This is a genomic window from Bradyrhizobium sp. HKCCYLRH2060 (assembly GCF_051168135.1).
GTDB lineage: Bacteria > Pseudomonadota > Alphaproteobacteria > Rhizobiales > Xanthobacteraceae > Bradyrhizobium.
Genome location: NZ_JBNPUK010000026.1, coordinates 1 through 56,716 on the forward strand (window position 1 = coordinate 1; position 56,716 = coordinate 56,716).

At 66.9% G+C, this 56,716-nt stretch carries 52 protein-coding genes (1 of these 52 cut by a window edge); 35 read left to right on the forward strand and 17 right to left on the reverse strand.

The features are described 5' to 3' along the window. Positions 1-100 precede the first annotated feature (100 nt). On the reverse strand, positions 101-997 hold the full coding sequence (locus tag ACQR10_RS31520) for a LysR family transcriptional regulator (RefSeq protein ID WP_315804450.1): 897 nt from the start codon (positions 995-997) through the stop codon (positions 101-103). 210 nt (positions 998-1,207) lie between these two features. On the opposite strand from ACQR10_RS31520, the gene ACQR10_RS31525 reads away from it, so the two are divergent. The 6 genes from ACQR10_RS31525 to ACQR10_RS31550 all read left to right on the forward strand — a co-directional run bounded on the left by ACQR10_RS31525 (position 1,208) and on the right by ACQR10_RS31550 (position 9,538). Continuing rightward, a complete protein-coding gene (locus ACQR10_RS31525; protein WP_316218665.1) occupies positions 1,208-2,623 on the forward strand; it encodes an NAD(P)/FAD-dependent oxidoreductase in 1,416 nt (471 codons plus the stop codon). A gap of 124 nt (positions 2,624-2,747) precedes the next feature. Further along, positions 2,748-4,367, forward strand: a complete 1,620-nt coding sequence (locus tag ACQR10_RS31530) for an ABC transporter substrate-binding protein (RefSeq protein ID WP_316218664.1) — start codon at positions 2,748-2,750, stop codon at positions 4,365-4,367. Positions 4,368-4,385: 18 nt separating this feature from the next. Beyond that, entirely contained in the window at positions 4,386-5,417 is a 1,032-nt protein-coding gene (locus ACQR10_RS31535; protein ID WP_316177948.1) for an ABC transporter permease, read from the forward strand. A gap of 2 nt (positions 5,418-5,419) precedes the next feature. Beyond that, positions 5,420-6,280, forward strand: coding sequence for an ABC transporter permease (locus ACQR10_RS31540; protein WP_316218663.1), 861 nt, complete (start codon positions 5,420-5,422; stop codon positions 6,278-6,280). 74 nt (positions 6,281-6,354) lie between these two features. Next, positions 6,355-8,004 carry an ATP-binding cassette domain-containing protein gene (locus ACQR10_RS31545; RefSeq protein ID WP_410051470.1) on the forward strand — a complete coding sequence of 550 codons (1,650 nt, stop codon included), beginning with the start codon at positions 6,355-6,357 and terminating at the stop codon, positions 8,002-8,004. A 118-nt stretch (positions 8,005-8,122) separates the two neighbouring features. Next, the gene (locus ACQR10_RS31550; protein WP_316218662.1) at positions 8,123-9,538 is read left to right on the forward strand and encodes an FAD-binding oxidoreductase; all 1,416 of its coding nucleotides are present in this window, start codon (positions 8,123-8,125) and stop codon (positions 9,536-9,538) included. A 42-nt stretch (positions 9,539-9,580) separates the two neighbouring features. On the opposite strand, the gene ACQR10_RS31555 is transcribed toward ACQR10_RS31550, so the two are convergent. Together ACQR10_RS31555 and ACQR10_RS31560 are read right to left on the reverse strand one after the other, a co-directional pair. Further along, positions 9,581-11,062: a mannitol dehydrogenase family protein gene (locus ACQR10_RS31555; protein ID WP_316218661.1), complete on the reverse strand. Its 1,482-nt coding sequence runs from the start codon at positions 11,060-11,062 to the stop codon at positions 9,581-9,583. Positions 11,063-11,071: 9 nt separating this feature from the next. Then, positions 11,072-12,082 carry a Zn-dependent oxidoreductase gene (locus ACQR10_RS31560; protein ID WP_316218660.1) on the reverse strand — a complete coding sequence of 337 codons (1,011 nt, stop codon included), beginning with the start codon at positions 12,080-12,082 and terminating at the stop codon, positions 11,072-11,074. A gap of 171 nt (positions 12,083-12,253) precedes the next feature. On the opposite strand from ACQR10_RS31560, the gene ACQR10_RS31565 reads away from it, so the two are divergent. The 21 genes from ACQR10_RS31565 to mmsB all read left to right on the forward strand — a co-directional run bounded on the left by ACQR10_RS31565 (position 12,254) and on the right by mmsB (position 36,147). Further along, positions 12,254-13,270: a TRAP transporter substrate-binding protein gene (locus tag ACQR10_RS31565; protein ID WP_315804458.1), complete on the forward strand. Its 1,017-nt coding sequence runs from the start codon at positions 12,254-12,256 to the stop codon at positions 13,268-13,270. Between the two features lie 254 nt (positions 13,271-13,524). Continuing rightward, positions 13,525-15,387, forward strand: a complete 1,863-nt coding sequence (locus ACQR10_RS31570) for a TRAP transporter large permease (RefSeq protein ID WP_316218659.1) — start codon at positions 13,525-13,527, stop codon at positions 15,385-15,387. A gap of 18 nt (positions 15,388-15,405) precedes the next feature. Next, positions 15,406-16,131, forward strand: a complete 726-nt coding sequence (locus ACQR10_RS31575; protein WP_316218658.1) for a GntR family transcriptional regulator — start codon at positions 15,406-15,408, stop codon at positions 16,129-16,131. A 33-nt stretch (positions 16,132-16,164) separates the two neighbouring features. Beyond that, positions 16,165-17,361 (forward strand): mannonate dehydratase, encoded by a 1,197-nt coding sequence (gene uxuA, locus ACQR10_RS31580; RefSeq protein ID WP_316218657.1) that lies wholly within the window; start codon positions 16,165-16,167, stop codon positions 17,359-17,361. Positions 17,362-17,447: 86 nt separating this feature from the next. Next, on the forward strand, positions 17,448-18,215 hold the full coding sequence (locus ACQR10_RS31585; protein WP_316218656.1) for an SDR family oxidoreductase: 768 nt from the start codon (positions 17,448-17,450) through the stop codon (positions 18,213-18,215). A 33-nt stretch (positions 18,216-18,248) separates the two neighbouring features. Next, positions 18,249-19,280: an L-idonate 5-dehydrogenase gene (locus ACQR10_RS31590; RefSeq protein WP_434848892.1), complete on the forward strand. Its 1,032-nt coding sequence runs from the start codon at positions 18,249-18,251 to the stop codon at positions 19,278-19,280. Between the two features lie 47 nt (positions 19,281-19,327). After that, on the forward strand, positions 19,328-20,224 hold the full coding sequence (locus tag ACQR10_RS31595; protein ID WP_409997971.1) for a sugar kinase: 897 nt from the start codon (positions 19,328-19,330) through the stop codon (positions 20,222-20,224). Further along, positions 20,221-20,865 carry a bifunctional 4-hydroxy-2-oxoglutarate aldolase/2-dehydro-3-deoxy-phosphogluconate aldolase gene (gene eda, locus ACQR10_RS31600; RefSeq protein ID WP_316177963.1) on the forward strand — a complete coding sequence of 215 codons (645 nt, stop codon included), beginning with the start codon at positions 20,221-20,223 and terminating at the stop codon, positions 20,863-20,865. The genes ACQR10_RS31595 and eda overlap by 4 nt, the downstream gene beginning before the upstream one ends. 241 nt (positions 20,866-21,106) lie before the next feature. Continuing rightward, positions 21,107-22,072, forward strand: coding sequence for a galactofuranose ABC transporter, galactofuranose-binding protein YtfQ (ytfQ, locus tag ACQR10_RS31605; protein WP_315804466.1), 966 nt, complete (start codon positions 21,107-21,109; stop codon positions 22,070-22,072). A gap of 218 nt (positions 22,073-22,290) precedes the next feature. Further along, positions 22,291-23,841: a sugar ABC transporter ATP-binding protein gene (locus tag ACQR10_RS31610; protein ID WP_316218654.1), complete on the forward strand. Its 1,551-nt coding sequence runs from the start codon at positions 22,291-22,293 to the stop codon at positions 23,839-23,841. Next, positions 23,838-24,830 (forward strand): ABC transporter permease, encoded by a 993-nt coding sequence (locus tag ACQR10_RS31615; protein ID WP_316218653.1) that lies wholly within the window; start codon positions 23,838-23,840, stop codon positions 24,828-24,830. The genes ACQR10_RS31610 and ACQR10_RS31615 overlap by 4 nt, the downstream gene beginning before the upstream one ends. Continuing rightward, positions 24,827-25,822: a galactofuranose ABC transporter, permease protein YjfF gene (yjfF, locus tag ACQR10_RS31620; protein WP_316218652.1), complete on the forward strand. Its 996-nt coding sequence runs from the start codon at positions 24,827-24,829 to the stop codon at positions 25,820-25,822. The genes ACQR10_RS31615 and yjfF overlap by 4 nt, the downstream gene beginning before the upstream one ends. Then, on the forward strand, positions 25,819-26,562 hold the full coding sequence (locus ACQR10_RS31625) for a FadR/GntR family transcriptional regulator (protein WP_316177969.1): 744 nt from the start codon (positions 25,819-25,821) through the stop codon (positions 26,560-26,562). The genes yjfF and ACQR10_RS31625 overlap by 4 nt, the downstream gene beginning before the upstream one ends. Then, positions 26,559-28,295, forward strand: coding sequence for an IlvD/Edd family dehydratase (locus ACQR10_RS31630; RefSeq protein WP_316218651.1), 1,737 nt, complete (start codon positions 26,559-26,561; stop codon positions 28,293-28,295). The genes ACQR10_RS31625 and ACQR10_RS31630 overlap by 4 nt, the downstream gene beginning before the upstream one ends. A gap of 10 nt (positions 28,296-28,305) precedes the next feature. Next, positions 28,306-29,235, forward strand: coding sequence for a dihydrodipicolinate synthase family protein (locus ACQR10_RS31635; RefSeq protein ID WP_315804472.1), 930 nt, complete (start codon positions 28,306-28,308; stop codon positions 29,233-29,235). 2 nt (positions 29,236-29,237) lie between these two features. Then, complete coding sequence (locus ACQR10_RS31640) at positions 29,238-30,164, forward strand: Gfo/Idh/MocA family protein (RefSeq protein WP_316218650.1); 927 nt, start codon at positions 29,238-29,240, stop codon at positions 30,162-30,164. Positions 30,165-30,168: 4 nt separating this feature from the next. Then, on the forward strand, positions 30,169-31,248 hold the full coding sequence (locus ACQR10_RS31645; RefSeq protein WP_316218649.1) for an aldose epimerase family protein: 1,080 nt from the start codon (positions 30,169-30,171) through the stop codon (positions 31,246-31,248). Beyond that, the gene (locus tag ACQR10_RS31650) at positions 31,248-32,129 is read left to right on the forward strand and encodes an SMP-30/gluconolactonase/LRE family protein (protein ID WP_316218667.1); all 882 of its coding nucleotides are present in this window, start codon (positions 31,248-31,250) and stop codon (positions 32,127-32,129) included. The genes ACQR10_RS31645 and ACQR10_RS31650 overlap by 1 nt, the downstream gene beginning before the upstream one ends. Before the next feature lie 109 nt (positions 32,130-32,238). Continuing rightward, positions 32,239-33,309 carry a multiple monosaccharide ABC transporter substrate-binding protein gene (gene chvE, locus ACQR10_RS31655; RefSeq protein ID WP_316177978.1) on the forward strand — a complete coding sequence of 357 codons (1,071 nt, stop codon included), beginning with the start codon at positions 32,239-32,241 and terminating at the stop codon, positions 33,307-33,309. 75 nt (positions 33,310-33,384) lie between these two features. Continuing rightward, entirely contained in the window at positions 33,385-34,935 is a 1,551-nt protein-coding gene (gene mmsA / locus ACQR10_RS31660) for a multiple monosaccharide ABC transporter ATP-binding protein (RefSeq protein WP_316218647.1), read from the forward strand. Between the two features lie 21 nt (positions 34,936-34,956). Continuing rightward, positions 34,957-36,147 carry a multiple monosaccharide ABC transporter permease gene (gene mmsB / locus ACQR10_RS31665; protein WP_315755454.1) on the forward strand — a complete coding sequence of 397 codons (1,191 nt, stop codon included), beginning with the start codon at positions 34,957-34,959 and terminating at the stop codon, positions 36,145-36,147. Positions 36,148-36,332: 185 nt separating this feature from the next. Here the strand turns inward: mmsB and ACQR10_RS31670 are convergent, their stop codons facing one another. The 4 genes from ACQR10_RS31670 to ACQR10_RS31685 all read right to left on the reverse strand — a co-directional run bounded on the left by ACQR10_RS31670 (position 36,333) and on the right by ACQR10_RS31685 (position 39,603). Next, the gene (locus ACQR10_RS31670) at positions 36,333-37,895 is read right to left on the reverse strand and encodes a rhodanese-like domain-containing protein (RefSeq protein ID WP_410051468.1); all 1,563 of its coding nucleotides are present in this window, start codon (positions 37,893-37,895) and stop codon (positions 36,333-36,335) included. Between the two features lie 249 nt (positions 37,896-38,144). Next, positions 38,145-38,336 (reverse strand): hypothetical protein, encoded by a 192-nt coding sequence (locus ACQR10_RS31675; RefSeq protein WP_315804477.1) that lies wholly within the window; start codon positions 38,334-38,336, stop codon positions 38,145-38,147. Positions 38,337-38,402: 66 nt separating this feature from the next. Then, positions 38,403-38,921: a hypothetical protein gene (locus ACQR10_RS31680; protein ID WP_315804531.1), complete on the reverse strand. Its 519-nt coding sequence runs from the start codon at positions 38,919-38,921 to the stop codon at positions 38,403-38,405. Positions 38,922-39,198: 277 nt separating this feature from the next. Then, the gene (locus ACQR10_RS31685) at positions 39,199-39,603 is read right to left on the reverse strand and encodes a nuclear transport factor 2 family protein (protein WP_315804532.1); all 405 of its coding nucleotides are present in this window, start codon (positions 39,601-39,603) and stop codon (positions 39,199-39,201) included. A gap of 136 nt (positions 39,604-39,739) precedes the next feature. On the opposite strand from ACQR10_RS31685, the gene ACQR10_RS31690 reads away from it, so the two are divergent. After that, on the forward strand, positions 39,740-41,356 hold the full coding sequence (locus ACQR10_RS31690) for a flavin monoamine oxidase family protein (RefSeq protein ID WP_316218645.1): 1,617 nt from the start codon (positions 39,740-39,742) through the stop codon (positions 41,354-41,356). Positions 41,357-41,381: 25 nt separating this feature from the next. Next, positions 41,382-43,100, forward strand: a complete 1,719-nt coding sequence (locus ACQR10_RS31695) for an ATP-binding protein (protein WP_316218644.1) — start codon at positions 41,382-41,384, stop codon at positions 43,098-43,100. Here ACQR10_RS31695 and ACQR10_RS31700 read toward each other — a convergent pair whose 3' ends face one another. Then, complete coding sequence (locus ACQR10_RS31700) at positions 43,101-43,745, reverse strand: glutathione S-transferase family protein (protein ID WP_316218643.1); 645 nt, start codon at positions 43,743-43,745, stop codon at positions 43,101-43,103. It abuts the gene before it with no gap. Between the two features lie 181 nt (positions 43,746-43,926). Between ACQR10_RS31700 and ACQR10_RS31705 the strand changes: the two genes are divergently transcribed. After that, complete coding sequence (locus ACQR10_RS31705) at positions 43,927-44,376, forward strand: Rieske (2Fe-2S) protein (protein ID WP_315804481.1); 450 nt, start codon at positions 43,927-43,929, stop codon at positions 44,374-44,376. 120 nt (positions 44,377-44,496) lie between these two features. On the opposite strand, the gene ACQR10_RS31710 is transcribed toward ACQR10_RS31705, so the two are convergent. From ACQR10_RS31710 to ACQR10_RS31735, 6 genes are all read right to left on the reverse strand, one after another. Then, a complete protein-coding gene (locus ACQR10_RS31710) occupies positions 44,497-44,739 on the reverse strand; it encodes a hypothetical protein (RefSeq protein ID WP_316218642.1) in 243 nt (80 codons plus the stop codon). Between the two features lie 24 nt (positions 44,740-44,763). Then, positions 44,764-45,078 carry a hypothetical protein gene (locus ACQR10_RS31715; protein WP_316177992.1) on the reverse strand — a complete coding sequence of 105 codons (315 nt, stop codon included), beginning with the start codon at positions 45,076-45,078 and terminating at the stop codon, positions 44,764-44,766. Then, on the reverse strand, positions 45,075-45,818 hold the full coding sequence (locus ACQR10_RS31720) for an ankyrin repeat domain-containing protein (RefSeq protein ID WP_316218666.1): 744 nt from the start codon (positions 45,816-45,818) through the stop codon (positions 45,075-45,077). The genes ACQR10_RS31715 and ACQR10_RS31720 overlap by 4 nt, the downstream gene beginning before the upstream one ends. Positions 45,819-45,883: 65 nt before the next feature. After that, complete coding sequence (locus ACQR10_RS31725; protein WP_316218641.1) at positions 45,884-47,527, reverse strand: nitroreductase family protein; 1,644 nt, start codon at positions 47,525-47,527, stop codon at positions 45,884-45,886. 271 nt (positions 47,528-47,798) lie between these two features. Beyond that, positions 47,799-48,002 carry a hypothetical protein gene (locus ACQR10_RS31730; RefSeq protein ID WP_315804485.1) on the reverse strand — a complete coding sequence of 68 codons (204 nt, stop codon included), beginning with the start codon at positions 48,000-48,002 and terminating at the stop codon, positions 47,799-47,801. A gap of 12 nt (positions 48,003-48,014) precedes the next feature. After that, entirely contained in the window at positions 48,015-48,977 is a 963-nt protein-coding gene (locus ACQR10_RS31735) for a PDR/VanB family oxidoreductase (protein ID WP_316218640.1), read from the reverse strand. A gap of 255 nt (positions 48,978-49,232) precedes the next feature. Between ACQR10_RS31735 and ACQR10_RS31740 the strand changes: the two genes are divergently transcribed. Further along, positions 49,233-50,396 (forward strand): PcfJ domain-containing protein, encoded by a 1,164-nt coding sequence (locus tag ACQR10_RS31740; RefSeq protein WP_316218639.1) that lies wholly within the window; start codon positions 49,233-49,235, stop codon positions 50,394-50,396. Between the two features lie 42 nt (positions 50,397-50,438). Here the strand turns inward: ACQR10_RS31740 and ACQR10_RS31745 are convergent, their stop codons facing one another. Then, positions 50,439-51,719, reverse strand: a complete 1,281-nt coding sequence (locus tag ACQR10_RS31745; RefSeq protein ID WP_316218638.1) for a gallate dioxygenase — start codon at positions 51,717-51,719, stop codon at positions 50,439-50,441. 134 nt (positions 51,720-51,853) lie between these two features. Here ACQR10_RS31745 and ACQR10_RS31750 point away from each other — a divergent pair, with 134 nt between their 5' ends. Next, positions 51,854-52,759, forward strand: a complete 906-nt coding sequence (locus ACQR10_RS31750; RefSeq protein ID WP_315804489.1) for a LysR family transcriptional regulator — start codon at positions 51,854-51,856, stop codon at positions 52,757-52,759. 88 nt (positions 52,760-52,847) lie between these two features. Next, positions 52,848-53,567: a class I SAM-dependent methyltransferase gene (locus ACQR10_RS31755; protein ID WP_315804490.1), complete on the forward strand. Its 720-nt coding sequence runs from the start codon at positions 52,848-52,850 to the stop codon at positions 53,565-53,567. A 39-nt stretch (positions 53,568-53,606) separates the two neighbouring features. Here ACQR10_RS31755 and ACQR10_RS31760 read toward each other — a convergent pair whose 3' ends face one another. Continuing rightward, on the reverse strand, positions 53,607-54,086 hold the full coding sequence (locus ACQR10_RS31760; RefSeq protein WP_316218637.1) for a VOC family protein: 480 nt from the start codon (positions 54,084-54,086) through the stop codon (positions 53,607-53,609). A gap of 263 nt (positions 54,087-54,349) precedes the next feature. Between ACQR10_RS31760 and ACQR10_RS31765 the strand changes: the two genes are divergently transcribed. Further along, complete coding sequence (locus ACQR10_RS31765; RefSeq protein WP_316218636.1) at positions 54,350-55,345, forward strand: M23 family metallopeptidase; 996 nt, start codon at positions 54,350-54,352, stop codon at positions 55,343-55,345. An 8-nt stretch (positions 55,346-55,353) separates the two neighbouring features. Next, positions 55,354-56,034, forward strand: a complete 681-nt coding sequence (locus ACQR10_RS31770) for a hypothetical protein (protein ID WP_315804493.1) — start codon at positions 55,354-55,356, stop codon at positions 56,032-56,034. Positions 56,035-56,084: 50 nt separating this feature from the next. On the opposite strand, the gene ACQR10_RS31775 is transcribed toward ACQR10_RS31770, so the two are convergent. Beyond that, positions 56,085-56,716: the 3' portion of a DUF4340 domain-containing protein gene (locus ACQR10_RS31775; protein ID WP_316218635.1), read on the reverse strand. Its footprint extends 517 nt past the window's final position; only the last 632 of its 1,149 coding nucleotides appear in the window; its start codon lies beyond the right edge, outside the window — the gene reads right to left on this strand; its stop codon occupies positions 56,085-56,087.

The window sequence follows — 56,716 nt, forward strand, 5'->3', positions numbered from 1 at the left end:
CCCTCTTGCTGCCACAGGTCATCCTCGGAATGCCTGTCACTGAGATTATCGTGTCTCACTTGAGGGGTGCAGTCCATCTCTGTCACGCCGTTTCCGTAACTCACCGCTTCGTCGCCGCTCCCTTCCGATCACGCCCCCGCAAGATATCCGCGAGTGCCGCCGCATTCCGTGACAGCGGCTCGAACCGAGGCGTCAGCAGATAAGCGCGCATCGGCGTCTTCGGCGCCAGGGGACGTGCCGCGAGGTCGGGCCAGGCGTGGCCGCGCAGCACGAACTCGTCGACGACGGCGAGGCCGGCGCCGGCGCGCACCATGGCGCAGGCGTCGGGCGTGTAGCGCACGATCGTGGCTGGCTCCGGGCCGCCGGCCAGGGCCGACGTGACGATGTGACCATAAGGCGTCTGCGGGCCGAAGCCGACCAGCGGATAGGGCAGCATGTCCTTCGGCCTGATGCTGCGCAGCCTCGTCAGGGCATGGTCGGCCGGCATGATCACGTGTAGCGCGCCCTCCGCGATCGTCTCTACCGCGACTGTCGGCTCGTCGACCGGCAGCACAGTGATGCCGAGATCGGCGCGGGCTGTGCCGACGCGGCCGACGATCTCCAGCAGGGTCAACGATTCGAACTCGACGCGCAGATCTGGAAAGCGGCCGCGCAGCCGCGACAGTGCCTCCGGCACCATGCCGTGGCCCGCGCTCGGGCTCGCCACCACGCGGATGGTGCCGGTGCCGCCGGCGCGCAGTTCGTCGGCGAGGTCGTTGATGCGCGCGACGCCGCGATGGACGTGCTCGACCTCGGCGAACAACCGCTTGGCCTCCGGCGTCGGCTGCACCCGGCCGCTGATGCGCTCGAACAGCTTGAGCTTGAGGCCATCCTCGGTATAGGCCAGCAGCCGGCTGATCGCGGGCTGCGATACCGAGAGCAGCCGCGCAGCGCCGCTGATCGAGCCTGTCATCATGATCGCGCGGAACACCTCGATCTGGCGCAGATTGAGCGGCATGCGACCTCTTGTCTCGCTGTGGATGGCTGTCGACTCTAGCCGCGGCTGCCGCCCCATAACAAGCTGTTATGGGCGGCGGACAAATCGGTATGGTCGGTGCCAGACCTGCTTTGCTAAGCTTCGCGTGCCGGGTGACATGACTGATGGAGAGAGCGTGAGCGACAGCGAGCGTTCCGATCGCGATTGCGCGTGTTTCATCCGGTGGCCGGCATGAGCGACGGTCTTGCCGCGCTGACGGCCCAGGTTCGCAGCGATCTTGCCAGGATCGCGCATCCCAGCATGCCATGGCTGACGCCTGTCACCGGTCCCGATGGCGGACCTGCGTTCGATGTGCTGATCGTCGGGGGCGGGCAATCGGGTCTCGCGACCGCCTTCGCGCTGCTGCGCTCCCGCGTCGGCAACATTCTCGTGCTCGACAAGGCTGAGGCAGGCCGCGAAGGACCGTGGCTCAGCTATGCGCGCATGCCGACCCTGCGCAGCCCGAAAGACTTCACCGGACCCGATCTCGACATACCTTGTCTGACCTATCAGGCGTGGCACGAGGCGAAGTTCGGCGGCGAGAGCTGGCGCAATCTTGATCTGATTCCGCGCGAATATTGGGCAGACTATCTCGCCTGGTATCGCGAGGTGCTCGACCTTCCCGTGCGCAACGGCTGCGACGTCGTCGATATCGCACCCGCCGCTGACGGACTGCTGCAGGCGACCGTGCGCAGCAAGGATGGTGAGACGACGATCCATGCCCGCAAGATCGTGCTGGCGACCGGGCAGGAGGGGATGGGCGACTGGAGCATTCCGGAGCCGCTGCGCCATCTGCCCGCCACGCGCGGCGCCCATTCCGGCGCCGAGATCGATTTCGACAGCCTGCGCGGCCGCCGCGTCGCCGTGATCGGCGCCGGTGCCTCGGCGTTCGACAATGCGGCGGCTGCACTCGAAGCCGGTGCGGCGCGCGTCGATCTGCTATGCCGCCGCGCGGAAATCCAGCTGATCCAGCCCTATCGCTGGCTGACGTTCCGCGGCTTTCTCAGGCACTTCTCCGAGCTCGACGATGCCTGGCGCTGGCGCTTCATGCGCGCAGTCCTGGAACTGCGCGAAGGTTTTCCGCAGCACACTTATGATCGCTGCGCCCGCCACGCGGCGTTCCGCCTGCAAGAAGGCGCGCCGGTCACGGGCGCGCGCGAGACGGCCGACGGCGTCGTGCTGCAGACAGCGAAAGGCGAGATCACGGCGGACTTCGTGATCAGCGCAACCGGCATCTCGATGGACTTCGCAAAGCGGCCGGAGCTGCGGCGCTTCGCGGCCAACATCGCGCGCTGGTCTGACCGCTACACGCCCGATGCGAGCGAACGCAACGATCGGCTCGGCGCCTTCCCTTATCTTGCAAACGACTATGCGCTGTGCGAGCGCAACGCGGGAGAGACGCCGTGGATCGGCAACATTCACGTGTTCGCCATCGCCTCGACGATGAGCTTCGGCGCGTCGGGATCGTCGATCAACGCAATGACGACCGCAGTGCCGAAGCTCGTGCATGGTTTGACGCGTGGGCTGTTCACGGCTGATATCGACAAGCATTGGGCGAACTTCCGGGCCTATGATGTGAAGCAGGCGACGGTGCGCCGTGGCACGTGATTTGCTGTTGAGCGTCGATGCTGAGCGTCGATCTTGTGCGTCGATCTCATGGTAGCGCGTCGCGGATCTCCGCCGACGCGCGATTTCAGTGCCGGATTTTGAGACCAATGAGGGAACAGGGGCGATGAGTTTCGAGATGTCCAAACGTTCGTTGTTCGCGGCGACCGCGTTGCTCGCGGTGATGCTGGCTGCGCCGTCGGTGCATGCGCAGAGCCGCGCCGAGACTCTGCGCTACGTCACCGGCGCCACCGTCAACACGCTCGATCCGAACATTCCGGGCTCGACGCGCGAGGCCTTCGCGCTGTCGATGTCGAGCTACGACCGGCTGGTGTCGTTCGGCCGCAAGCAGCTCAATGGTAAGTGGGTGTTCGATCTCGACACGATCACCGGCGAGCTCGCCGAATCCTATTCTGTCAGCGCCGACGGTCTGAAGATCACCTTCAAGCTGCGCCCTGATGCGAAGTTCCAGGACGGCTCGCCGGTCACCGCCGAGGACGTCAAATGGTCGCTCGACCGCTGCGTCACCGCGCCGATCCTCGGCAAGGCGCAATTGCTGACGGGGTCGCTGACGTCGGCCGATCAGTTCAAGGTCATCGATCCCCTGACGTTCGAGGTGACCTTGCCGAAGCCGGACAAGCTGGCGCTGCCGAACCTCGCCACCGTCTATCCGATCATCATCAACTCCAAGCTCGCCAAGGCGCATGCGACGGCCGAAGATCCGTGGGCGCTGAACTGGACCAAGGAGAATGCGGCCGGCAGCGGCGCCTACATCGTCGAGACCTTCAAGCCCGGCGAGCAGGTGATCGCCAAGCGCAACGAGGCCTGGAATCGCGGCACGCCGGACAAGCCGGCGGCGTTCAAGCGGCTGATCATCCAGTCGGTGCCGGAGCCGGCGACGCGCGCCAACCTCGTCGAGCGCGGAGACGCCGATCTCGTGATCGACCTGCAGGCCAGCGACGTGCAGTCGTTGGAGGGCAAGGGCAAGCTGAAGGTGATCTCGACGCCGCAGTATAATGCGGTGACCTTCATCTCGATGAACAACACCATTCCGCCGTTCGACAACGTCAATGTGCGCCGCGCGATCGCCTATGCGCTGCCTTATGACGACATGTTCAAGGCCGCGCTGTTCAGCCGCGGCGCGCCGCTCTATGGCGCGACCTGGGCCGACGGCAAGCCGCCGAGCGGCGGCTATCCGATCCCGCAGCCGATCAAGCTCGACCTGGAGAAGGCCAAGGCCTATCTGAAGGACGCCGGCATGCCCGACGGCTTCTCGACCACCTTCAGCTTCAATGTCGGCCAGGCCGCGACCGCCGAGCCGATGGCGGCGCTGGTGAAGGAGCAGCTCGCCAAGATCGGCATCAAGGTCGACATCCAGAAGCTGCCGGACGCGCAGATGTCGACCGCGATCAACGAGAAGAAGCTGCCGTTCTTCACCGAGGGCATCGTCGCCTGGCTGCCCTCGACGGACTATTTCTACCGCAACTTCTACACCGGCAAGCAGCGCTGGAACTATTCCTCGACCGACAATGCCGAATTGGAGAAGATCGCGCAGGAGGCGCGCTTCGAGGCCGACAAGACGAAATACGAGGAGCAGGGCAAGGCGCTCAACGCGATCCATTTCGACCAGATGTTCCAGATCCCGATCTGGCAGGCGGCGCAGGATGCGGTGATGCAGCCGACGGTGGACGGCTATGTCTACCAGTTCACGCGACAGGTCGATTATCGTAACCTGAGCCGCAAGTAACCGGGACGGCTGAGGACCATGGGCACGATCGGCGCAACATTGCTGCGGGCGGGACGGCGTTTCGTCTCGTCGCTGCCGGCACTGTTCGGTGTCCTGGTCTTCACCTTCCTCTTGATGCGCGTGCTGCCGGGGGATCCGGCCGTGTTCTTTGCCTCCGGCCCCAATGCCGGCCAGGAGGAGATCGAGGTCATCCGCCGGCAGCTCGGGCTCGACAAGCCGCTGCCGAATCAGCTCGCGATCTACCTCTATGATGTCGGTCGCGGCAACCTCGGCCGCTCGATGATGACCGGGCAGCCGGTCGCCAAGGATCTCAAGGAGCGACTGCCGGCCTCGCTGGAGCTGACCTTGACGGCGCTGCTGATCGCGCTGGTCTCGGCGGTGCCGCTCGGCGTGCTGGCTGCGCTGCGGCCGGGCTCGCTGGTCGATCACGGCGTCCGGCTATTTTGTTCGTTCGGCGTCTGCGTGCCGACCTTCGTCTCCGGGCTCCTGCTGATCTACGTGTTCTATTATCTGCTCGGTTTCGCGCCGGATCCGACAGGGCGGATCGATATCTTCACCACGATGCCGCCATCGCGCACCGGCTTCCTGATCATCGACTTCCTGCTCGCAGGCGATGTCGAGGGCTGGTGGGCGGCGGCGCGGCAGCTGATGCTGCCGGCGCTGACCATGGCGTTGTTCGTGATCGCGCCGCTGGCGCGCATCACGCGGGCCTCGATGCTGGTCTCGCTCGGCAGCGATTTCGTCCGCACCGCGCGCTCGGTCGGGCTGTCGTGGTGGCGCATCGTCGTCACCTATGCCTTGAGGAACGCGATCCTTCCCGTCATCACCATCGCCGGCATCGTGTTCTCGACCATGCTGGGCGCGAACGTGCTGGTGGAGAAGGTGTTCTCCTGGCCCGGCGTCGCCTCCTACGCGCTCGATGCGCTGCTGGTCTCCGACTACGCGCCGGTACAGGGCTTCGTGCTGCTGATGGCGACGATCTTCGTGATCGTCAATCTCCTGGTCGATGTGCTCTATGGCATCGCCGATCCCAGGGCGACGGTGGCGTGAGCATGAGCACGATAGAGACCTCCTCGACCCTGCGCCACACGGCCTTCGTGCTGCGCGGCAACCCGGTCACCGCCGTCGCGGCTGGCGGCGCGCTGCTGCTGGCGCTGATCGCGGTCTTTGCGCCGTGGCTGGCGCCTTACGATCCCGTTGCGTCCGAGGTCTCTGCCGCGTTGCAGCCGCCGAGCTCCGTGCACTGGTTCGGCACCGACCAGCTCGGCCGCGATGTGCTCAGCCGCCTGATCGTCGCCAGCCGGCTCGACCTCACGATCGCGGTGACGGCGGTCGCGGTGTCCTTTGCGCTCGGCTCCGTCATCGGTGCGCTGTGCGGCTATGCCGGCGGCCGTCTCGACAAGGCGGTCGGCCGCTTCGTCGACGTGCTGATGGCGTTTCCGCTGTTCGTGCTGGCGATGGCGATGGTCGCGGCGCTCGGCAACCGCGTCGAGAACATCGTGATCGCGACCGCGATCATCAACCTGCCGTTCTACATCCGCTTCGCCCGCGCCGAGGTGAACATCCGCCGCAATCTCGGCTGGGTCGAGGCCGCGCGTGCCTGTGGCGAGAGCCATGTTGCTGTCGTGCTGCGCTTCCTGTTGCCGAACGTGCTGCCGGCGATGGCGGTGCAGATGTCGCTCAATCTCGGCTGGGCGATCCTCAATGCCGCGGGCCTCTCCTTCATCGGCCTCGGCGTCAAGCCGCCGACGCCGGAATGGGGCATCATGGTCGCCGAGGGCGCGCGCTTCATCTCCACCGGGCGCTGGTGGCTGGTGGCGTTTCCCGGCTTCGCGCTGATGAGCGCCGTGCTGTGCTTCAATCTGCTCGGCGACGGCCTGCGCGACATCCTGGATCCCCGGATGCGCACATGATGTCTCGTCAGAACACAAATAGCTGGGGCGCATCCGAGGATGCGGACGTGACGGCGCCTGATATTTCCAAGCCGCTGCTCGAGGTCGAGAATCTCAAAGTGACCTTCTCGACCCGCCGTGGGCTCGTCGAGGCGGTGCGCGGCGTGTCGCTGTCGCTCCAGCCGGGCGAGATGCTTGGACTGGTCGGCGAGAGCGGCTCCGGCAAATCGGTGACCGGCTTTGCCATCACCCATCTGCTCGACAAGGCCGGCCGCATCACCGATGGCTGCATCCGCTTCAAGGGCCAGGACGTCACCCGGGCCGGCGGTGCCGATCTGCGCAGCCTGCACGGCGCGGCCATGGCGATGATCTTCCAGAATCCGCGTGCCGCGCTCAACCCGATCCGCACCATCGGCCAGCAGATCGCGGATGCGGTCCTCGCCCATCGCCGGCTGTCGCGGCAGGAGGCGCATGCGGAGGCCTTGTCGCTGCTGAAGGCCGTGCAGATCCGCGATCCCGGGCGCCGCATGGGCGCCTATCCGCACGAACTCTCCGGCGGCATGTGCCAGCGGGTGATGATCGCAATCGCGATCTCCTGCAGCCCGCAGCTGCTGATCGCGGACGAGCCGACCACCGGCCTCGACGTCACCACGCAGAAGGTGGTCATGGATCTTCTTGCGAAGATCGCCGCCGAGCGCGGCATGGCGACGATCCTGATCACGCATGATCTCGGGCTTGCCGCGCGCTATTGCGCGCGCGTGGTCGTGATGGAGCAGGGCAGGCTGGTCGAGGAGGCCGCGCCGCTGACGCTGTTCCACCGGCCGCAGCATCCCTACACCAAGCGCCTCGTCGCGGCGTCGCCGACGGCAACCTCGCGTGTCGAGGATCTGGTGCCGGACGGCGAAAAAATTCCCCTGGTCACGGTGACGGAGCTGCCGCCGCTGCCGCACGGCACGCCGCTGCTGCTCGACGTCAAGGGCGTCAGCAAGCGCTTCGACGACGGTACGGTCGGCGTCGCCGACTTCTCGATGACGATGCGCGGCGGCGAGAGCGTCGGTCTGGTCGGCGAGAGCGGCTCCGGCAAGAGCACGACCTCGCGGATGATCTGCCGTCTGATCGACGCCAGCGCCGGCGAGATCCTGTTCGACGGCCAGGCGATCGGCCAGATTCCGGCTCGCGACTTTCACGCGAGCGAGCTGCGCAAGGACATCCAGATCGTCTTCCAGGATCCGAACGACAGCCTCAATCCGCGCTACACGGCGTTCGACTGCATCGCCCATCCGCTGCTGCGGCTGATGAACATGCGCTCGGGCGACAGACTGCGTCAGCGCGTCGAAGAATGCGCCGATCGCGTCGGCCTGCCGCGCGAGCTGTTGTCGCGCTTTCCGCATCAGCTCTCCGGCGGGCAGAAGGCGCGCGTCGGCATCGCCCGCGCGATTGCCTGCAAGCCGCGGCTGCTGGTGCTGGACGAGCCGACCGCGGCGCTCGACGTCTCCGTGCAGGCCGTGGTGCTGCAGCTCCTGAACCGGCTTCGGTGCGAGGACAACCTCGCCTTCCTGTTCGTGAGCCACGATCTCAACGTCGTGCGCATGATGTGCGACCGCACCATCGTGCTGCGCACAGGTCTCATCATCGAGCAGGGCGAGAGCCGGGCGCTGTTCGCCAATCCGCAGACCGACTACACGCGCGAGCTGGTCGACGCCGTCCCGCATATCGCCCCGCCGGCGGCTTTCGCGTCCGCCTGAGCCGCCCATAACATTCGATTATGGGTGGCGGACAACTCGGTATTGGGGACGAGAGGCACTGTCCTGTTAGTTTGTGCGCATCGCAAGTGCAGCCTCCGGAGTCATCGAAGCGCGCGTCATGACCGAACTGATCGAACGCCTGCAACGCCTCGTCGGTGTCGCGCATGTTCTCGTCGCAGCCGAGGATCAGGCGCCTTATCTGCACGACTGGCTCGGCAAGTATCACGGGGCCACGCTGGCGGTGGTTCGGCCGGGATCGACGGACGAGGTCGCGGCGGTGATGGAGGCCTGCGCCGCCGCCCGCGTGGCCGTCGTGCCGCAGGGCGGACACACCAGCCTGTCGGGCGGCGCGACTCCGGATGCGAGCGGCCGGGCGATCGTGCTGTCCCTGTCGCGGATGAACCGCATCCGCGCGGTGGATCCCGTCGGCCAGACCATCGTCGTCGATGCCGGAATCGTGCTGGCGAGGGTGCAGGACGCGGCGCGCGAGGCCGGCCTGTTCTTTCCGCTCAGCCTCGGCTCGGAGGGCAGTTGCACCGTCGGCGGCAATCTCGCCGCGAATGCCGGCGGCGTCGCCGTGCTGCGCTATGGCGTGATGCGCGAGCTGACGCTGGGGCTCGAAGTGGTGCTGCCGGATGGCCGCATCTGGGACGGCCTGCGCGCCTTGCGCAAGGACAACACCGGCTATGCGCTGCGCGATCTCTTCATCGGCTCCGAAGGCACGCTGGGGGTCATCACCGGCGCCGTGTTGAAGCTGTTTCCGCGGCCGACCGCACGGGCCACCGCGTTCGTCGCGGTCGCCGATGCGGCCGCCGCGCTGAACCTGCTGCGGCTATCGCGCGCGCGTTGTGGCGATCGCCTCACCGCATTCGAGTTCCTGACCTCGGCAACGCTCGAGATGATCCTGCGCCAGATGCCGGATATACGGCTGCCGTTCGCTGCACTTCCCGAGGCTGCTGTCCTGATCGAGCTGAGCGATATCGGCGAGGAAGCCGCGCTGACCGCACGGCTCGAAACCACGCTGGCCGCCGCGATGACGGAAGGGCTCGCCTCCGACGCCGTCGTCGCCCAGGACGGCACCCAGGCCAAGGCGTTCTGGCGGGTGCGCGAGAGCGTCTCCGAGGCTCTGGTCCGCGAAGGCAGGGCGCTCAAGCACGACATCTCGGTGCCCGTCGCCGAGATCGCCGATTTCGTCACGGTCATGGACGCTGCGGTCGGCGCGGCGCTGACCGGCATCCGTCCGATGGTGTTCGGCCATCTCGGCGACGGCAACCTGCACTACAATCTGATGCGCCCGCTCGACATGAGCGAAGACGAGTTCTATCGGTACGGTCCGCGCATCACCCGCCTGGTCCATGACGAAATCACCCGCCGCCGCGGCTCGATCAGCGCCGAGCACGGCATCGGCCAGCTCCGCACGGCAGAGATGCCGCTGTGCAAGCCGCCGCTCGAGCTGGAGCTGATGCTGCAACTGAAGCGCACGCTCGATCCGCACGGCCTGATGAATCCCGGCAAGCTGCTGCCAGGCGGCTGACGTCGGCGGCCGCCGGAGCCGGAGCTGCGTCCAAGCCGATGTTCAGCGGGCGGCCCGTCGCGTCTCCGCCACCGTGGCACGGGTACCCTTCTGGAACAGATCGTCCAGGGCCGTTTCGATTGCGAGCTCGAAGCGCGGGTCTCGTGGCAGCTCGCTGCCGAACACCGAGGTGAGCGACAGCAGCGCCGGCGTGAGCCGGCTGGCGACCGGGCCGGCCTCGTCGGCGAGCGCGCGCAACTGCGCCGCCAGCGGATCGCGCAGCGCGATCGGCTGGCCGCGCTCGTCCGTGCCGCTGACGTAGCGGATCCACCCGGCGACGGCGAGCGCAAGCCGGGTGATGGGAAGGCCGCGGGCGAGGCGGTCGCCGATGGTGCCGAGCAGACGCTGCGGCAGCTTCTGCGAGCCGTCCATCGCGATCTGCGCGGTCTTGTGCTTGAGCGCGGGATTGCGGAAGCGCTGCAGCAGCGCGGCGCGATAGGCTGCGACGTCGAAGCCGCCGAGCGCGGGCAGCGTCGGCGTCACCTCCTCGCGCATCATGTCCTCGACGAGGCCGGCCAGCTCGGGCTCGGCCATGGCCGCGGCGACGGTCTCGCAGCCCATGAGATAGCCGAGATAGGCGATTGTCGAGTGCGCGCCGTTGAGCAGCCGCAGCTTCATCAGCTCGAATGGGGCGACGTCGCGCACGAACTGTGCGCCGCTGACGTCCCAGGCGGGGCGCGCGCCGGCGAAATCATCCTCGATCACCCATTGGCTGAACGGCTCGGTGACGATGGGCCATGCATCATCGAGGCCGAGCGCGGCGCCGACGTCGGCGCGGTCGGCATCGGTGGTGGCAGGCACGATGCGATCGACCATCGTCGAGGGAAAGCGGATGTTGTCCGTGATCCACGCGGCGAGATCGCGATCGACCAGCCCGGCGAAGGCGATCACCAGACCGCGCAAGGTGTGGCCATTGGCCGGAAGGTTGTCGCAGGCGAGCACCGTGTAGGGCTGCAGGCCGCGCTGTCGCCGCAGTTGCAGGCCGCCGACGATGAAGGCGAGCGTGCTGCGGGGATGGCCGAGGTTGAGACTGTCGTGCAAGATGTCGGGATCGTCGACGCGCAACGCGCCGGTCGCCGGATCGTGGCTGTAGCCCTTCTCGGTGACGGTGGTCGAGAGGATGCGTATGGCGGGATCGGCGAGGCGTGCCAGAAGGGCCGCCGGATCCTCGGGCGCAACCGCAAGGCCGGTGAGTGCGCCAATGATGCGGCGCTGCCGGCCGGCGCCGTCGCTCGCCGTCACGCTGTAGAGCCCGCCTTGCGGTGCCAGCGCATCGCGGGTGTCCGGCGAGCGCAGGGAGACGCCGAGGATGCCCCAGCGCGGATCGTGCTTGAGCAGCGCATCGGTGTAGACCGCCTGATGCCCGCGATGGAACGCGCCGAGGCCGAGATGGACGATACCGGTTGTGATTGCTGCGCGGTCGTAATCCGGCTTGATGATGCCGGCGGGCAGGCGGGGAAGCGTTGCGGGGCTGAGACGATCCATGCCGGGACTTCAGAAGATCAGCTGCACTTTGCAGCATTCGGTCTGGTTGTGCTCGAAGGTGTCGAACGCGGTCGCGTAGGCGCCGAGCCCGAAGCGGTGGGTGATCAGCCGCTCCGGCTGCAGCGCGCCACTGGCGAACCAGTCGATGACCTTGGCGAACTTGCCGCTGTTGAGCCTGGAAGCGTGGATCGCGAGCTCCTTCGCGGTGACCTTCTGCTGCACGATCGTCGACGGCTCGGCCGAGAAGCCGAGCAGGCCGATGCGTGCGGCAGGCGAGGCGATCTCGATGGCCTCGGCGAGAATGGCGGGATGGCAGGCGGCATCGATAATCAAGGTCGGCGTCACATCGGCCGCGGCGAGGGCCTCGGGCAGGGCGGTCCTGGCGGTGTTGATGACGCGGTCGGCGCCGTTGTGCCGCGCCGCTTCGAGCCGGGCATCGATGCGGTCGGTGACGATCAGCTGCTTCACGCCGTAGACGTGCTTGAGCACCTGGATCACGGTCAGCCCGATCGGCCCGGCGCCGTAGACCAGCGCGACGTCTGAGGCGAACACGCGGGTGTGGTCGGTAATGTTGGCGGCGATCGAGAACGGCTCGACCAGCGGCGCCTTGTCGTCGTCGACGCTGTCCGGCAGCAGATGCGCGTTGGCCGCCGGCACGCAGGCATATTCGGAAAAGCCGCCGTCGCGGTGGACGCCGAGCACGGCGAGATGGGCGCAGACATTGGGGCGGCCGACCGAGCAGGGGTAGCAGTGGCCGCAGGCAACGACGGGATCGACCACCACGCGGGCGCCGAGCCGTGCGCTGACACCGTCGCCGAGCTTGTCGATGCTGCCGAAGAATTCATGGCCGATCACGCGCGGATAGCGCGCGAACGGGTTGCTGCCGTGGAGGATGTGGATGTCGGAGCCGCAGATGCCGGCGCGCTCGACCTTGATGCGGACCTCGCCCGTCGAAGGCTCGGGAACGGGGCGCGTTTCGATCGACAGGCGGCCGGGCCGCTCCACCACGAGGCTCTTCACGCGTTCCTCCATCCTTCTCGCCAATCTCGACCGCAGGCTGCCATCGTATAGCAACCCGAAAACTTGGATACAAGTTTCCTATTGAAAGCCTATTTGGTATCCCTTATAGGCTTGAGATACAGGAATGACATACAAAGGCCCCCGCAGCGGGCCGGCAGGGGAGGTTTGCCAGTGTCTTTGCCCACATCCATGTCTCGTCGCAGCTTCGTCGGCACCGCGCTCGCGGGAGCCTCGGCCTTGGCGTTCGCACCCGCCCGGGCGCAATCGGCGAAGTATCGCCTGCGTTACGGCACGGCGTTCCCCGCCACCCATCCCGGCGTCGTCCGCATCATCGAGGCGTCGGAGGTCATCAAGAAGCAGAGCAATGGTCTGGTCGACCTGCAGGTCTATCCGAACAGCCAGCTCGGCAGCGAGCCCGACATGTTCTCGCAGGTGCGCAGCGGCGCGCTCGACTTCATGTCGACGTCAGGCGTGAACCAGACGGTGGTGCCGATCGGCGGCATCAATGCGGTGGCCTTCGCGTTCGAGAGCTACGACCAGGTGTGGTCGGCGATGGACGGCGATCTCGGCAACCATGTGCGCCGCGAGTTCGCCAAGGTCGGCCTGCACGTGCTGCCGAAATGCCTCGACAACGGCTATCGCAACATCACGTCCGGTGCGAAGCCGATCGCCTCGCCCGACGACCTCAAGGGCTTCAAGATCCGCGTGCCCGGCAATCCGTTGTGGGTGACGCTGTTCAAGACGCTCGGCGCGGCGCCGACGCCGATCAATTTCGGCGAGCTCTATGCGGCCCTGCAGACCCGCATCGTCGACGGCCAGGAGAATCCGCTGGCGCTGATCCAGAGCGCCAAGCTCTACGAGGTGCAGAAGTACATCGCGCTATCAGGCCATATCTGGGACGGCCACTACATCTTCGCCAATGCAGCGCGCTGGAATGTCATGCCTGCCGACGTCCGCGACGCCGTCACCGCGGCGCTGTCGGAGGCCGCCGTCAAGGAGCGCCAGGACATCCAGAGCTTCAACGACAAGGCGCAGGCGGAAATGCAGGCCGCTGGCGTGACCTTCAACAAGGTCGACACCAAGCCGTTCCGCGATGCGCTGCGCACCGCCGGCTTCTACACCGAATGGAAGACCAAGTTCGGCACCGAGGCGTGGGGGCTGCTGGAGAAATCCGTCGGTCAGCTGTGAGACTTGCGTGAGAGACCGCGTAGTCGACAGCGTGCCTGCCACCGTCCTTCGAGACGCCTGCCTCCGGCAGGCTCCTCAGGACGAGGGCTGATTTTGCGGTGAGATCCTGTCCCTCATGGTGAGGAGCGTCGGCCTTGCGACGCGTTCAGGCGATGCAATTGCATCGCCTTGAGAACCATGAGGCCAGAGTAGTTTCGACTTCAGCTGCGATCGGTGGAAAATACGGTCGGCCTGTGTGAGCCGGGGAGGATGCAATGGCCGTTGACATGACAGCGACGACCTCGGTGCCGTCGCATGGCGCGTTCGCGCGCTTCGATCATCTGCTTGGCCGCGCCGTCGAGGCGCTGGCTGCGGCGATCGTCATCGCCGAACTCGTTCTGCTCGGCGCGGCGACCGCCGCGCGCTACGTTTTCAATGCGCCGCTGATCTGGTCGGACGAGCTCGCCACCGTGCTGTTCGTGTGGCTGGCGATGCTCGGCGCCGTCGTCGCATTGCGACGCGCCGAGCACATGCGGCTCACCGCCTTCGTCCGCAATCTGTCGCCGGCGTGGCGGGCGCGCACCGATGCGCTCGGCCTGATGCTGGTCTGCACCGTCCTGGTGGCGCTGGTGATGCCGTCCTGGCACCACCTCGAAAGCCACCTGATCAGCCAGATGCCCGTGCTCGAGATCAGCGAAGGCTATCGCGAGGCCGCGATGCTGGTCGGCGTGCTGCTGATGCTGCTGACCGCGGTCGACCGGCTGATCCAGCAGGCGAGCCTCATGCAGATCGTCGGCGCTCTGGCGCTCGTGCTCGCCGGTGCAGGGGCGCTCTATGCCGCCGCGCCTGTGCTGGAGGAGCTCGGCAACTACAATCTGTTCATTTTCTTCTTTGTGCTCGTCGCCAGCGCCATGGTGATCGGCACGCCGATCGCCTTCACCTTCCTGCTCGCCACCGTGGCCTATCTGCATTTCAGCACCACCGTGCCGGTCCTGATCGTTCCCGGCCGGGTCAGCGAGGGCATGTCGCACATGGTGCTGCTGGCGGTGCCGATGTTCGTGCTGCTCGGCGCGCTGATCGAGATCGCCGGACTGGCGCGGGCGATGATCCTGTTCCTGGTTTCGCTCATCGGCCATCTGCGCGGCGGCCTGCAATATGTGCTGCTCGGCGCGATGTACCTCGTCTCGGGCATCTCCGGTGCGAAGGCGGCCGACATGGCGGCGGTGGCGCCGGCGCTGTTTCCGGAGATGAAGCAGCGTGGCAGCTCGGAAGGCGACCTGGTGTCGCTGCTGTCCGCCTCCGCTGTGATGTCGGAGACGATCCCGCCCTCGATCGTGCTGATCACGGTGGGCTCGGTGACGGGCGTGTCGATCGCGGCGCTGTTCACCGGCGGGCTGCTGCCGGCGGTGGTCGGCCTGATCGCGCTCTCCGTCGTCGTCTTCCTGCAGACGCGCAAGGAGGACATGAGCGGCGCGCAGCGTTTCGATGCCAGGACGCGATTGCGGCTGTTTGCGATCTCCATTCCCGGTCTCGGTCTGCCGATCGTGATCCGCTCGGCTGTGGTCGAGGGCGTCGCCACCGCGACCGAGGTCGCGGCGATCGGCGTCATCTACACGGTGCTGGTCGGCATCTTCGTCTATCGCCAGTTCGACTGGAAGCGGGTGTATCCCATCCTGGTCGATACGGCCTCGCTGTCCGGCGCGATTCTGCTGGTGGTGGGGGCTGCAACCGGCATGGCCTGGGCGCTGACCCAGTCCGGCTTCTCGCAGCAGCTCGTGGACCTCATGGTGGCTGTGCCCGGCGGCCGCTGGGGCTTCCTCTTGATCTCGGCGCTCGCCTTCGTCGTGCTCGGCAGCGTGCTCGAAGGCGTGCCGGCGGTGGTGCTGTTCGGGCCGCTGCTGTTCCCGATCGCGCGCATGATGGGCGTGCACGAGGTGCACTACGCCATCATCGCAGTGTTCGCGATGGGCCTCGGCCTGTTCACGCCGCCCTTCGGGGTCGGCTTCTATCTCGCCTGCGCCATCGGCCGCGCCTCGCCGGATGAGGTCATCCGCCACGTCTGGCCGCATCTCGCCGCACTCGTCGTTGCGCTGCTCTTAATCGTGTTCCTGCCGTGGATCTCGATCGGCTTCCTGTGAATCGGGTAGACTGCCGTCATGGATGACGATCTGACACCATTGACGCGCCTGGAGGGCAAGGCCGGCCGGCGGCTCGCCGACCAGGTCTATGAGCGGCTGCTCGAGGACATCGTGTCCGGCGCGCTGCCACCGGGCACGCCGATGGCCGAGCTCGACCTGTGCGAGCGGCTCGGCGTCAGCCGCACGCCGGTGCGCGAGGCGCTGATCAAGCTCGCCGATGTCGACCTCGTGCGCATCTATCCGCAGAGCGGCAGCGTGGTGGCGCCGGTGTCGCGCGAGGCGTTCGGCGAGGCGCAGTTCATCCGCGAGCATCTCGAATGCGCGCTGGTTGCCGAGGCCGTCCGCTACATCGATGCGACGGCGCTGCGCGAGCTGACCGAGCTGATCGACAAGCAGAAGGCGGCGGCGACGCCGGCGGAGTTCTACGCCCATGACGAGGCGTTTCATCAGACCATCGCCCGCACCAGCCGGCATCCGCATGTCTGGCAGGTGATCCGCCAGACCAAGATCCATTTCGACCGCGTCCGCCATCTCACCCTGATCGAGGACGCCGGCCATATTCCGCTCCTGATCGCGCAGCATCAGGAGATCCTGGACGGGCTGGCCGCCTGCAACGAGGCCCAGGCGGTCGCGGCGATGCGCCGGCATCTGCGCGAGGTGTTTCGCCGCGCCGACGGCATCTTTGCCCGGCAGGAGGAGATGGCGCAGGCCGAGTCGCGCACGCGGGCACGGCGGCGGCGCTGATCGCGCGCGTGATTCATTTTGGAAGGTGACGACATGGAACAGACGTGGCGCTGGTTCGGACCCGATGATCCCATCACTTTGCCGCAGGTTCGCCAGACCGGCGCGACCGGCATCGTGACGGCGCTGCATCACATCCCCTACGGCGTGGTGTGGAGCACCGATGAGATCATCAAGCGCATCGGCGTGATTGAAGGCGATTCATCGCTGCGGCTGCGCTGGAGCGTGGTCGAGAGCCTGCCGGTCTCCGAGGCCATCAAGCTGGGCGAGGGCGATCTGACGTCCTTGTTCGACAACTACCGCCAGTCGCTGCGCAACCTCGCCGCCTGCGGCGTCACCACCGTCTGCTACAATTTCATGGCGGTGCTGGACTGGACCCGCACCGAGCTCGCCTTCCGTCTGCCGGGCGGCGCCACGGCGCTGCGCTTCGATATGGATCGCCTTGCTGCGTTCGACTGCTACATCCTGCAGCGGCCCGGTGCCGAGGCGGAGTTCTCCGCCGACGTGCTCGACCGCGCCAAGGCCTGGGTGGCACAGGCGTCCGAATCCGACAAGGACCGGCTGCTCGCGACCATCATGGCTGGGCTGCCCGGCGCCTATGACCGCTATGACGTGCCCGGTCTGCGCCGCATGCTGGAGAAATATCGCGGCATCGGCCATGCCGAGCTGCGCGCCAACTACGCGCGCTTCCTGCGCGCGGTGGTGCCTACGGCCGAGGAATGCGGCGTCAGCCTCTGTGTCCATCCCGATGATCCGCCGCGTGACCTGTTCGGTCTGCCGCGCGTGGTGTCCTCAGCCGAGGATCTGCAGTTCATCGTCGATGCCGCCCCGTCGAAGGCCAACGGCCTCACCTTCTGCACCGGCGCGCTCGGCGCCGGCGGCCACAACAACGTCCCAGCGCTGGCCGAGCGGTTCGCGCCGCACATCCGCTTCGTGCACCTGCGCAACGTCACCAAGATGCTCGACGGCTCGTTCATGGAGGCGGAGCATCTGCGCGGCGACGTCGACATGGTCGCGGTCGTGACGACCTTGTTGAAGGAGCAGGCCCGCCGCAAGGCCGAGGGCGATCCGGACTGGCGGATCCCGTTCCGCCCCGACCACGGCCATGAGCTCGCCGACGACATCGGCCGCGGCACCCATCCGGGTTATCCGCTGGTCGGCCGCCTCAAGGGCCTCGCCGAGATCCGCGGGGTCATGACCGCGGTGGCGGCCATTAACCGCTTGCCGGTCTGATCCCGGCGGTGCCGGACAACCCGCTTGTCAGCGCGCGTCCCGTGGCCGAGGATGCCGGCCCGCATTTGCCCATTCGAGTTGAACAAATGTCGACCTCGCTCTTCGATCTCTCCGGCAAGACCGCGCTGGTGACCGGCTCCTCGCGCGGCCTCGGCCGCGCCATCGCGGAGGGTTTTGCCAAGGCGGGCGCGCGGCTCGTCATCAACGGAACCGATCCGGCGCGCACGCTGGCGGCGGTCGAGGAATTCCGCGCCGCGGGCCATCAGGCCGAGGCCTGTCCGTTCGACGTGACCGATGAGGACGCCGTCGTCGGCGCCTTCACGCGCTTCGACGCCGAGGGGATCGCGATCGACGTCCTCGTCAACAATGCCGGCATCCAGCACCGCAAGCCGCTGGTCGAGTTCACCACGGATGAGTGGCGCCGCGTCATCGAGACCAACCTCACCAGCGCCTTCGTGATCGGGCGCGAGGCGGCCAAACGCATGATCCCGCGCAAGAGCGGCAAGATCATCAATATCGGCTCGCTCGGCAGCGAGCTGGCACGGCCGACCATCGGGCCCTACACCACGGCGAAGGGCGGCATCCGCAACCTGACCCGCGCGATGGCGGTCGAATGGGCGGCGCACGGCATCCAGGCCAATGCGATCGGGCCCGGCTACATGCTGACCGACATGAACCAGGCGCTGATGAGCAATCCCGACTTCAACAACTGGCTGATGTCGCGCGTCCCGTCGAAGCGCTGGGGCCGGCCGGACGAGCTGGTCGGCACCGCGATCTTCCTGGCCTCGGAGGCGTCGACCTATGTCAACGGCCAGACCATCTATGTCGACGGCGGCATGCTGGCGGCGATGTAGGATCGCGGAAGACAATAGACAGGGAGGCCGGCCATGCGTGCGGTCGTCATTCACGCGCCGAAAGATCTGCGCATCGACAGCTTTTCCGATCCGGCGCCGGGACCCGGCGAGGTGCGGGTCAAGATCGAGGCCGGCGGCATCTGCGGCTCGGACCTGCATTACTATCATCACGGCGGCTTCGGCACCGTGCGCATCAGGCAGCCGATGGCGCTGGGGCACGAGATCGCAGGCGTCGTCGCCGCGGTCGGCGCGAGCGTGACCGGCCTCGCCGAGGGCACGCGCGTCGCCGTCAATCCGAGCCTGCCCTGCGGCCGCTGCAGCTATTGCCGCGAGGGGCTGCGCAACCAATGCCTCGACATGCGCTTCATGGGCAGCGCGATGCGTGATCCCCACGTGCAGGGCGGCTTCCGCGAGTTCGTCACCATCGATGCCTCGCAGGCAGTGCCGATCGCGCCGTCGCTGTCGCTCGGTGAGGCCGCGATGGCCGAGCCGCTGTCGGTCTGCCTGCATGCGGCGCATCAGGCCGGCTCGCTGCTCGGCAAGCGCGTGCTGGTGACCGGCTGCGGCCCGATCGGCGCGCTGTCGATCCTGGTGGCGCGCTACGGCGGTGCGGCCGAGATCGTGGTCACCGACATTGCCGATGCGCCGCTGGCGGTGGCGCGCACGCTCGGTGCCAGCCATGCGTTCAATGTCGGGGCGGAGCCGTCGGCGCTCGATCCGTGGCGGAGCGGGAAGGGCACGTTCGACGTGCTGTTCGAGGCCTCCGGCAACCAGGCCGCCTTGCGGGCCGCGCTCGACGTCATGAGGCCCGGCGGCGTCATCGTCCAGCTCGGGCTCGGCGGCGAGATGACCTTGCCGCTCAACACGCTGGTCACGAAGGAGCTGCAATTGCGCGGCACGTTCCGGTTCGACCGCGAATTCGAGCTGGCGCTGCGGCTGATGGGCGAGGGGCTGCTGGACGTCAAGCCGCTGATCTCGGCTGCGCTGCCATTCGAGCAGGCGGTCGCCGCCTTCGAGCTCGCCAGCGATCGCAGCCGGTCGATGAAGGTTCATTTGACGTTTTGATGGATGGATTGACGCCGATGAAAGTCGCCTGCATCGGAGAGTGCATGGTGGAGTTTGCGCAGGAGGACGGCTCGTTGTTCCGGCGCGGCTTCGGCGGCGACACGCTCAACACCGCGCTCTATCTGGCCCGGCTCGGCGTGCCCACCTCCTACGTGACGGCGCTCGGCGATGATCCCCTGAGTGCCATGATGCTGGCGGCCTGGCAGGCCGAGGGCATCGACACCTCGGAGGTGCTGCAGGTCGAGGGCCGCGTGCCCGGCCTGTACATGATCGAGCGCGATGCCAAGGGCGAGCGCAGCTTCCTGTATTGGCGCGACCGCGCGCCGGCGCGCGAGCTGTTCGATCGCGCCGATCGCGACATGCTCGACAGGCTCTCGCGCTTCGACTGGATCTATCTCTCCGGCATCAGCCTCTCGCTCTATGGCGAGACCGGCAAGGCCAAGCTGCGCGAGCTCCTGACGGTGGCGCGCAAGCGCGGCGCGCGGGTCGTGTTCGACGGCAACTACCGGCCGCGCGGCTGGGCCAGCCGCGAGGTCGCGCAGCGCGCGTTCCGTGCGATCCTGCCGCTGGTCGACGTTGCGCTGCCGACCTTGGAGGACGAGCAGATGCTGTTCGGCGATGCCGACGCCTCCGTCAGCCTGCGCCGCTTCAAGGACGCCGGGGTCAACGAGGTCGTGGTCAAGCGCGGCGCGCGCGGCTGCCTGATCCATGCCGATGGCGTGCTGGTCGACATCGCGCCACCTGCGGTGCTCAAGCCAATCGACACCACGGCGGCCGGCGATTCCTTCAATGCGGGGTATCTCGCCGCGCGCATCAAGGGCGCGCCGCCGCGCAAGGCGGCGTTGGCAGGGCACCGGCTCGCCGGTGCCGTGATCATGGCGCCGGGGGCCGTGATCCCGGCCACCGCGATGCCGCGGGACATTCTGACGATGAGCGAGGCGTGATGAACAATTTGGACAAGCGCGCGAAGCTCGATGCGGTCTTCGCGCTGGCGCCGGTGATCCCGGTGATCACGATCGAGGACGCGGCGCATGCCGTGCCGCTTGCGCGTGCGCTCGTCGCCGGCGGCCTCCGCGTCATCGAAATCACTTTGCGGACGCAGGCGGGGCTCGATGCCGCGCGCGCGATCATCGATGAGGTGCCGGACGCCGTCGTCGGCATCGGCACGGTGCTGACGCCGGCGGACTACGAGCGCGCCGCCAGGCTCGGCGCCGCCTTCGCGATCAGTCCGGGCCTGTCGCTCGGCCTGCTCGACGCCGCGAATGCCGGCGAGATGCCGTTCGCGCCGGGCATTCAGACCGCCTCTGATCTCATCGCCTGCGTGACGCGGGGCTATGAGCTGGTGAAGTTCTTTCCCGCGGTGCCGGCCGGCGGGCTCGCGGCGCTCGACGCGCTAGCGGGTCCCTTCCCGAACGTGCGCTTCTGTCCGACCGGCGGCATCAATGCCGGCAACGCCGCGCAATGGCTGGCGCACAAGAAGGTCGTTGCGATCGGCGGCTCGTGGGTCGCGCCCGCGGCCGACATCAAGGCCGGTGCGTGGGCCGCGATCGAGCAGCGCGCCCGCGAAGCGACGAAGCTGCGCTGATCCAGCCTATCCACAACTTAAAATTTTGTTTGTGTCCGACGCTTATCTTCGGCGGCAGTGGGGCCGCGCCGGCGCCTGTCATTCTCAAAAAGTATTACAGTCAAATAATATGACTAGTCATCCCCTGGGTTCCGTGAAATAACGGACGTCACCGGCCGTCGAGGCGGGTGAATAGGTGCGTCGATACCTCTGTTCGAGGCGGCGCATCAAAAAACAGTACCTTTTTGGGAGAGAACGTCTGATGACCCTGAAAGCCCTCTTTGCGGCCTCGGCCACGGCCGCCTTGTTGCTTGCCACGTCCGCTGGCGCCGCGGAGCTGACCGTCGGCTTCTCGCAGATCGGATCGGAGTCCGGCTGGCGCGCCGCCGAGACCTCGGTCTCGAAATCGGAAGCCACCAAGCGCAAGATCAACCTGAAGATCGCCGACGCCCAGCAGAAGCAGGAAAACCAGATCAAGGCGATCCGCTCCTTCATCGCCCAGGGCGTGGACGCGATCTTCCTCGCGCCGGTTGTGGCTTCGGGTTGGGACGCCGTGCTGAAGGAAGCCAAGGAAGCCAAGATCCCGGTCGTACTGCTCGACCGCGACATCGATCCCTCCGGCAAGGACCTCTATCTGACCGCCGTCACCTCGGACAGCGTGCATGAGGGCGAGGTCGCCGGCGAGTGGCTCGCCAAGACGGTCGGCGGCAAGGCCTGCAACGTCGTCGAGCTGCAGGGCACGGTCGGCGCCAGCGTCGCCACCAACCGCAAGAAGGGCTTTGACGCCGTCGTCGCCAAGAACGCCAACCTGAAGGTCGTGCGCAGCCAGACCGGCGACTTCACCCGTGCCAAGGGCAAGGAGGTGATGGAGAGCTTCATCAAGGCCGAGAACGGCGGCAAGTCGATCTGCGCGGTCTACGCCCACAACGACGACATGATGGTCGGCGCGATCCAGGCAATGAAGGAGGCCGGCCTGAAGCCGGGCAAGGACATCCTGACCGTCTCGATCGACGCCGTGCCGGACATCTTCAAGGCAATCGCCGCCGGCGAGGCCAACGCCACCGTCGAGCTGACGCCGAACATGGCGGGGCCGGCGTTCGACGCGATCGTGGCCTTCAAGGAGAAGGGCACCGTTCCGCCGAAGTGGATCCAGACGGAATCGAAGCTCTACACCGCGACTGACGATCCGCAGAAGGTCTACGACAGCAAGAAGGGCTTGGGCTACTGAGCTGAAGCCTATGTTGTTGCCGTCGTCCTGGCGAACGCCAGGACCCATAGCCACCGATCTTTGTGAGGTCTGCGGTATTGGCCCAGTGCCTCAATCGACTATTCCGCGGTATGGGTCCCGGCGTTCGCCGGGACGACGAAATCAGGTGCTGGCGTCCGCTCATTCGGCGGGCGTCAGCTTCCTGGCTGATGTCCAATCGTCGCGCCAAGTAGTTCGTCATGTCTGATCCTTCAGCTCCGCCGGCGACGCGTCCAGCCCTGCTGGAGATCCGCGGCCTGACCAAGAGCTTCGGGGCGCTGAAGGCGCTTGATGACGTCGACTTCACTCTGGGTGAGGGCGAGATCCATGCGCTGCTCGGCGAGAACGGCGCCGGCAAGTCGACCCTGATCAAGGTGGTCACCGGCGTGTTCGCGCGGGACGCCGGCACCGTGCGGCTGGCCGACCGCGAGATCGCGCCGCGCTCGGCCAAGGACGCTGTCGATGCCGGCATCGCCACCGTCTATCAGGAAGTCAATCTGCTGCCGAACCTCTCGGTGGCGCAAAATCTCTATCTCGGCCGGCAGCCGACGCGGTTCGGCGTCGTGCGCGAGGCCGAGATGCGGCGGCGCGCGCACGCGCTGCTGCTGGATTATGGGCTGGACATCGACGTCGGCGCGCCGCTTTCGAGCTACTCGGTCGCGGTCCAGCACATCACCGCGATCGCGCGCGCCGTCGATCTGTCGGCGCGCGTCCTCATTCTCGACGAGCCCACGGCCAGCCTCGACCGCCACGAGGTCGAGATCCTGTTCAAGGTGATGCGAAAGCTCGCGGCTGATGGCATCGGCATCGTGTTCGTCAGCCACTTCCTCGATCAGGTCTACGAGATCTGCGATCGCGTCACGGTGCTGCGCAACGGCCGGCTGATCGGCACGCGCGAGATCGCCGATCTGCCGCGGCTCGACCTTATCAGAATGATGCTGGGGCGCGAGCTCGCCGAGACCACGCACGAGCGCGCGGCGAGCCAGCCCGACACGGCGCGGGAGGTCTGCGTCAGCTTCAAGGGCTACGGCAAGCGCGGCTATCTCGCGCCGTTCGATCTCGAGCTGCGCCGTGGCGAGGTCGTCGGGCTCGCGGGCCTGCTCGGCTCCGGCCGCACCGAGACGGCGCGGCTGGTGTTCGGCGCCGAGCGCGCCGACAGCGGCGAGGTCACGATCGACGGCAAGGCCATCAGGCTGAATTCGCCGCGCGATGGTGCCGGCCTCGGCTTCGGCTATTGCCCCGAGGAGCGCAAGACCGAGGGCATCGTCGCCGACCTCACCGTGCGCGAGAACATTGTGCTGGCGCTGCAGGCGCGGCGCGGGCTGCACCGGCCGCTGTCGCGGCGCGAGCAGGACGAGATCGCGATGCGCTACATCCGCATGCTCGACATCCGGCCGCCCGATCCGGAACGCCCGATTGGCCTGCTGTCGGGCGGCAACCAGCAGAAGGCGCTGCTGGCGCGCTGGCTCGCGACGTCGCCGAAGCTCCTCGTCCTCGACGAGCCGACGCGCGGCATCGATGTTGGCGCCCATGCCGAGATCATCCGTCTGGTGCGTGAGCTGTGCGAGCAGGGGCTGGCGCTGCTCGTGATCTCCTCGGAGCTCGACGAGATCGTGACCTATTCCAACCGCGTCGTCGTGCTGCGCGACCGCGCCCATGTCGAGGAGCTGAAGGGCGACGCCGTCGAGGTTTCCAGCATTCTTGCGGCGATCGCGGCCGATGGTGAGCCTGTGCGCGAGGCCGTGTCATGACGCTTCGCATTCCCCGCCGTGGCCTGGCACAGGCGTTCGCGCTGATCGTGATCCTGATCATCGATCGCGCGGTCTCGCCGCAGTTCTTCAACCTCCATCTGCAGGACGGCCGGCTGTTCGGCAGCGTCATCGACGTGCTCAACCGCGGCACGCCGGTGGCACTGCTGTCGCTCGGCATGGTGCTGGTGATCGCCACCGGCGGCATCGACCTCTCGGTCGGCGCCGTCATGGCGATCGCGGGCGCCACCGCGGCGAGCCTCGCCGATACGCATTCGCTGCCGGTGGTCATTGGCTCCGCGCTCGCTGTCGGTTTGGTGTGCGGGCTGTGGAACGGCATTCTCGTCGCTGTCCTGCGCATCCAGCCGATCGTCGCCACGTTGATCCTGATGGTGGCGGGCCGCGGCATCGCGCAGTTGATCACCGAAGGGCGCATCGTCACCTTCACCTCGCCCGATCTGGTGTGGATGGGCAACGGCGCCGTGCTCGGCCTGCCGACCCCGGTCGTGATCGCGATCGGCATGCTGCTGCTGACGGGGGCGGTCGTGCGCGGCACCGCGCTCGGGCTCTTGATCGAGGCGACCGGCGGCAACGCGCGCGCCAGCGAGCTTTCGGGCGTCGGCACGCGCGCCATGATCCTGGCGGTCTATGTCTGGTGCGGCCTGTGCGCGTCGCTCGCCGGCGTGATCGCCGCGGCCGACATCATGGGTGCGGACGCCAACAATGCCGGGCTCTGGCTGGAGCTCGATGCGATCCTCGCGGTCGTGATCGGCGGCACCTCGCTGTTCGGCGGCCGCTTCAGCCTGGTGCTGGCGGTGGCCGGCGCACTGATCATCCAGGCCATGAACACCGGCATCCTGTTGTCGGGCTATCCGCCGGAGCTCAATCTGCTGGTCAAGGCCGTGGTCGTTCTCGCCGTCCTGCTGGCGCAGTCGCCGCGGCTCGGCGATCTCTCGCGCTTCACCGCGCGCTGGCGGAGGACCAAGCCATGAAGGCCTCGACCTCGGTTGCGATCACGGCGTTTGTGCTGGTCGCGGGCTTTGCGCTGTGCGCGCTGCAATTCCCGAACATCGCCTCGACCCGCGTCGTCGCCAATCTGCTCACCGACAATGCCTTCCTCGGCATCGTCGCCGCGGGCATGACCTTCGTCATCATCTCCGGCGGCATCGATCTCTCGGTCGGCTCGGTGATCGGCTTCACCACGGTATTCGTGGCGCTCGCGGTCGAGCGCTGGGGCATCCCGCCCTTCGCCGCCTTCGCGCTGGTGCTGGTGCTGTGCGCGCTGTTCGGTGCCGCGATGGGCGCGGTGATCCACGTGTTCGAGCTGCCGCCCTTCATCGTGACCCTCGCCGGCATGTTCCTGGCGCGCGGCGTCAGCTTCCTGCTGTCGACCGAATCGATTCCGATCACCGCCCCGATCTACAGTGCCGTCTCCGACTTCGCGATCCGCCTGCCAGGCGGCGGACGGCTCACCGCGATCGCGATTGCGATGCTGGTGATCCTGGTGCTCTGCGCGTTGCTGCTGCATTTGACCCGGTTCGGCGTCAACGTCTACGCGCTCGGTGGCAGCCGTGTGGCGACAGCCCTGATGGGCATTCCGGTCGGGCCGATGACCATCCGCATCTATATGCTGTCGAGCGTGCTTGCGGGCCTCGCCGGTATCGTCTTCTCGTTCTACACCGCGGCCGGCTATTCGCTTTCGGCCGTCGGTGTCGAACTCGATACCATCGCTGCCGTGGTGATCGGCGGAACCTTGTTGACCGGCGGACAGGGCTCGGTCATCGGCACCTTCCTTGGCGTCCTGATCCAGGGCATGATCCAGACCTACATCAATTTCGACGGCACGCTGTCGAGCTGGTGGACCAAGATCGCCACGGGGGTTCTGTTGTTCGTTTTCATTGCGCTGCAGCAAGGTCTGATGGCGCTCGCGCGCCGCTCATCCGTCAAGCCCGCCGCGGCCAAGCCGGTGGGGGCGCCGACATGACGACGTCGCACATCGTCTCGATTCCGACCCGGCGCGCGCATTCCAACCATGCCGAGGTCGCCCGCAGCATCGGCATCGACATCATCTCGGGCCGTCTGGCCGAGGGCGCGCGGTTGCCGGGTGACGCCGAGCTGACCGCGACTTTCGGCGTCTCACGGCCGGTGCTGCGCGAGAGCGTGAAGACCCTCGTTGCAAAAGGTCTGCTGTCGACCAAGGCCCGCGTCGGCACCGTGGTGCGCGGACGCTCGGACTGGAACATGTTCGATCCCGACGTGCTCGCCTGGCACCTCGACGCGGGGATCGACAAGCGCTTTCTTGCCGACCTCGCCGAGATCCGGTTGGCGATCGAGCCGCGCGCCGCGGCGCTCGCGGCAGAGCGCCGCAGCGACGACGATCTCGCCGCGATGAACCAGGCGATGGCGCAGATGGAGCGCGAGCCGTCGACCTCGATCGCCTTTGCCGAAGCCGACCTCGCTCTGCACATCGCGATCGCCAATGCCTCCGGCAATCCCTTCATGCGCTCGATCGGCGCGGTCATCGAGGCGGCGTTGCGCGCGTCGTTCGTCCTGAGCGCGCCGATCGAAACCGCCGACCGGGACACCGTGCTGGTCTGGCACCAGCGCATCATCGATGCGATCGCAGATGGCAATCCCGAGGGCGCCTCGGAGGCCATGATCGAAGTCATCTACAACGGCCGGCGGCGTCATGCGCAATCGGCTGCACGAACGGACCAGGAATGAGCAACGACAACGAGAAGAAGACGCTGCGGAGCCAGGCGTGGTTTGGCCGCCAGGACAAAATGGGCTTCTACTATCGCTCGTTCCTGAAGAACAGCGGCACGCCGCAGGATCGCTTCGAGGGCCGTCCGGTCATCGGCATCTGCAACACCTGGTCGGAGCTGACGCCCTGCAATGCGCATTTCCGCGTCATCGCCGAGCATGTCCGCCAGGGCGTGCTCGATGCCGGCGGCTATCCGCTGGAGTTTCCGGTCTCCTCGCTCGGCGAGGTGACGATGCGTCCCACTGCGATGCTGTTCCGCAATCTCGCCTCGATGGATGTGGAGGAGGCGATCCGTGCGCATCCGCTCGACGGTGTCGTGCTCTTGATGGGCTGCGACAAGACCACGCCGGCGCTCTTGATGGGCGCGGCCTCCGCCGACCTGCCTGCGATCGGTGTCTCAGGCGGCCCGCAACTGCGCGGCGTGTATCGTGGCCAGATCATCGGCTCCGGCACCAACATCATCTCGATGAGCGAGCAACTGCGCGCCGGCGAGATCACCTTGAAGGAATTCCACGAGGCCGAGGCCGGCATGAACCGCTCCGCCGGCAGCTGCATGACCATGGGCACGGCCTCGACGATGGCCTCGATGGTCGAGGCGCTCGGCATCGGCCTGCCGGAGAATGCGGCGATTCCCGCCGCCGATGCGCGCCGCAACCTGCTCGCGCGCATGGCGGGACGGCGCATCGTCGAGATGGTCGGCGAAGACCTCAAGCCATCGGACATTCTGACCCGTCAGGCGTTCGAGAATGCGATCCGCACGCTCGCGGCGATCGGCGGCTCGACCAACGCTGTGGTGCATCTGCTTGCGATCGCCGGACGTGTCGGCGTTGAGCTCACGCTCGACGACTTCGACCGTCTGTGTCGCGACGTGCACTGCCTGGTCGACCTGATGCCGTCGGGCCGCTTCCTGATGGAGGACTTCTACTACGCCGGCGGCCTGCCGGCGGTGCTGCGTGCGCTCGGCGAGCGCGGCCTGTTGCACAAGGACGCCCGGACCGTCAACGGCAGGACGCTGTGGGACAATGTCGCCGAGGCGCCGAACTACAATGCCGAGGTCATCACGCCGTTCGAGACGCCGTTCAAGACCGAAGCCGGCATCGCGATCCTGACCGGCAACCTCGCCCCCAACGGCGCCGTCATCAAGCCGTCGGCGGCCTCGCCGGAGCTGATGAACCACACCGGACGCGCCGTCGTGTTCGAAAGCGTCGAGGAAATGCACGACGCGGTTGACGACGACACTCTCGACATCGATGCGTCCTGCATCATGGTGCTGAAGAATTGCGGGCCGAAGGGCTATCCGGGCATGGCCGAGGTCGGCAACATGCCGCTGCCCGCGAAAGTGCTGCGCCAGGGCGTGCGCGACATGATCCGCATCTCGGACGCACGCATGTCCGGCACGGCGTATGGCACCGTGGTGCTGCATGTCGCCCCGGAAGCCACCGTCGGCGGGCCGCTGGCGCTGGTCAAGAATGGCGACATGATCACGCTGGACGTCGCTGGCCGCCGGCTGCATCTGCATGTCAGCGACGAGGAGCTCGCCGCGCGCCGCGCCGCCTGGACGCCGCCGAAGCCGCATGCGGCCCGCGGCTATCAGAAGCTCTACATCGATCACGTGCTGCAGGCCGATCGCGGCGTCGATTTCGACTTCCTGGTCGGCCACACCGGCTCGCCCGTGCCGCGCGACAATCACTAAAGAGGTGCCCATGACCGCTTCCGCCAAAAAGCTCTACAAGGGCGTCTTCCCGGTGGCGCCGACCGTGTTCGACGCCGACGGCCGTCTCGACCTCGAGGGCCAGAAGCGCGCGATCGACTTCATGATCGATGCCGGCTCGCACGGCATCTGCATCCTCGCCAACTTCTCCGAGCAGTTCGTGCTGACCGACGACGAGCGCGATCTGGTCATGACGACCGTGCTGGAGCATGTCGCCGGCCGCGTGCCGATCATCGTCACGACGACGCATTTCTCGACCTTTGTCTGCGCCGAGCGCTCGCGCCGGGCGCAGGAGAGGGGCGCCGCCATGGTCATGGTGATGCCGCCCTACCATGGCGCGACCTTCCGCGTGCCGGATAGCTCGATCTACGAGTTCTATCGCGGCGTGTCCGACGCGATCTCGATCCCGATCATGGTGCAGGATGCGCCGGTCGCCGGCACGCCGCTGTCGGTGCCGTTCTTGGCGCGCATGGCCAAGGAGATCGAGAACCTCGCTTATTTCAAGATCGAGGTGCCGCGCGCGGCGGACAAGCTGCGGGCGCTGATCGAGGCCGGCGGCGTGGCGATTGAAGGCCCGTGGGACGGCGAGGAGGCGATCACCCTGATGGCCGACCTCGATGCCGGCGCGACCGGCGCGATGACCGGCGGCGGCTATCCCGACGGCATCCGCAAGATCATCGATCCGTATTTCGCGGGCGACCGCGAGGCCGCAGCCGCCGCCTATGAGCGCTGGTTGCCGCTGATCAACTACGAGAACCGGCAGTGCGGCCTTGCGACCTGCAAGATCCTGATGAAGGCGGGCGGCGTGATCAAGCACGACACGCTGCGCGCGCCGCAGCCGCCGATCCATCCGGCGACACAGAAGGGTCTGATCGAGATCGCGCGCCGGCTCGACCCGGTCGTGCTGCGCTGGGGACGCTAGAGATGAGCGAGCTTCGTGTCGCCATCGTCGGCTTCGGCAAGATCGCCAGGGATCAGCACGTGCCGGCCATCGCCGCCACCGAGGGCGTGACCTTGACGGCCGTCGCAAGCCGTAACGCCTCGCTGCCCGGCCTGCCGCATTTCGGCACCATCGAGGAGCTGCTGCGCGACGGTCCCGAGATCGACGCGGTCGCGTTGTGCACGCCGCCGCAGGTGCGCCGTGTGCAGGCGCTGGCGGCGCTCGAGGCCGGCAAGCATGTGATGCTGGAAAAGCCGCCCGGTGCTGCCGTCAGCGAGCTCGATCCGCTGATTGCACTCGCCGCCGCAAAGGGGCGCACGCTGTTCGCGACCTGGCATTCGCGCTACGCGCCGGCCGTCGAGCCGGCGCGGGAATGGCTGTCACAGCGTCGGATCCGCAGCGTGCGGATCGACTGGAAGGAGGACGTGCGCGTCTGGCATCCCGGCCAGGCCTGGATCTGGGAGCCGGGCGGTCTCGGCGTGTTCGATCCCGGCATCAACGCACTGTCGATCCTGACCCGCATCCTGCCCGAGCCGGTGTTCCTGACCGAGGCCGAGCTGTCGTTTCCGTCCAACCGCCAGGCGCCGATCGCGGCCAACCTGTCGTTGTCGACAGCCAGCGAGCTGCCGATCGCGGCCGAGTTCGACTTCCGCCAGACCGGGCCGCAGAGCTGGGACATCCGGATCGAGACCGACGCCGGGCAACTCAAGCTGTCGCTCGGCGGCGCGCGGATGACCGCGGATGACCAAGTGATGATCGACGAGAAGGAGCGCGAATATCCCGGCCTCTATCGCCGCTTCGTCGAGCTGACGAAGACCGGCGCTGGTGACGTCGATCTCGCGCCGCTGCGGCTGGTGGCCGACGCGTTCCTGCTCGGCCGCCGCCACTTCGTCGAGCCGTTCGAGGACTAGAGCGATGGCAGAGGCTGATATCACCAGGGATGTGTTTGGCAGCCTGCCGGACGGCCGCGAGGTCGAGCGCGTCACCTTGCGTGGCGCCGACGGCTTCGAGGCGCGGATCATCACCTACGGAGCGGTACTGCAGGCGCTGCTGGTGCCGGATGCGCAGGGCGTCGTCGACGACGTGGTGCTCGGTCATGACGACCTGCTGAGCTACTTGCTGCTCCGGAAGTTTTTCGGCGCGACGGTCGGACGCTACGCCAACCGCATCGCCAAGGCACGTTTCGTGCTCGATGGTCAGGACATCCGTTTGGAAGCGAATAATGGCGCGCACGCCTTGCATGGCGGCCCCGACGGCTTCGACCGCAAGCTCTGGCAGATCGTCGCCACCGAAGACGGCGACCAGCCCTCGGTCACGATGCTCTATGTCAGCCCCGACGGTGAGGCTAACTATCCGGGGCGGCTCGACGTCCGTGTCACCTATCAGTTGACCGGGCCGATGGAGCTGGCTGTCAGCTTCAGCGCCCGGACCACCCGGACGACGGTGGTCAACCTGACCAATCACAGCTTCTTCAATCTCGACGGCCTGGCCGCCGGCACCGATATTCTCGATCACCGTCTGACGCTCGCTGCGGACCACTACCTGGCGATCGACGAAACGGCGATCCCGCTGGAGGGGCCGCCGCACAGCGTTGTTGGTACGCCGTTCGATTTCCGCGACGCGCATGCGATCGGCGCGCGCATTCGTGCCGACGATGCACAGATCAGATGCGGCCGCGGCTATGACCACAATTTCTGTCTGCGCGCCGGCGACGGCGTGCGCTTCGCGGCACGGATCGAGTCGCGGCGGTCGGGACGGATCATGGAGTTGCTCACCGATCAGCCGGGCCTGCAGGTCTATTCCGGCAACTATATTGACGCGACCGTGAGCGGCAAGGGCCGCGTCTATCGCCAATCCGACGCGCTCTGCCTGGAGCCGCAGGTCTGGCCGGACAGTCCGAACCGTCCGGATTTTCCGAGCGCGCGTCTCGCGCCCGACGACGTCTACAAGCACGAGACGGTGTATCGCTTCTCGATCGCGGGAGCGTCCGCATGATGGAGCAGGTGCCGACCACGATCCTTTGCGACGAGCGCTGCCATCTCGGCGAGGGGCCGACCTACGATCCTCACACTGACACCGCCTGGTGGTTCGACATCCGCGAAGGCCTGCTGTTCGAGGCCAACATCGGTAGCGGCGACGTCCGACGCCACGGGCTCGGCAGGATGGCGAGCGCGCTCGGCCGCATCGATGCCGTGAGGCAGTTGATCGTCGCCGAGGACGGACTCTATGTCCGCACCATCGCCGACGGCGCGCTGTCGCTGTTCCTGCCGCTCGAGGCCGACGATCCGGCGACGCGGTCGAACGACTCGCGGGTCCATCCCTCCGGGACGTTCTGGATCGGCACCATGGGGCGCAACGCCGAGTGCGGCCTGGGCTCGATCTATGCGCTGCATCGCGGTGAGATCATCCGCCTGTTCCCCAACGTCACCATTCCCAACGCAATCTGCTTCTCGCCGGATGGCGCGATCGGCTATTTCGCCGATACGGACGAGAACGTGCTCTACCGCGTCGCGCTCGACCCGACGACCGGCCTGCCGCGCGGCGAGCCGGAGGTGCTGCTGCGTCATGCCGGCGTCGGCGGGCTCGACGGTGCCGTCGTCGACGCCGAGGGGCGGATCTGGAACGCGCGCTGGGGCGGCGGTTGTGTCGATGTCTACAGCCCGCAGGGCGAGCATCTGCGCTGCATCGCGGTTCCGGCCAGCCAGGCGAGCTGCCCGGCCTTCGTCGGTCCCGGTCTGTCGCGCCTGCTGGTCACGTCGGCCTGGCAGGACATGGACGCGGCGGCCAAGGCGGCCGACCCCGGCCACGGCCAGACTTTCCTGCTTGAGGTCGGCGCCCGCGGTCGCGCCGAGCCTGACGTGAAGCTTTCGATCTGAGAGGAGGAACAATCGAGTCGAGCGTCGTTCAGCCTAACAGCTATCTGGTATCAAGATACGCAATCGCGTATTCCTAGCTCAAATCTGAAAATCTTAGAGGGAGTGAAGCATGCTGAATTTCAAGACCATCATGGCCGCCGCGCTGGCCGGCCTCGGCGCCGTGGCGCTGTCCAGCGCCGCAATGGCGCAGGGCAAGGCAACCGTCGGCATCGCGATGCCGACCAAGTCCTCGGCGCGCTGGATCGACGACGGCAACAACATCGTGAAGGTGCTGAAGGAGCGCGGCTACAACACCGACCTGCAATATGCCGAGGACGACATCCCGAACCAGCTCTCGCAGGTCGAGAACATGGTCACCAAGGGCGCCAAGGTGCTGGTCATCGCCGCGATCGACGGCACGACGCTGTCCGATGCGCTGAAGCAGGCCAAGGAGAAGGGCGTCACCGTCATCGCTTATGACCGCCTGATCCGCGACACGCCGAATGTCGACTACTACGCGACCTTCGACAATTTCCAGGTCGGCGTGCTGCAGGCGCAGTCGATCGTCGACAAGCTCGGCCTGAAGGACGGCAAGGGCCCGTTCAACATCGAGCTGTTCGGCGGCTCGCCGGACGACAACAACGCCTACTTCTTCTACAACGGCTCGATGTCGGTGCTGCAGCCGTACATCGACTCGGGCAAGCTCAAGGTTGCGTCCGGCCAGATGGGCATGGACAAGGTCGCGACCCTGCGCTGGGACGGCGCCACCGCCCAGGCCCGCATGGACAACCTGCTCAGTGCCTATTACGGCAACAAGCGTGTCGACGCGGTGCTGTCGCCCTATGACGGCCTCTCGATCGGCATCATCTCGTCGCTGAAGGGCGTCGGCTATGGCAGCGGCAACCAGCCGATGCCGATCATCTCAGGCCAGGACGCCGAGGTGCCGTCGGTCAAGGCGATCCTGCGCGGCGACCAGTACTCGACGATCTTCAAGGACACCCGCGACCTCGCCAAGGTGACCGCCGATATGGTCGATGCCGTGCTCAACGGCAAGCAGGTGCAGGTCAACGACACCAAGACCTACAACAACGGCGTCAAGGTCGTTCCCGCCTATCTGCTCAAGCCGGTCGTGGTCGACAAGAGCAATTGGGAGAAGGTCCTGATCGAGGGCGGCTACTACAAGAAGTCGCAGGTCGAGTGATCACCGGTGGCCGGCGAGCGCGGTCATGCGCTCGCCGGCCACTCCAAGACGGCTCAAGTTGCGGGATACAGAGCGATGACGGCAATCCTCGAAATGCGCGGCGTCAGCAAGAGCTTCGTGGGCGTGCAGGCGCTCCGCGACGTCAGCTTCACGGTCGAGGCGGGTGAGATCCACGCTTTGGTCGGCGAGAACGGCGCCGGCAAGTCGACCCTGATGAAGGTGCTCAGCGGCGTCTATCCCTATGGCCGTTACGAGGGCCAGATCATCTTCGAGGGCGAGGAGCGGCGCTTCCGCGACATCAACGATTCCGAGGCGCTCGGCATCATCATCATCCACCAGGAGCTCGCGCTGATCCCGCTGATGTCGATCGCCGAGAACATCTTCCTGTCGCATGCGCCGCAGCGCTTTGGCGTCATCGATCGCGACGAGGTCTACCGGCGCACCCAGCAATTGCTGGCCCAGGTCGGCCTGAAGGAATCGCCGGATACACTGATCACTGATCTCGGTGTCGGCAAGCAGCAGCTCGTGGAGATCGCCAAGGCGCTGTCCAAGCGCGTCAAGCTCTTGATCCTGGACGAGCCGACGGCGAGCCTGAACGAGGCCGACAGCCAGGCGCTGCTCGACCGCCTCGTCGCCTTCCGCGAGCAGGGCATCTCCTCGATCCTGATCACGCACAAGCTCAACGAGGTCGCCCGCGTCGCCGACCGCATCACGGTGCTGCGCGACGGGCGCAGCGTCGACAGCATCGACTGCCGCGCCGAGCCGGTCCTGGAGGACCGCATCATCAAGAGCATGGTCAATCGCGACATGGCGCACCGCTTCCCGGAGCGGCAACCCAAGATCGGCGAGCCCGTGTTCACGGTCGAGAACTGGTCGGTCTACCACCCGCAGCATACCGATCGGCAGGTGATCAAGAACGTCGACTTCCAGGTCCGCCGCGGCGAGATCGTCGGCATCGCCGGCCTGATGGGGGCGGGGCGCACCGAATTCGCCATGAGCCTGTTCGGCCGCTCCTGGGGCATCAACATCACCGGCCGCGCCCGGCTCGAAGGCCACGACGTCCATCTCACCAGCGTCCCGGCGGCGATCGATGCCGGCCTCGCCTATGTCACCGAAGACCGCAAGCAGCTCGGCCTGATCCTGGCCGACGACGTCCGCAAGAACATCACCCTGGCGTCTCTCTCCCAGGTCGCGCCGAAGGGCGTGATCGACGACATCGCCGAGCTCAAGGCGGCGTCCGGTTACCGCGGCCGGATGCGGATCCGCTGCTCGGACGTCTACCAGGAGGCCGGCCAGCTCTCCGGCGGCAACCAGCAGAAGGTCGTGCTGTCGAAATGGCTGATGACAGATCCCAAGGTCTTGATCCTGGACGAGCCGACGCGCGGCATCGACGTTGGCGCAAAGTACGAGATTTACTGTATCATCCAGGAGCTCGCTGATGCCGGCCGGGGTGTGGTGGTGATCTCCTCGGAGATGCCGGAGCTGCTCGGGATCTGCGACCGCATCTGCGTGATGAATGACGGCGCCTTCGTCGGCGAGTTCGCCGGGCCGGAGGCGACGCAGGAAAAGATCATGCGCGCCATCATGCGCAACGAAACCATCAAGAACCAGGAGACGGCCGCGTAAGCGGCCGGGAGGACGCCAGCAATGACCGACAAGACGGTTTCGCTCCCGGAGGAGAAGTCGCACAGCGGCTTCCTGAAGAACAATCTGCGCAGCTACGGCATGCTGCTGTCGCTGTTCGTGATCATGCTGTTCTTCCAGTTCATGACGGACGGCACCCTGCTGCAGCCGCTCAACCTCACCAACCTGGTGCTGCAGAACAGCTACATCGTCATCATGGCGCTGGGCATGCTGCTGGTGATCGTCACCGGGCACATCGACCTGTCGGTCGGCTCGGTCGCGGGCTTCGTCGGCGCGGTCGCCGCCGTGCTGATGGTGCGCTATCACGTCGACTTCCCGCTCGCGATCATTGCCTGCCTGATCGTCGGCGCCGCGATCGGCGCCGCGCAGGGCTATTGGGTGGCCTATTTCGGCATTCCCTCCTTCATCGTGACCCTGGCGGGCATGCTGGTGTTCAAGGGGCTGGCGCTGGCGCTGCTGCAGGGGCAGTCGGTCGGGCCGTTCCCGGGCACGTTCCAGAAGCTGTCGTCCGGCTTCATCCCTGAGTTCATGCCGAGCGCGGCGCACCTCTATCCGACGTCGCTCGCGATCGGCGCGGTGCTGACGCTCATCCTGGTCTATGCCAGCGTCAAGGGCCGCGCGCGCGAGGTGGAGCACGGCATCGAGGTCGAGCCGTTCGGATTCTTCGCTGCCAAGAACGTCGTGCTGGCCGGCGCATTGATGTATTTCACCTACCTGATCGCCTCGCATCGCGGCCTGCCCAACGTGCTGGTCATCATGACCGCGCTGATCGCGCTCTACGGCTTCATGACCCGCCGCACCGTGGTCGGCCGGCAGATCTATGCGGTCGGCGGCAACGCCAAGGCCGCCAAGCTGTCCGGCATCAAGACCGAGCGGCTGGTGTTCATGACCTTCGTCAACATGGGTGTGCTGGCGGCACTGGCCGGCCTGATCTTTGCCGCGCGTCTCAACACGGCGACGCCGAAGGCCGGTCTCGGCTTTGAGCTCGACGTCATCGCGGCGTGCTTCATCGGTGGCGCCTCGGCCTATGGCGGCGTGGGGCGGGTCGGCGGCGCTGTCATCGGCGCCATGATCATGGGCGTGATGAACAACGGCATGTCCATCCTCGGCATCGGCATCGACTATCAGCAGGTCATCAAGGGCCTGGTGCTGCTCGGCGCCGTCTGCATCGACGTCTACAACCAGCGCCGTTGAGCGCTATACGCCGCACATTCTCTGACAGAGCCCCTTAGCCGAGGCTCTTCGGCATCCGCAATCGTCATTCCGGGCGCGCGTCGCGCGAGCCCGGAATCCATCTGTCCTCATGCTCCCCGGTGAAGTGGATTCCGGGCTCGCCCTGCGGGCGCCCCGGAATGACGAGGTCGAGTCCGGTTGCCGACCTACACCACGTGGAAATTCGACACGCTGTCATTGGCGAGCTGGGCGACGAGCTGCAGCTCCCAGTCGATATAGGCCTGCATCGCTTCCGCCGCGTTGTCGGTGCCCTCATAGGGACGCTTGTAGACGTCGTCGGCAGGCGATATCCATGCGTGCCGCTCCGTGTCCAACGCATACCCGGCAGCGACCCACGCCCGCGTACCGCCCGAGAGAACGCGGAGTTCGCGGTGTGTCACAGCGCGTGCATCGGCCAGCGCGAAAGCCGCCTCGGCGCCGTCGTCGCTGGTCAGCACGAGCGGAACGTTGCCCGGCAGCTTGGCGAGATCGTCGGCAAAGCGCGACGCGAGCACGAAATGTGCGCGCGGAATGTGCCCGGCCTTGTAGCCCGGACTGCGTGTGAGATCGACGACGGTCCACGCCGCGGGATCGGCCGCGAGTTGCTCGGCGCTGATGGTCGCTTCGCCAAGTTGCGGCAGCAGCGGTCGGCGTGCAGGGCGGATTTCGGTTTCGGTCGCTGCAACGACATCCGGTCCCACGACCGCCACGTCCCAGCCCATCTGCTTCAGCCACGACGCTGTCATGCGCGCGCGCACGCCGTCGTCGTCGAACAGCACCAGACGGGCGCCGCGGACGCCGACCCATTCGTCGATCGCCTGCACGAGCTGGCCGCCCGGCGCCGACGCGAAGCCGGCTGGATGCGAGCTGGCATATTCCTCGGGCGTGCGAACGTCGAGGCAATACAGCGTGCGCGTCCCGGCCTCGGCCTGATGGCGCGCGAAGGTCGCGGCATCCAGCACGCCGACGCCGACGCGCTCGGCCCAGGCCTTGGCATCAGCCAGCGCGGTCGCGTAGCTCGCCGCTGGCCGCTCCAGCATGCGCGCGGTCCTGCCGCGTTCGACCTGATGGCCGGCCAGCGTCCAGCCGATCGTGCCGTTGCGCAGCGCATAGATCCTGTTCGGCAGCCCGGCATTGATCAGCGACTGCGTGCCGATGATCGAGCGCGTGCGCCCGGCGCAGTTGACGATGATCGTGGTGTCGGGCGACGGCGCGATCTCGCGTGCCCGGAACGCCAGCTCGCCGCCGGGGACGCTGACCCCGCGCGGAATGCTCATGGTGCGGTATTCCTCGAAGCGGCGGGCATCGAGCACGACCAGGTTCGACTCGCGCTCGATCAGGGCCTTGGCTTCGTCGGCCGACAGCGACGGCGTGTGCCTGATCGCCTCGACCAGTTCGCCGAACGCCTTGCTCGGCACGTTGACGTCGCGGAACACCTCGCCATGGCGCGCATAGCCGGACAGTCCGCCATCGAGGACCGACACGTCAGTGTAGCCCAGCGCCCGGATGCGCGGCACCGCGCGCGCGGCATAGCCTTCGTCATCGTCATAGACGACGACAGGCACGTTTAGCCGCGGCACGAGATCGAGGATGCGCAGCTCGATCTGCGACAGCGGCAGCGACACCGCGAAGAACGGGTGCGACAGCGAATAGGGGCCTTCCTCGCGGACGTCGAGCAGCGCCACCTCCTCGCCGGCGCGCCAGCGCCGCCGCAACTCGGTCGGAGCCATCAGGCGCGGCTGATCAGATGAATTCGGGAACAGGCGAGAAGGCGTCGGCGATGTCATTCGGGAGTCCGCAGGTGAGCTCCGCCGCGGCTTCCGGAACCGTTCATGCGTCCGTGGAGCAAACCTGCGGCATGGAGCGGCAATCACGGTGCGCAGCCCGGGCCGGGGCGCATGGGATGTCGCACCTGTGTGGCGGCATGGCGGCCGTTTGTCCAGCCCGCCGCCCCTGATTGCGCTCGGCAGCAGCGCCGGTCAGACGTGCGGTCCCAGCATGGCGATGTAGAACAGGTCCTCGCTCGAGAGCCCGGCGGACCGCCGCGGAAGAACGGCGGCGTTTCGTTCGGTCGTTCTCTGCTCCGACATGCGCTCGGAACGGAAGGTGCCGAGCCAGCCTTCAAACCACGAGACGTAGCGCACGAGATCCTCCGCAACTGCTGTGGCCACTCGACTATCACGCGGCAGGACTGCCTGGACAAGGGCCGTTGAAGCCGTCGCCCCGACTTTGACAAATCATGCTCGCTGTAACGCCTCGCCGGCAAATTCCTTTCCCGCTGCGCGTTCGTCGCACAGCTCTGCTTCTCCACCGGAGGCGTGAACGTCGCCATTCCGTCCCATCAGGTCGTCATGCCAATGGGTACGGAACGCCATCCAAGAGGCGTGATCCTGGAACGCGACCTCGGCGAACCACTCGACCGTGACTGCGCCGCTCGGCCAGTAGCGTTCCTGGTCATGCCAGCACACCACCGGCCAGCGCGGATTGCGATAGGAGCGGCCGGTCTCATCATGCAGCGAGGGACGGCCGAGGTGATCGATCAGCCACGCCATCACCTCGGGCAGGAACGTCGCGGCAAACGACACGCCGTGGCGTCCGAGCCGTTGCGGCATCCGCATGACGCGCTGATCGATGATGGCGAACGCCGGCGGCACGGCGCCGACGTTGAACTGCCTGATCATCAGCAAGCGGAAGCCGCAGTCGCAGAGCTCGGCGGGAACGGCGTGGATCGCGGTCGGCTGTAGCGGAGCCGTGATGTTCATCCCAGTGCTCCCCGCGCCTGGCCGAACGTGAGGTCGATGGCGTGCTGCAACGCTGTGCGCGTCGGCACATCGCTGCGCTTCAGATAGGCGGTCAGAACGCGTGCCATCCCGTGTCTCCCGTCGGCATCTGCACACTGCTGGTCGCAGCCTTCGCAGATCGCCTTGCGTGGAGACGGACATCCGGTCCGAATCCGACGCGACGAAAATCAACAATCTCCGACATTGCTGCCGGTCAGGGAGGACACATCAAGTTTCGTGCCAGATGCGACGATCAGTGGAGGCGATGGCCGTCGGCGTCGTCTTCCGGTGTCGCGAGCTGCGCGATCGGGCTGGATTGGTGGTGGATCATCCGCCAGGCGCCGTCGATGCGCGCAAAGTGATTGGCCGCGGCGAGCGCCGCGCCATCCACCAGCTCGATGCAGAGCACGTGACCATGATCGCCGCTGACGATCGCGTGCGGATCCGCACAGACGATGTTCGGCCGGCCCGGGTTGGCGAGGATATCGCGCCAGCTGCCGATCACGGCGGCGCGGCCGACGATCGCCGGCCAGCCGGGATGAATGCAGGAGATACCGTCGCGATCGGCCCAGAGGGCGACGAGCGCCGCGAAATCACCGTCCGTGAAGGCAGCATAGAAGGCCGCATTGGCGGCCAGGATCTCGCGCTCGTCGCTCATTGTGATGAGGTGAGCCAAGCCGTTGCGAAAATCAAGCAATGTTTGGAAACGCACACGCGCGCGCCTGCAAAAACTTGCAAGCTTTTTGCAGGACCCGGTCGAGACGCGATCGCAACGCATCAGCCGAGGTCCTGCCATGCTCGAAACGGCCATTGTCGGAGGTGGATTGTGCGGAATGGCACTCGCGCGCAGCCTGCAGCAGCGCGGCAGCACGTTCGCTTTGTTCGAAGCCCGACATCGCCTGGGCGGGCGGGTGCTGTCGGCCAGGAGCAAGGGCGGGCTTGCGCTGGACCTCGGCCCGACCTGGTTCTGGCCGGACACCCAGCCGCTGCTCGCCGGCCTGGTCGCGGAGCTCGGCCTGTCCGACTTTGCCCAGCACGATGATGGCACGCATCTTCATCTGAGAGAGGCGGACAAGCCGGCCGAGCAGATCGGCGGGCCGCCGGTCCACCAGGGCGCGCGCCGGCTCTCCGGCGGCATGGCGAAATTGATCGAGGCGCTGGCACGCGATCTGCCGCAGCCCTTTATCCATCTCGGCCATGAGCTGATGCGCATCGTCGACTGCGGCACGCATGTGCGGCTGATCTTCGCCACAGCAACGGAATCGGTCGCGATCGAGGCCAGGCGCGCCGTGCTCGCGCTGCCGCCGCGGCTGCTGATCGACCACGTCGGCTTCTTTCCCGAGCTGGACGACGCGACCTTCGAGGCGATGCGTGGCGCCGAGACCTGGATGGCGGCGCAGGCCAAGGTCGTGATCGCCTACGACCAGGCGCATTGGCGCGACCAGGGCCGATCCGGCAATGCGTTCGTCAGCCACGAGCAGGCCGTGATCGGCGAGATCTTCGAGGCCTGCGATGCGGGTGGCGACCGCGCTGCGCTCGGCGGCTTCCTCGCATTCTCGCCCGATCTGCGCGCGGCCTTCAGCGTCGGGCTGCCGTTGCTGATGGACAGCCAGATGGTGCAGTTGTTCGGCTCCGCGCTGGAAGGCGGCGAGCAGCACTACCAGGACTGGGCGGCCGAGCGCTTCACCTGCAGCGCACTGGATCGCACCACGCCACGCGGCGAGCACAGCGAGATCGCCAATCCGATGCTGCGGCGGGCGCTGTGGGACGGGCGGCTGTATCTTGGCGGCGCTGAAACCGCAAGCCACGCGGCCGGCTATCTCGAAGGCGCGCTGAACGCCGCCAGGCGCATCGAGCGCGCGATCGCCCGGGGCATCGGCGAGACCGCCGTGCCGCGCGCGGTCGCCGCGACCGGCGACGGGCTGTCGGGCAACGCCGCGAGCCTCGCCTGGTTCGGCGCCTGGGTCGCCGCGCAGCGTGACGCCGCGTTCGACGACTATCGGCAGCGGCTCAATCGCGGCCTCGCCGCGCAGCAGCGCGAGCAACTGACCCAGCTCGCTCTTCTCGGAGCCACCGAGCAGGTGTTCGCTGCGGCGCTGCAGGTGCTGGACGCACTGACCTTCGACATGCGCGACGTTGCCGTCGAGCGCGGACGCTCCGTCCTGATGCCGGAGATCCAGAAGCCGTTTCGCGATGTCATGCAGTCGCTGCTCGACGATGCCATAGCCTTCAACCGCACCTCCTGCGCGCTGTCGAACTTTCCGTTCGAGCACAAGCCGTCGAAGGATTATGTGCAGACGATCCTGCGCGACATCGCCGCCGCCTGGCAGGAATTCTCGCTCGCCGCGAACCGTCTGCTGCTGGCGAAGGCGGACGCGGCGATGCGCCCGCCGACGAGAGTGCCGTCGTGAGTGGGGCGGCATCGAGATGCGAACCATGAAGCTGCAGATCGAACGTCCGACCATCGAGGCGATGGCGGCGGCCTTTCCGCACCTCGCCTCGCTGAAGGAGCAGTTGCGCTTCGGCGACAGGGTCGAGGTCGACGTGGCGCAGCTCGCGACCGCCGAGCTCGACTTCCTGCGCGACAGCTACCAGAAGGCCGGTCCCGAATGGCACGCCCGTGCGGCGCAGATCGCGACCCTGCAGCGCGCCTTTGCCGATTCCGGCGCCCGCTTCGCCGAGCACGAGCTGGAATCGGTGCTGCCGGCGATTGCGCGCTACCTGATCTCGGGCGCCATCCGCGGCTGGATGTTCACCGCCAACGTCGCCAGCCGTCCGTTGCCCTATGTCGTGACGCGGCTCGACTACACGGCGCCGTCGAACGACGAGGCCGGCCGTGTCTTCATCGAGCTCAAGGCCAATGCCAAGGGCGCGATCACCACGTCCACCTTGCGCATCTCCGCCGGCGACATCGTCGGCAGGACGGTCGCCGAGATCTTCGCCGCCAAGGGCTTCCTCAAGGAGACGCCCGAGCTGATATCCGCCTACGATGAGACGGCCGAGCGGTACTTCGCCTGGCGCGGCCGCTATGGCGCGCAGTTCTCCGGCCGCGGCATCGGCTTCTTCGCCGATGATCCGAACTCCTCGCATCGCGACATGGACTGGTCGCGCAAGGACGTGATCGTGCTGTCGTCGGGCGGCGGCAGCGCGCGCCTCGTCAACGACGAGGGCGTTCTCACCGAGCGGGCGCTGACGCTCGAGGTCACCGGCGACATTCTCGGGCAGTACCTGCGCAAGGCCGCCAAGAGCAATCTCTATGATGCCGAGCAGGAGGTCGCGGACTCCAGGGCGGCGATCCCGAAGGGCCTCTTCTGCAAGATCCCCGTCCATCCCTACATGCTGATGTTCCATCTCGACCTGCACCATTATCTCTGGGTGCACGCCGACGACATGGTGCCTTACGCCTATCAGCCCGAGCTCAAGCAGAAGCTGGTGCTGCCGGAGGAGCAGACCGACCTGATCGACATTCTCACGGCCGAGATGGACCTGCTGATGGACGACATCGTCGCCGGCAAGTCGGGCGGCACTACGGTGCTGTGCGCAGGCCCGCCCGGGGTCGGCAAGACGCTGACGGCGGAGGTCTACGCCGAGATCATCGGCCGGCCGCTCTATCGCGTGCATTCCGGCCAGCTCGGGCTGAACGTCGCGGCAATGGAGGGCGCGCTGAAGGATGCGCTGACCCGGGCGCAGCGCTGGGGCGCGGTCATGCTGATCGACGAGGCCGACGTCTACATCAAGCGGCGCGAGGACGACATGACGATGAATGCCGTCGTCGGCGTGTTCCTGCGCGTGCTGGAATATTTCAATGGGCTGTTGTTCCTCACGACGAACCGCATCGACGACATCGACGAAGCCATCGTGTCGCGCTGCATTGCGTTGATCAAGTTCCAGGCGCCGGACGCCGCAGCGCGCGGCCGGATCTGGCGGGTGATGTGCGAGCAGTTCGGCTTGAAGATCGATGCCGGCCTGGTGGAGCCGCTGGTGGAGACGTTCCCGGGTGCCTCCGGCCGCGACATCAAGGGGCTGGCCAAGCTGGTCGCCAAATACTGCCACCACAAGGGCGTCCGTCCGACCATCGAGGTCTTCCGCCGCTGCGCCATCTTCCGCGGCATCGATCTCGGAGACCACGCGCTGCTGCCGGAAGCCGCGGAGTAGTCACGGCGTCGTCGTCTTCCCCAGCGTCGCCGGATTGTAGCCTTCCTCGCGCAGCACCCGCTGCACGACCGGCCGCGCCAGCATCCGCCGGTAGTGCGCGAGCAGGTTGGCCGGCAGCGCAATGCCGGTCTTGTCGGCCCAGAACGCGACGTAGAACAGGATCGGATCCGCCACGGAGAATTCGCCGCCGAGATAGGGCCGCGTGCCGAGCATCTTGTCGAGCACTGCGAAGCCTTTCACGACGATGTTGCGGCCGAGCGCGCGCACGGACTCCTGGTCGGCCTCGTTGCGGCTGAAGGTCGGCGTCGCAAAAATGCGCGCGAAGCCGTGGCCATGCACGGTACCGGCAATGTAGCTCATGGCTTCGAGCAGCCGCGTTTCGGTCTCGATATCCGAAGGCCATAATCCGGCGCGTGGCCGCGAGCGGCCGAGCCAATAGGCGATCGCCGGCACTTCCGTCAGCACACTGCCGTCGCTGCGCACCAGCGCCGGAATCGTCGATTTCGGGTTGATGGCCACATAATCGGGTTTGAAATTGTCTCCGGCCGGGAGATTGACGATATGGGCCTCGAACACCTCCTCGAGCTCTTCGAGGATGATGTGGATGCCGGTCGAGCACGATCCCGGCGTCATATACAACTTCATCGTGGCCATCATTGTCTCCAAGCCGACATCGCGCGCGCAGGCGGCATGCTTCATGCAAGGATCGGGACAGATCGAGAGTGACGCGCCGAGGCCCGCCAGTTCGGGCCGCTGCCGTCAGGTTTGCGACAGGAGACTCTTCACGGTTCCGCAGCTCCGTCGCCTCGTTGAGGGAGCGTCGCGCATGACGGAACGTGAGCCGGAAGTCTTCGTCATCTGTCCGACGACGAGCATCGCGCCGGGTGAAGCCAGGGCGTTCAGCCTGTCGCGGATCGGCGACAATGGCGAGGCGCGGCCGTTTCCGATCGTGATCATCCATACCGTGTCCGGCGGCTTCGTCGGTTATGTCAACAGCTGCCCGCACGAAGGCAAATGGCTGAACATCGGCAGCGGCCAATTCTTCAACGCGGAGCGCACGATGCTGCGCTGTGGCCGCCATGGCGCGATCTTCGAGATCGACACCGGATTGTGTACCAGCGGTGATTGCGAGGGCCAGAGCCTGGAGCCGATCGCGCTCGCGGTCATCGACGGCGAGGTCTGCCTGTGCGGCGTCGCGCTGGTGGAGGATACGAGCTTTCCCGATCCGTTCGACGATCTCGACGAGACCATGGAGATCATGATCCATCCCGAGTGAGGCATTCTTCCATCCGCCCGTCATTGCGTGGAGCGGGGGTGACGAAGCAATCCAGGGCCGCGCGCGTGGTCGTGGATTGCTTCGCTGCGCTCGCAACGACGTCGTCACGGTGATGGGGGCTCAGAACCCATCCGCCTTCGCGCCCCACGGATGACTTCCGGGCACCAGCGGCGCCTTGATGCCGGCTTTCTCGACATCGGCCGTCGTCTTGAAGAAGGTCGCCTCGTGCACCAGCGTGCCGTTCTTGGTCGTCACCGCGACATAGCGTGCGACCGTGTCGATGTCGCACAGATAGCCGCCGCCGGGATCGGCGGCGCTGCGCAGATTGCCGTCCCAGTCCACGAAGAAGCCGTCACTCGACATCTCGAACTCCATCTCGTCGTTGATTCAGGTTTCGGGTTGATCGGCGACCAGTTGCGCATAGGCGCGCTCCACGATCGCCCGGCATTGCAGCAGGCGCTGATGCTCGGCCTTGCCGATGCTTATCGTCTCATCGCCGGAGTCGGCTGCGGTCGTCGCCGCCTGCAGCGCATCGAACAGGGCCTTCTCGAGCTGATAGATGCGCTCGCTGGCGCGCTCCAGATAGGGAATGGGATTGGCGCGGACATTGGCCTCGTGCAGCGCATCGAGGCTGAGCAGCGTGCGAAACCGGCGTTCGACCTGGCGCTGCTGCATGCCGAAATCGTGCTCGATGACGCTCATGGCCGGGCCTCGGGCGCGGCCGCCTTCGACGCCGCCGCTTTGGCGGCGCGGCGCAGCAAGGTGAGGCATTCGAGCGAGGCGGCCATGTCGAGCGCGGAAAAGCCGTCCAGCGTCTCGGTGCTGATGTCCGCGCCCTTGGCCAGCAGATGCGCGACCATTTCGGCCTTGCCGGAGGACGACGCATACATCAGCGCGGTGGCACCATTGTCGTTGCTGTTGTCGAGATCGATGCCGGCCTCGACCAGCGCGTCGATGGCGGCGAGATGCCGGCCGACGCAGGCGAGCCACACTGCGTTGTTGCCGTCGGCGTTCCTGGCGGTGACGTCGGCGCCGGCAGCGAGCAGCTCGCGGATGACGGCGACGTTGCCGAGATGTGCCGCCTTCATCAGCGGCGTGGTGCGATTGGCGATGATGGCGTCGACGTCGTCGGCGGGAAAGCCCTCGGCGGCGAGCCACGCCGCCAGGGCCGGACCGACGTTCGCCGCGTCGCTCCGCGCGGGATAACGCTGGCGCCACGCCTCATAGCCGCCGTCGAGGCTATAGATCTCCGCGAAGCCGAAATCGGAGAAGGTCTGCGCATACTCCTGGCTGGCATTGCCGTGATAGCAGTAGATCAGGATCGGCGTGCGCTTGGTCGTGCCGGCGATGATTTCGGAGAGATTGCGCTGGGTGAGATGCCGCGCGCCGGGCAAATGCGCAGTGTCGAACGAGGCGGGGTCGCGGACGTCGAAGCGCAGCACGTCGTCGCGCTGCAGCAGCTCGGCCGCGTGGTCGACGTCGATGCGCTGGAACGGAATGCGCGGTCTCATCGCAGGTCTCCCGCTTCGTTGCGTGTGCGGCCCGGATAGGCGGCCAGTGTCGTGATGCGGTCATCGGTCAGGGCACGGCCGACGGTGAAGTGGTAGAGCGTCTGGAAATCGGCTGCGACGACGCCGAGCATCTCGTGCACGGAGTCGTCGAAGAAGCAGCCGATGCCGGTGCCGCGCAGGCCCGCCGCTTCGGCTTCAAGGTAGAGTACGTGGCCGATCAGGCCGGCCTCCCAATGCAGTTGCCGATAGCGCCACGGATGGTCGCTCACGGCAGGCGTGAACTCGGCGAGTATCGCCATCGCAAAGCAGCTATCGCCCGCGATCGCCTGGTGACAGCTCGCGGTGCGGATCACGCCGCGGCTGTCGGTCGGCAGCAGCCGGAACAACGGCAGATGGTCGGCTGCGCGCTCGACGTGCTGCCAGTCGAAGTCGGGACGCAGCGCGCGCCGCAGGCTGCTCTCCGCCTCGCCGTTGCGCGGTAGCGCATAGAGCCCGGGCGTGAGGCCGTCGACGCGGTGGACGAACAGCAGCGGATGCAGCCGTGGCGCGAATGGCCAGGCGGTCCATGGCGGCGCGGCGCGCGGCAGCAGCGCGTCGAGAAGGTGAAGGAACGCTGCGAGGTCCATCGTGAATCTGGCGTCGAAGCGCTGCGCGCTGCGCCGGCCGAGAATGAGCTCGGCCGCGCGCGCCCGTGATCGCCGCGGCAGCGGCGGGCACTGCGACGGAACGGAGACCGCATCCTGCGCCGCACCGGCCGTGGCCGTGCTCACCTCGGGAATGACGGGCCAGCGATAGAGCGGATGGCGATCGAGCCGGTTCGCCTGGCCCTTCCAACTGTCGTCGATCTTGGCCGGCGATGGCAGGGCGGTCGGCGGCCGAGAGCGCGCATCGCGCGGCACGATCGCGAGCAGCACATCGGCGTCCTCGGTCTCGACGCCGGCGAAATCATCCGCGCGATCGAGTCCCATCAGTGCTGCGAGTTGCGCGCTGTCGATGCCGTCGATCACGTGCGCGCTCCAGCCCAGCGCAGCGGCGGCGTAACTGACGGCGCCGATCGCATGTCCGAGGTCGAGCTGGCAGTAGCGGAACGCACGCTCGCCATATTTCCACGCCTCGCGCCAATGGATCGAGGACAGCGCGAGCCACAGTCGCGGCTCGCCGGGTGATGTCGTGCCGCGACGGCAACGTTGCTCAAGCGCGTGATCGCGGCTGACATAGTGGTGAAGACCGTCGCTGAGCCCCGGCACGTTCTCCGCGATGACATAGGCCTCGGTCGGATGCAGATTGCCGCTGGAGGGATTGCAGCGCAGCGCCCAGCGATCCGGGCCAAGCTCCTTCCATGCGGCCAGCCCGAACGACAGTTCGAGCAGCAGCGCGACGCGGTCGATCGTCAACGGCTGGACCGGCGCCGTGGCGTCGCAGGCCTCGGCGAAGCTCACGGCGAGACGGTCCGAGGTCAGCGGCAGATGCAGCCGAGGGCTGCCGGCGAACTCGCGGAACGGATTCGGCTGCGCGTCCCAGTCCAGCGTCTCGGGTCCCGCCGCATAGCGCTTGAGACTGTGCTTGGTGCGGGCGTGATAGGCCAACGCGATGTCGGCGGCGGCTGGGACGTCCGCCGTGCCGGACGATGACACGGACATGCTTCCTCACAAGGCGCGACCTGCGCGGTCGCGCATGTTGGACGGTCGCTCGGTAACGGCGTCGGGCGGAGCAAGAACCGTTCCGAACGGCCGCAACTGCCTCCGCATCGTCATTTTGGAATGCGCCGGTCGGGCGCGGGCTCGGAGCTCATCGCCACGGCCGGTGGATCTGGAATCCGAGCGCCTCGCTGCGCATCGTCTCGGAGTGACGCGACGGGAGAGCGTGTCCGATTCCGAACAGCGCGACCGGAACTGTGGGCTTCTCGACATTTCAATGCCGGTGCGCGCCGGCCGATGCGCTGGCGTCGATCAGCACGGTGACCTTGGCCGCGATCGACAGCCACGCCCGATGCGCGGCGAGCTTGTGGCCGAGCTTGAAGCTGTCGGCCATGCGGGCCGCGAACGCCGGCCCCTCGGTCCCGTGCTGTTGGGCGATGATCCACGCGGTCTGCCACAGATCGGTCTCGCTGGTCACGGCGGATGCCTGCTAGAGATCGAGCACCAGCCGGTCGCCCTTGGCGCGCGACACGCACGGCAGGAAATAGCCCTCGGCGCGCTGGGCCGCGGAGAGGCGCTTGTCGCGATGATCGATCTCGCCGTCGATCACCCGTGTCTTGCAGGTGCCGCACATCCCTTGCTCGCAGGAGGTCGCGATCTTGACGCCGTTCTCCTCGAGAAAGGCGGTGACGGTCTTGTCGCCGGAGATCTTGAAGGTCGCGCCGGTGCTCTTGATGGTGACGTCGAACACCTTGTCGAGCAGCGCGGCCGCCGCCTTGGCGGTGAACCGCTCGACATGGATGCGCTCCTCGGCAAAGCCCTTCTGCCTGGCGAGCGCGATGATCGGATCCATCCACCAGTCGACGCCGCAGATGAACAGTTGCGTGTCGTCGGGCCGGTCGGCCAGCAGCTCGGCGGCCTTCAGCAACTGATTGTCCTCGCTGGATTCCTTGTAGTATCTGGTGTCTTCGGCGAAACGCGACGCCTCGATGGTGCCGCGGAACGAGTCCGGCGACATCAGCGCGAACACGTAGTGCAGCTCGAACGGGATGGTCTTGGCCTTCAGCGTGTCGGCGATCGACAGGATCGGCGTCACGCCGATGCCACGCGCCACGAGCAAGGCGCGCTTGGTGTCCTTGGGGATCTTGAAGCGGTTGCGCGGGCGGCTGACCTGCAGCCGGTCGCCCTCGTTGATGTCGAGATGCAGCGCCTTGGAGCCGCCGCGGCTGTTGCCGTCCTTCCACACGCCGATGCAGTAGCGGTTGCGCTCTGAGGCGCTGTTCAGCAGTGAATATTGCCGCGTCAGTCCATTCGGCAATGTGACGTCGATATGGCTGCCGGGGGTGAAGCCCGGCAGCGGCTGATCGTCCGCCGGAACGAGCTCGAACGAGGCCATGTTGTGCGCCTCGATGGCCTTCTTGGCCACGACGACCGTGTGCAGGCTGTCGGACATCTGACAACTCCATCTTGCGAGCCGGCTCATGAGAAACCGATGCAAGGGCGAGGCCAAACCGCGTTCGCCGCGGAGCGCGGCGGCTTTTCCGCTTGTGCTCGCTGCAGATTGGATGTATCAGCGTCGCCCGTTTCAACCCCGACGGTGTTCAACGCGAGAGGCCATCAGCCATGTCGAATCCACTGTGCGCGACACGATCCGTGCCGACGCCCGCAGTGCGTCCGGCTGATAGTTTCTCGATCATGTTGAACGACAATGGCAAAGTCATCGATTGCACGACGGCAGGAGGCCGAGCGCGCGCGAGTTGAAGCCTATGAGCTGACGCTGCGCCGTGCGGCACGGCCGACGCGGCCGCCGCCGGATCTGCACAACGCGATCCGCGAGGCGGGGCGTGGCTTCGAAGCCGACATCATCCGGGATCCCGAGAGCTGGAAGCCGCAGCTCAAGACGCGCGATGCCGCGCGCCTGCGGCTGGCGGCGGCGCGGCATCTGTTCGCGCGCTATCCCGTGCCTTCGCATCTGGAGCAGATCTGGATCGAGGCGTCGGGGCTCGGCCACGACGAGATCGTCCGTCGCAAGCGCTGGTACATCGCGGCAGCCGGTGGCGGCTCGCTGTACAAGGCTGGCGCGTCGGCGTTCCTGTCGCGAAAGGAGGTTCACGGCTTCCTCCATCCTTTCGGGCAGGTCGGCTTCGACGAGGCGATCTGGCAGGCGATCGCGCGGTCCTACACGGGCGATCCGGCGATCGTGTCGCGGATCACCCGGTCCCGGATCGCGCGGACGCCGCGCGGCGAGCACGCGTTCTGGCGCGAGGCGGCGCAGTTCTTCTGCGCGCAGCCGACCACCGTCGAGGAGATCGACGATCTCTGCGACTACATCGCCGACCGTCGCCGGCGCGAGCGGGCGTTCAGCCTCAAGGGCCGCTCGCTCGCGGCGCTGCGCCGGCTGGCGCGGGAATGGCACCGCGATCTCGCGGTGATCGCCCGCATCGAGGCGGCGCGCCGGCGTGCCGAGATGGCGCGTCACCGTTCGGCAGCGCAGGCGGCGGAGCTTGCGGCGCATTGGCCGGGCGCGCAACTCGCGGACTGGTCGTGGAGTCCGTCGGCCAAGGCCTTCGCCAAGCGTGACGAATATGTGATCACGCAGCTGCGGACCGCGGAGGACCTCGTCGCGGAGTCCAGGGCCATGCGTCACTGCGTGTCGAGCTACGCGACGAGGTGCATCGCCGGCCATTCCTCGATCTGGTCGCTGCGGCATCGCCATGGCGGCGCGGCGCAGCGGCTGCTGACGATCGAGCTCGATCGGCAGCGTCGCGCGGTGCAGGTGCGTGGCTTCGCCAACCGCGTGGCTCACGCCGGTGAGCGCAAGGTGCTGGAGCGCTGGGCCAAGGCGCGCGGCATCGACCTGCCGAAGACATGATCTGCGTCGCCCGTTCCGGGCGGCGCAGGTCGTGCGCGCCAGTCAATGTGCGTCGATCGCATCCGCCTTGGCGCCGCCGGCGACGGAATAGCGCATCGGCACCTTGCGGGTCTTGAGGAACGCCTCCAGGGTCTCGCCGCGGAAGGCTGCGTAGACCTCCGGGTTGGAGACGCCGATCACCGCGGCCATCTTCTCCAGCACGAAGAAGCTGACGCCCCGCCTGATCATCTCGATCCAGCGGCGGTTCTTGATGAGCTCGCGCTCCTCGCCCGTGAGCTCGTACTCGTCCGCGAGCGCGTCGAATTCCTCAACAAATCTCTTGCGATGCGCGGGGATCACGAGCCGGTGCAGGAAGTCGTTGATGCGGAAATTGGCCTGGCTGCGGCCATGCGTGAACGGATAGGTGCCAGCCAGCGTCTCGGCGCCCGCGAGCTCGTGTCCGATATGCGCGCGATAGGCCGCGACCTCCTGCGGATCCGGCGTGCCGCCGAGATCCTCGAACACCAGGGTCGCGATGTTGGTCACCGACGGCGTGTAGGTCTGCCTGTGCACGAGCCTCACCTTGTCCGACAGCGCACCACGCATGATCAGCCACATGATCACCTCGGCGCCTTCCATGCCCCCCTTGACCGCATAATCGGCGATCCGCATCGCCGTGAGCCGCTCCGGGTCCTTTTCCAGCAGATCGAGGAATTCGTTGTCCCAGTCCTCGTTGAGAAAGCCGGCACGCTCGCCATGCACCTGGTGCGACAGCCCGCCGGTGGCGAAGATGGCGACTTTCAGATCCTCCGGATAGCTCTCGATCGCCTTGCGCAGCGTCTTGCCCAGCTTCCACATCCGCTTCGCATTGGGGATCGGCAGCTGCAGCACGCCGACCTGAAGCGGCACCACGCGGCCCGGCCACGGGCCGCTGGCATCGCCCATCATCGACAGCGGCGACAGCAGGCCGTGATCGACCGGCTTGCCCTGGAAGAACGACATGTCGAACTCGTCGGCGACCATCGCCATCGCAATGTGCTGCGACAGGCCGAGATGCCCCTTCGCCGGCGGCACGTCGCGCGGTCCGCCGCCCTCGTCGGCCGCGACATAGCGGTCGTCGATGCCGAGCGCGAACGCCGAGTAGTGATCGAAGAAGAACGAGGTGATGTGATCATTGTAGATCATGAACAGGACGTCGATGTCCTTCTGCTTCACCCAATCGCGTACGACCGCGAAGCCGTCGAAGATCGGCTTCCAGGCCGGGTCGTTCTGCTTGTTGGTGTCGAGTGCGAAGCCGATGGTGGGCGAGTGCGATGCGCCGATGCCGCCGATGATCCGGGCCATGTGTCCCTCCGCGAAATGGGCCGCGGCTGACTGTTACCCGCGGCCGCGCCGGGGCCGACCTTACGAAGTTTCCCCTGCTAGACAATCATGCTAATGTGCACGGATCGTTTCTCTTGACGAACGAGAGCCCTAGGATGAAATGGCGGATCGAGGACATTCCGGTGTTCCATGCGGTGGTGGCGACCGGCGGCATGACCGGTGCCGCGCGGTCGCTGGGCATGCCGAAATCCTCGGTCAGCAAATCGGTCGCCCGGCTCGAGCAGGACCTCGGCATCCGGCTGTTCGACCGCAACTCGCGGCGCGTCCGGGTGACCCGCGAGGGCGAGCTGTTCTTCCAGCAATGTCAGAAGATCCTGGACCAGGTCTCGGAGGCCGACGCGGTCATGACCGGGCTCTCCGGCGTCCCCAGCGGCCGGCTCTCGGTGGCGCTGCCGCCGGCGTTCTGCGAGGAGATCCTGGCGCCGCAGCTCGCCGAATTCCACCGCCGCTATCCCCGGATCGAGCTCGACGTCGAGGCGACGACGCGCGCGATCGACATGCTGGCCGACCGCTTCGACATCGCGGTCGTGGTCGGCGTGCAGGAGAATTCCGAGCTGGCGCAAAAGGTGCTGATCGGCGGCCGCCTGATCTGGGTGACCAGCCCCGCTTATCTCGCCGCGCACGACATCGGCGAGGACGTCCGCGCGCTTGAGCGCCATCTCATGATCTGCGAGCGCCGCTACGGCGACCGCACCCTGGTGATCAAGCAGCATGGTCATCTCGTCCGCTTCGACGTCGGGGCGCATGTCGCCCGCATCAACAATCCGCTGGCGGTGCGCCGCGCCGTCGCCCACGGCGCCGGCATTTCCTTTCTGCCGGAGCACTATTGCGTCGAGCTGCTCGGCGAGGGCCGGCTCGTCGAGATCGGCAGGGGGGTCGTGTTCGACACCCGCGCCGCGCAGCTCACCGCGATCTTTCCGAGCCGCAAGCTGATCTCCTCGCGCGCCCGCGCCTTCCTCGATTTTCTCGAGGAGATCTGCAGCCCGTCCGCGCGCGGTTGAGCGGGCTGCTGCCAAAACGTCACATGACAGGCCCCGGAAAGAGGTCTAAGACGCGCGGCTCTTGAGTTGACCTCTTACGAGAGCCGCCATGAATCTGCGCCAGCAATGGGAAGATCAGGCCGCCCAGTGGCTCGCCTGGGCGAGGGCGCCGGGCCATGACAGCTTCTGGCGCCATCATCGCGAGCAGTTCACCAGCCTGCTGCCGGGGCCGGGTGCGCTGACGCTCGACATCGGCTGCGGCGAGGGCCGGTTGTCGCGTCATCTCAACGCCTCGGGGCACAGGGTGATCGGCATCGACGCTTCGCCCTCGCTGATCGCGGCGGCGCGCGCCGCCGATCCCGCCATCTCCGTCGTGCGCGCCGATGCGGCATCGCTGCCGCTGGCCGATGCCTGCGCCGATCTCGCGATCGCCTTCATGTCGCTGCAGGACGTCGATGCGATGCCGGCCGCAGTGCGCGAGGCGGCGCGAGTGCTGAGGCCCGGCGGCCGGCTGTGCATGGCGATCGTCCATCCGCTCAATTCGGCCGGCCGCTTCGCCAGCCTGGCGCCGGACGCGCCGTTCGTGATCCAGGGGAGCTACCTGGACTCCTTCAACTACAGCGATCCGATGGAGCGCGACGGCTTCAGCATCATCTTTCACAGCGCGCATCGTCCTCTGCAGCGCTATTTTGCGGCGTTGGAGGAGGCGGGCTTCCTGATCGAGGCGCTGCGCGAGCCGTCGATCCCCGAAGCGGCGATCACCCGCGACAGCAGCCGGCGCTGGCTGCGCGTGCCGCTGTTCCTCCATCTGCGCTGCCTGCGCCCGTAGGGCCGGAACGCCGCGACGGGCTCCGGCTTCGCGCGGGCGTCACCCGCGCCGGGCCGCCTCGATTGCTGCGACGTCGATCTTCTTCATCGTCATCATCGCGCCGAAGACGCGCTTGGCGGTGGCGCCGCCTTCGGTCATCGCATCGGTGAGCGCGCGCGGCGTGATCTGCCAGGAGATGCCCCATTTGTCCTTGCACCAGCCGCACTGGCTTTCCTGGCCGCCATTGCCGACGATGGCAGTCCAATAGCGGTCCGTCTCCGCCTGATCATCGGTGGCGATCTGGAACGAGAAGGATTCGTTGTGGGTGAACGCAGGTCCGCCATTGAGGCCGAGACAGGGGATGCCGCAGACGGTGAATTCCACCGTGAGCACGTCGCCAGCCTTGCCGGAAGGGTAGTCACCCGGCGCGCGATGGACTGCCGTCACTTTGCTGTCCGGAAACAGCTCGGCATAGAAGCGCGCGGCGGCCTCTGCGTCCTTGTCGAACCACAGACAGATCGTGTTCTTGGGCTTTGCCATGGCAGGGCTTCCTTCCATTTCAGTGCAGGCCGCGCGCTGGTTCACGACGCGGCGCTCGGGGTTGTGATCGCGCCGGCTCGTCGCGATCCGGCTTGATCCAAGGACGCAGCCGCCGGCCGCGATCCGACATCATGATCTGCCTTGGACGAACTTTTTGTGGCCGGCCTGCGCGGCGGATTCTTCATCACGCAGCAGTTGTAGCCGGGGTGCGGCCCTGTCGTGTAGGCTCGCGGGGGGATCGACCGGTGAGTGGGGGTGGTGAGATGAAAGTCACGCGTGCCGCGCGCCGGGGTGTGTTCACCCTGCTGGCATTGGTGGTCCTCAGCGGCCACCGCGCCGAAGCCGCGTTCGACTACGCCCGCTACAAGGAGGCCGGTCTCGACGACCTTCTGGCGCTGCCGCGCCCGGCCAAGGGTGTCGACATCAAGACGGGTGCGCCGTTCAAGCTCGAGGTCATCCTCGCGAGTGCCGGGGGTCCATGTCAGACGGGGTTCTTGAAGAAGTCGATGGCGATGTCGGGCTTCGACCAGGTCGAGAAGCTCGGCGTCTCGAATTGCATCACGGTGCGTTCATCCAAGGGGCGGGAGCTCAAGGTTTTCGTGCAGGACATCGTTTATGGCTTCCTGCCGCGCGAGGTGAAGGTCGGCGGCAAGCTGACGCTCTATGCCGTCCACATCTACACCTCCGCCGAGGGACCCGGACTGCTGGTCAACGAATTCCAGACGGTGCAGCCAGCCGCGCCGGCTCAGCAGCAGCCGTCCGAAGCCGGAATGGCCTCGTGCGGCTGCTGGTCGCTGCGCGATCATCCCGGTATCGATGTCGACGCCGGGACGGAGGGGGCACCGATCGGGGTGATGGAGGATGGCGTCGTGGTCAAGGTGGAGGCGGCCGATCAGGCGCCCGCTGACCTGCCGCTTGTCGGCGGCTGCGGGCGCTACGTCGTGCTCAAGCACAGCTATCCGAACGGCGCTGTCCTCTTCACCCGTTATGCCCATCTCGGTCGTCTGGTCGATGGCAAAGGCGAGATGCCGGCCGTCGGCGCGCGCTTCAAGCGCGGCGAGAAGATCGCCGAGGCCGGCCCCGGCAAGATCATGCATTTCGAGTTGCGGCCCGTTGCGCAAGGCAACGCGACGGTGGATTCCGGGTGGACTAAGCAATACGACGGGATTGCCGACATGGAGTGGTCACGCTACGAGCCGGTGGATCCGAGGAAGTTCGATCCCGACGCCTTTGGCGGTCTGGGCAAGCGTGGGAAGTAGGCGTCGACATGGTGAAGACTGGGGGCCGCATTCAAGCGGTGCTTGTGGGGATCGCCGCGGCGATGCTGACCGGGTGGCTCTCGCCATCGGCGCATGCACAATCGGCGCCGCGACCGGCGTCGCCGCCGCCGGCACGTCCGGCCCCCTCACCACCGGCGCCAGCCGTTCCTGCCGATCTGAAGGACCTGCGCGGCGAATGGAAGCGCGCCGGCGCCGGCTTCGGCTGCGTCGTGACCCCGCCGCGCGAGCTGTCACAGGAGCTGTTGCTCGCAGTCATGGCGCGCGCCTGCATGCGGCTGGGCCCGCTGGTAGTCGGCGACGGTGCTGACACGGCGACCGCTGCGCTCGGGCAGCCCCACCGCACCTTGAAGCAGGCGCAGGACAAGGTCGCCTGGATCTACTTCGTCGGCCAGCGCGAGCACTATCCTTATTTCGTGGTCACCGTGGCCGCCGATAAGATCGTCGCGCTGCAGGTCACCGGCGACGGCACCACGACGGCTCCGGGCTACGAGCTCAGCAGCGTCGGTCTCGGCGCCCCCACCGACGATCTGGTGAAGGTGTTCGGCCAGCCCAACCATTTCGAGCCGAGCGAATTGAAGGGCGTCGAGCTCTGGACCTATCCGCCGCATGCGTTCTCCTTCGAGCTCAAGGGCGGACGGGTGATGTCGATCCGTGTTGGGAAGTCGTGATCCGGCTCCACTGATTGCGCAGCGAAGCCGGATTTGCGCATCGCGGTACGCTAGCCGCCGGGCGACTTTGGCGGTTCCGCGCCGCCGTGAGCGGCCTGCTCGGCGCCATGGGATGACGGCGGAACAGCCTCTGACGCTGCCGGCGCCTGATCCGTCTTGGTGCCTGAGGTCTCGGCCTTCTTAACGTTGTCATCAGGGTTCTTGGCGTCTGCGCCCTTGTTGTCCGAACTCTTATTGTTCGAGCTGTTGTCGTTCGAGCTCTTGGCGTCCGGCGCCTTGTCCGGTTTCGGCGGCTCGATCAATGCCGCGCGCGTGGCCGGCACGACCGGCGCGGCGGCGTCGGCGTTGACATGGAAGAGATAGTCCTCCGCCGACCGCGTGAACAGATAGCCCCCACCGGCGTCCTTCTTGTAGCGATAGGTCAGCGCGCTTCCATCGGTCCGCTTCAGCGTGACGGTGACGTCGGGCGCATCCGTCTGCGCCAGCGCCGCCTTGCCCTTGCCGCGCACGTTATCGAAGGGGGGATGCGCCATCGCGCTGACCAGGGCGTCGATCTTGTCGGGCCGCGGCTTCTCGTCCTTGCCGAGCCCCGCCAGCGTGAACTTGCCGTCCTTGCCATCGATGGTGACGTCGCCGACATTGACGCTGGCGATCTTGTCGCGCGGCGTGTCCAGCATGTCGT

What these genes read in the sequence shown, in the direction of transcription:
- ACQR10_RS31740 (WP_316218639.1), top strand. Translation starts at nt 49,233, where the DNA reads ATGGCAAAGTCATCGATTGCACGACGGCAGGAGGCCGAGCGCGCGCGA.
- chvE (WP_316177978.1), top strand. Translation starts at nt 32,239, where the DNA reads ATGCTGAATTTCAAGACCATCATGGCCGCCGCGCTGGCCGGCCTCGGC.
- ACQR10_RS31725 (WP_316218641.1), bottom strand. Translation starts at nt 47,527, where the DNA reads ATGTCCGTGTCATCGTCCGGCACGGCGGACGTCCCAGCCGCCGCCGAC.
- ACQR10_RS31690 (WP_316218645.1), top strand. Translation starts at nt 39,740, where the DNA reads ATGCTCGAAACGGCCATTGTCGGAGGTGGATTGTGCGGAATGGCACTC.
- ACQR10_RS31700 (WP_316218643.1), bottom strand. Translation starts at nt 43,745, where the DNA reads ATGAAGTTGTATATGACGCCGGGATCGTGCTCGACCGGCATCCACATC.
- ACQR10_RS31520 (WP_315804450.1), bottom strand. Translation starts at nt 997, where the DNA reads ATGCCGCTCAATCTGCGCCAGATCGAGGTGTTCCGCGCGATCATGATG.
- ACQR10_RS31635 (WP_315804472.1), top strand. Translation starts at nt 28,306, where the DNA reads ATGACCGCTTCCGCCAAAAAGCTCTACAAGGGCGTCTTCCCGGTGGCG.
- ACQR10_RS31645 (WP_316218649.1), top strand. Translation starts at nt 30,169, where the DNA reads ATGGCAGAGGCTGATATCACCAGGGATGTGTTTGGCAGCCTGCCGGAC.
- ACQR10_RS31750 (WP_315804489.1), top strand. Translation starts at nt 51,854, where the DNA reads ATGAAATGGCGGATCGAGGACATTCCGGTGTTCCATGCGGTGGTGGCG.
- ACQR10_RS31585 (WP_316218656.1), top strand. Translation starts at nt 17,448, where the DNA reads ATGTCGACCTCGCTCTTCGATCTCTCCGGCAAGACCGCGCTGGTGACC.
- ACQR10_RS31710 (WP_316218642.1), bottom strand. Translation starts at nt 44,739, where the DNA reads ATGTCGAGTGACGGCTTCTTCGTGGACTGGGACGGCAATCTGCGCAGC.
- ACQR10_RS31695 (WP_316218644.1), top strand. Translation starts at nt 41,382, where the DNA reads ATGAAGCTGCAGATCGAACGTCCGACCATCGAGGCGATGGCGGCGGCC.
- ACQR10_RS31575 (WP_316218658.1), top strand. Translation starts at nt 15,406, where the DNA reads ATGGATGACGATCTGACACCATTGACGCGCCTGGAGGGCAAGGCCGGC.
- ytfQ (WP_315804466.1), top strand. Translation starts at nt 21,107, where the DNA reads ATGACCCTGAAAGCCCTCTTTGCGGCCTCGGCCACGGCCGCCTTGTTG.
- ACQR10_RS31625 (WP_316177969.1), top strand. Translation starts at nt 25,819, where the DNA reads ATGACGACGTCGCACATCGTCTCGATTCCGACCCGGCGCGCGCATTCC.
- ACQR10_RS31760 (WP_316218637.1), bottom strand. Translation starts at nt 54,086, where the DNA reads ATGGCAAAGCCCAAGAACACGATCTGTCTGTGGTTCGACAAGGACGCA.
- ACQR10_RS31735 (WP_316218640.1), bottom strand. Translation starts at nt 48,977, where the DNA reads ATGTCCGACAGCCTGCACACGGTCGTCGTGGCCAAGAAGGCCATCGAG.
- ACQR10_RS31745 (WP_316218638.1), bottom strand. Translation starts at nt 51,719, where the DNA reads ATGGCCCGGATCATCGGCGGCATCGGCGCATCGCACTCGCCCACCATC.
- ACQR10_RS31525 (WP_316218665.1), top strand. Translation starts at nt 1,208, where the DNA reads ATGAGCGACGGTCTTGCCGCGCTGACGGCCCAGGTTCGCAGCGATCTT.
- ACQR10_RS31610 (WP_316218654.1), top strand. Translation starts at nt 22,291, where the DNA reads ATGTCTGATCCTTCAGCTCCGCCGGCGACGCGTCCAGCCCTGCTGGAG.
- ACQR10_RS31570 (WP_316218659.1), top strand. Translation starts at nt 13,525, where the DNA reads ATGGCCGTTGACATGACAGCGACGACCTCGGTGCCGTCGCATGGCGCG.
- ACQR10_RS31640 (WP_316218650.1), top strand. Translation starts at nt 29,238, where the DNA reads ATGAGCGAGCTTCGTGTCGCCATCGTCGGCTTCGGCAAGATCGCCAGG.
- mmsA (WP_316218647.1), top strand. Translation starts at nt 33,385, where the DNA reads ATGACGGCAATCCTCGAAATGCGCGGCGTCAGCAAGAGCTTCGTGGGC.
- ACQR10_RS31530 (WP_316218664.1), top strand. Translation starts at nt 2,748, where the DNA reads ATGAGTTTCGAGATGTCCAAACGTTCGTTGTTCGCGGCGACCGCGTTG.
- ACQR10_RS31590 (WP_434848892.1), top strand. Translation starts at nt 18,249, where the DNA reads ATGCGTGCGGTCGTCATTCACGCGCCGAAAGATCTGCGCATCGACAGC.
- ACQR10_RS31765 (WP_316218636.1), top strand. Translation starts at nt 54,350, where the DNA reads ATGAAAGTCACGCGTGCCGCGCGCCGGGGTGTGTTCACCCTGCTGGCA.
- ACQR10_RS31555 (WP_316218661.1), bottom strand. Translation starts at nt 11,062, where the DNA reads ATGGATCGTCTCAGCCCCGCAACGCTTCCCCGCCTGCCCGCCGGCATC.
- uxuA (WP_316218657.1), top strand. Translation starts at nt 16,165, where the DNA reads ATGGAACAGACGTGGCGCTGGTTCGGACCCGATGATCCCATCACTTTG.
- ACQR10_RS31550 (WP_316218662.1), top strand. Translation starts at nt 8,123, where the DNA reads ATGACCGAACTGATCGAACGCCTGCAACGCCTCGTCGGTGTCGCGCAT.
- ACQR10_RS31770 (WP_315804493.1), top strand. Translation starts at nt 55,354, where the DNA reads ATGGTGAAGACTGGGGGCCGCATTCAAGCGGTGCTTGTGGGGATCGCC.
- ACQR10_RS31755 (WP_315804490.1), top strand. Translation starts at nt 52,848, where the DNA reads ATGAATCTGCGCCAGCAATGGGAAGATCAGGCCGCCCAGTGGCTCGCC.
- ACQR10_RS31535 (WP_316177948.1), top strand. Translation starts at nt 4,386, where the DNA reads ATGGGCACGATCGGCGCAACATTGCTGCGGGCGGGACGGCGTTTCGTC.
- ACQR10_RS31630 (WP_316218651.1), top strand. Translation starts at nt 26,559, where the DNA reads ATGAGCAACGACAACGAGAAGAAGACGCTGCGGAGCCAGGCGTGGTTT.
- ACQR10_RS31540 (WP_316218663.1), top strand. Translation starts at nt 5,420, where the DNA reads ATGAGCACGATAGAGACCTCCTCGACCCTGCGCCACACGGCCTTCGTG.
- yjfF (WP_316218652.1), top strand. Translation starts at nt 24,827, where the DNA reads ATGAAGGCCTCGACCTCGGTTGCGATCACGGCGTTTGTGCTGGTCGCG.
- ACQR10_RS31705 (WP_315804481.1), top strand. Translation starts at nt 43,927, where the DNA reads ATGACGGAACGTGAGCCGGAAGTCTTCGTCATCTGTCCGACGACGAGC.
- ACQR10_RS31715 (WP_316177992.1), bottom strand. Translation starts at nt 45,078, where the DNA reads ATGAGCGTCATCGAGCACGATTTCGGCATGCAGCAGCGCCAGGTCGAA.
- ACQR10_RS31685 (WP_315804532.1), bottom strand. Translation starts at nt 39,603, where the DNA reads ATGAGCGACGAGCGCGAGATCCTGGCCGCCAATGCGGCCTTCTATGCT.
- mmsB (WP_315755454.1), top strand. Translation starts at nt 34,957, where the DNA reads ATGACCGACAAGACGGTTTCGCTCCCGGAGGAGAAGTCGCACAGCGGC.
- ACQR10_RS31670 (WP_410051468.1), bottom strand. Translation starts at nt 37,895, where the DNA reads ATGGCTCCGACCGAGTTGCGGCGGCGCTGGCGCGCCGGCGAGGAGGTG.
- ACQR10_RS31650 (WP_316218667.1), top strand. Translation starts at nt 31,248, where the DNA reads ATGGAGCAGGTGCCGACCACGATCCTTTGCGACGAGCGCTGCCATCTC.
- ACQR10_RS31615 (WP_316218653.1), top strand. Translation starts at nt 23,838, where the DNA reads ATGACGCTTCGCATTCCCCGCCGTGGCCTGGCACAGGCGTTCGCGCTG.